We start from the raw sequence: 55,669 nt of genomic DNA, 5'->3' as shown, positions 1-55,669 counted from the left end.
CGATCGCCGCGTTGCGCAGGCCGGCGACAAACCCGACTCCGTCGAGGATGTCACCATGCAGCCGCCCTTCGGCATCCCGACGTACGACATTTACCGCGCCCACTTGGCGAGCCGCCGGTGACAAGCTGTCGCACAACGGTACGATGGCGCTCTTGTGTGGGACCGTGACCACAAACCCGTCCAGATTCTGCAGGGCCCGCAGGCCATCGACCGCGGTAGCAAGCTGAGTCTCGTCGACATGAATGGGCACCATCACCCTGTCATGCCCCCAGGACCGCATGAGTGCGTTCATGTCTTCTGGTGTTTTCACATGCACAATGGGGTCGGCGACGATGGCAAAGAGCCGTGTATTTCCGGTGATTTTTTGAGTATTCGATGGTTCGCGCATGGAGCTCAGGCCTGTGTATAGGTGGTCTTGATGGCGGTATAGAACTCACGGGCGAACGGGCCTTGCTCCCGTGCACCATAGCTGGAGCCTTTGCGCCCGCCGAAAGGAGCGTTGTAATCGACCCCCGCCGTTGGCACATTGACCATCACCATGCCGGCCGTGGAGCGTGCCTTGAAGTCGCTGGCGTGCTTGAGCGAAGTGGTGCAAATGCCGGACGACAAGCCGAACTCGGTATCGTTGGCCAGGCGCAGGGCATCATCGTAATCCCGGGCGCGAACCACACTGGCGACTGGCCCGAACACTTCCTCGCGGTTGATCCGCATATGATTTTCGGTGTCGACGATCAGTGCCGGGTTCAGGTAGTAGCCCTGAGTTGCTCGCACTACAAGTTCGCCACCGAAAACCAGACGCCCGCCCTCGCGGGTGGCAATATCGATGTAATCGCAGTCCTGCTGCAGTTGGCTTTCGCAGACGACGGGACCAATGTCCGTACCTGCTTTGGTGGCGTTGTCGATATTCAGCATCGCCAGCCGCTCGACGACAGCAGCTACGAAACGATCATGAATGGCGTCTTCGACGATGAAGCGACTTGAGGCAGTACAACGCTGGCCTGTCGAGAAAAACGCGCCTTGCACCGCCACTTCGACAGCCTGCTCGAGGCTGGCATCGTTGAGCACTACCAGTGGATTCTTACCGCCCATCTCAAGCTGAACCTTGGCACCCCGCGCCATACATTCGAGGCCGATGGAACGCCCAGTCTGGGTTGACCCGGTGAACGACAACGCCCTGACCTTGGGATGCTTGGCGAACACATTGCCAACCTGGGAGCCTGGGCCCATGACCAGGTTGAAAACACCTGCCGGGAGCTGACCTGCGCGGCTTATGATCTCCGCAAGGGCCCAGGCGCTAGCGGGTACCAGGTCTGCCGGTTTGAACACCACCGCATTGCCATATGCCAATGCCGGCGCAATTTTCCAGGCGGGGATGGCAATGGGGAAATTCCAAGGAGTGATGATGCCCACTACGCCTTCAGGCTCGCGCCGTACTTCGGCTTCGACATCCGGACGAATATTTGCGAGGCGTTCGCCCGACAGACGCAGAGCTTCGCCCGCGAAAAACTTGAACACCCTGCCGGCGCGGACCACCTCGCCGACGCCCTCTACTAGCGTCTTGCCCTCCTCCCGTGAAAGCAGCAAGCCGAGTTCTTCTTTGCGTGCGAGTATCTCGGAGCCGATCCGGTCTAAGGCATCGCCACGCTGTTCAGCGCTCATCCGGGCCCAGGTGGGTTGCGCATCATGCGCAGCCTCTACGGCCAGCTCAGCCTGGCGGGTATCGGCCCTAGCGTATTCGCCGACGATATCGGTGATATCCGATGGGTTGATATTGCGATTGATACTCGCACCCTCGACCCACTGGCCAGCAATGTAGTTCTTGTTCATAGCCTATTCCGATTGACAGAGTGTCTGGACAGTCGCGTCCGGCAGCTACGAAATGCTATCCGGGGCACTGACGACACCTTAATCGAACAGGTCGCAGGCGAGTTGTGACTCCACGGCAAAGGGGGTTTTCCCTGAGTTCACAGGACCGCAAGTTTGACAGGCAGGGTTCTCCCCCTTTTTTGTTAACGCTTCGCCTTTGCTGGAGGCTGGATCGTCCAGGGATTCAGCGCGATATGCTGCTCCATCGCCTTGATAAAGGCCCTGATACGGGGACTGACATTCTTGCGGTTTGGGTAGATCAGATAAATCGGCTGCGCGATGCGGCTTTGATAAGACTCCAGCACCGGCAGCAATCGCCCGGCTCTCAGGTCCTCACCGATATGGAAATCGGCGAGTCGAACAATGCCGCCACCATTCAACGCGAGCGAGCGCAGCAAGTCCCCTTGTGTGAATGTCGAACGGGGCTTGATGGGAACGATCGTTGTCTCGCCAGCGTGCTCGTAGCTCCAGATGTTCCAGGGGCTGTTGAACGCGAAGTGGAAGCAATCGTGTTCGAGCAGGTCGGCAGGCGTTTGCGGCCGACTACGCTTCTCCAGGTAGGAAGGAGCGGCGCAGGTAATCCATTGGGCCTCACCAATACGTCTGGCAACGCGCGATGAATCAGGCAATACACCACTGTGAATGGCAACATCCAGGCCGTGATCGAACTGATCAACATACTGCGCGCCCACCTCGATGGTCACCGAGAGATCCGGATGATCAGCCAGGAAGTCTGGCAGCCAAGGTATGATCTGATGCTTGGCGAACGTCGCCATCGTATGGATGCGCAAACTTCCGCTTAGCCGGCCAGGAAAAAGCTCGGCGAGGGAGTCGGCTTCCGCCATGGCGTCCATGACCGCACGGGCACTGGTCAGGTAGACCGCCCCCTCCTCGGTTAGCGTCAAGGCTCGGCTCCCGCGCTGAAACAGGCGTACTGAAAGGCGATCTTCCAAGCGAGTGACAAGTTTGCTGATCGCTGATGGCGACAGGTCATTGGCCCGAGCAGCGGCCGAGAAGCTCCGATGCTCATAGGCCCACAAAAAAGCAAGCATCTGCGCGTAGTTTTCTTTGTCCAAGGTGAGTGCCTCAGTTCAAGCGCTATTTACGGTTTGGCAGATCAACACTTGGACTCGCGCTGCTTTCGCGCGTGACCAGTGAAATGTCCAGTTCGACAACCCGCTCAATCTGGATACCTTCGACCTGCGCAATCATCATGTCGGCGCTGAGTTGCCCGATTTCGAAAATCGGGATCCTGATCGAGGTCAATGAGGGCGATGCAATCGCGCTGAAACTGATGTCGTCGAAGCCGGTGATGGTCATCTGCGTCGGCACGCAGACTCCCCGACGTTTAGCTTGCTCGCAGGCCCCCAGCGCCAGCAGGTCTGTGGTGCAAACCAGCGCAGTCGGTCGCGGTTGCATGGCAAACACCTGCTCGAAACCGGCGCGTCCGCCGTCAAGGCTGAATGGCTGTTCGATGATCCGGTTTTCAGGAATATCGAGCCCCATCTGCGCAAAGCGTTTACGCACCCCTTCGATTCGATACCTGGCACGCTCGTTGTACTGGCGCTGTCCGGTGAGAATTGCAACGTCCCGGTGGCCTAGCGCAAGCACATGGTCCGCGATCAACTCGCCTCCCCGCACATTGCTGAAGCCCACCGCGCAGTGTTCACGGCAATCATCCACCGACCACATCAGGACGTAGGGGCGCTGTGATCGCTGCAACAGTTCGAACACCGCAGGATCATGGTCTGTGCCCACCAGGAAAATCCCTTCCACACCTCTTTCGATAAAGTTACGCACACTGGAAAGCTCTCGCTCACGATCGTACTCGTGCGAGGCAATGATCAGTTGGTAGCCACTTGTATTGAGCCGCTGCTGCAGCGCCTGGATCGAGTCAGCGTAGATCGGGTTGTTCAATGTGGGGAAGATCGCAGCGACACTGAAGGTACGCCGTAATGCGAGGGCTCGCGCAGCGCCGTCCATCACATACTGCAGCTGCCGTACAGCCGCATCGACCTTGGCAAGCGTGCTTGGTTTGACCTGGTCCGGGTTGGACAAGGCACGAGAAGCACTGCCCAGTGAAACGCCGGCCAGACGTGCCACGTCGCGCAGTTTTGGTTTGTCGTTTTTTGTCATGGTGGTGGTAACTCCTGCTTGACAGCAGTGTATCACCAGACTTAAAAATGAACCGGTTCATTTATGAACAAAGTCGTCCTGAATCAACAATAAGACCACAGCCACGCAGCCCACGCCTTGCCAGGCGTTTTTTTTGACCCTGTAATTGAACCGGTTCAAATCCATGCGGCATGGCTGATACACCAGGAGGCAACACAATGAAAATCATGCCCTGGGCCATCAATGGCCTTGCTGCCCTTACCCTGTCAGTCTCGCTCACCGCACATGCCGATGTGCCAATAGGTGCCCTCTACCCACTCAGCGGAGCCCTCGCACTGCTGGGCGATGAGAGTTTTCGCGGGGTCGAATTGGCCGTGGAGCAGCGCAATGCCGCTGGCGGCCTCAACGGTGAGCGAATCAAGCTGATCAAGGCCGATGCAGTGGATGCCGCGCAAGCGGTCAGCGCCGCTCGCCGGCTTACCTCCAGCGACAACGTCGCTGCGGTGTTCGGCAGTTACTCCTCGGCATTGTCTTTCGCCGCCACGCAAGTGACCGAGCTGGCCGGCATTCCTTATTTCGAGCTCGGAGCCGTGGCCGACAACATCACCGATCGTGGGCTTCAAAACGTTTATCGCAGCAACCCCACCGCTCGTAATTTCGCCGAAGGCACCATCACCGCCATCACCCAACTGGTCGCTCCTCAACTGAAGGTTGATGCCAAGAGCCTGAAGATTGCGATCATTCATGAAGACGCGCTGTACGGCACGACCATCGCCAACTTCCAGAAAGAGTTGGCGGCCAAGGAAGGCTTGCAAGTGGTGGAGGTGCTGCCCTACTCCGCCAAAGCCGTCGACCTTTCGTCACTTATCCTGCGCCTCAAAGGCGCTGGCGCCGATGTTGTGTTGCAAACCTCCTACCAGAACGACACCACCCTGTTCTTCCGACAGATCCGTGAAGCCGGCTTTGCACCCAAGGCCATCATCGGTGCCGGTGGAGGCTATTCCATGCAGGACACCGTCAAGGTGGTCGGCGCGCAGAACATCGAAGGCGTACTGGACGTCGATTTCCCGCAGTTCCAGACCAACGAGGCCGGTGCACCGGGCATCGCTGCCTTCGCCGAAGCCTATCGCGCACGCTACGGCGGCGAGCCGCGCTCAGGCCACAGCCTGATCAACTATGTCGGCGCCAAGGTATTCCTCGATGCCATGGCCAGCGCCAAATCGCTCGATGCCGAAGACATCCGCGAAGCGGTAAAGACGATCGACATTCCGATCGGTCAGACCGCAGCGAACATCGGTGCGAAGTTCGCTGCCAATGGCCAGAACGAGCGCGCACAAACCACCATTATGCAGTGGCAGCAGGGCGTGCTTAAAACCGTCTATCCCCAAGCCGCCGCCGTTGCCCAGGCCACTCTGGCCAGCCAGCCCTGACCCACACGCTGTACGCAGGCCCGCGTCGTGATTGTGGCGCGTCGCCTGCGCATGAGGACCTTTCATGGATATCTTCCTGCAACTTCTGCTGAACGGTGTGTTGCTGGGTGGCACGCTCGCCATCATCAGCATCGGTCTGACGCTGATTTTTGGCATCGTCCGGGTGGTCAACTTCGCCCATGGCGAGTTCCTGATGATCGGCATGTACGCGGTGTACCTGATGAACGTGCATTTCGGCCTGCACCCCTACGCCACGGTCATTCCTGCAGTGGCGCTGCTGTTTGTGCTGGGCGCGGGCATGCAGCGCTTCATCATCCAACCCCTATTGGCCGCCGAAGGGCACATTCAGATCTTCGCCACGGTTGGGGTGTCGATCGCCCTGATGAACGCTGCGCTGATGGTATTCGGTGCCGATGTGCTCACCGTGAGCAATCCGAGCGGTGTGGGGGCCGGCAGTTTGGCCGTCGGCCCGCTGCGGGCTAACACCGGCCAGTTACTGACGTTCATGGTTTCGCTAGCACTGGTCGGCGGCCTGCACTGGTTCCTGCACAACACCTTCCTGGGGCGCGCCGTGCGCGCCACGGCACAGCACCGCAATGCCGCGTTGCTCATGGGGGTGAACGTAAACCGCATCTACATCTTCGCCTTTGGCCTGGGCTGCGCCTGTCTGGGGCTGGCGGCGGCGATGATCGCGCCGCAGTACCCGGTGTTTCCGACCTTCGGCACCTTCTTCGTCCTCACCGCGTTCGTCATCGTGGTGCTAGGTGGGCTTGGCAGCCTCTCCGGTGCCTTGGTTGGTTCGTTGCTGATCGGCGTCGTCGACAGCCTGGCTGGCTATTACATCGCCCCTGACCTCAAGGAGGTCGTGTACTTCCTGATTTTCCTGGCGATTCTCATTTTCCGCCCCACCGGTCTGTTCGGTGCCGGGCGTGGCTCAGAATAGGAGCTAACCGATGAACTTTCTTCACCCGCGCATCTACCTCAGCCTGGCAGCGCTGTCGCTGTTGCTGATCATCCCGTTCTCGGCGGGCTCGAACTTTGTCTTCCACCTGTTCATCCTGATCTGCAGCTATGCAGCATTGGCCAGCGCCTGGAACATCGTCGGTGGCTTCGCAGGCCAGCTTTCCCTGGGCCATGCGGTGTTCTATGGCACCGGCGCCTACGTCAGCACCCTCCTACTGCTGCACCTCGGCATGAGCCCGTGGCTCGGCATGCTTGTGGGTGCGGTCGTGTCCACCGTGCTGGCCGTAGTTATCAGCTGGCCCTGCTTCCGTCTGCGTGGGCCTTTCTTCGCCTTAGCGACCATTGCTGTACTGGAGGTAGTGCGCCTGCTGGTCATCAATCAGCATGACCTCACCGGCGGCGCTGCGGGTCTGGCCGTGCCTCTGAAGCTGGGGGCGGAGTGGATGCTGTTCCGCGCACGTTGGCCTTACCTGTTGATCGCATTCGGTTTCCTTGCAATCACCTTGCTGGTTTCGTGGAAAATCAAGCATTCGCGTCTGGGCTATTACCTGATCGCTGTACGCGAGCGCGAGGACGCAGCCCAGGCCGTGGGCGTCAACGCGGTCAAGGTCAAACTGATCGCCGTGGCGTTGTCTGCGGCGCTGACCAGCCTGATCGGAAGCTTCCACGCCATGTACCTGACCTTCATCGAGCCTGGCGCCATGTTCTCGCTGGAGCTGTCCATCCAGATCGCCATGTTCGCCCTGATCGGAGGCCTTGGGACCTTGTCGGGGCCTCTGATCGGCACCCTAATCGTGTTGCCGCTGGCAGAGCTTGCACGTGGCTGGCTAGGCGACGCCGGCAGCGGCGTACACGGGCTTGTCTATGGACTGGTTCTGGTGGCGTTTGTCCTGACAATTCCACAAGGCCTGGTAGGGCGCTTCGGGCAGAGGGTCAGTACGTGGGTGGACCGGCTACCTGGCGGCAAGCCCAACACCCTGCCGCCAGCCGCAGCACGCCCGGTATCCCAGCCGTCGAAGCATACGGGCCAAGCGATTCTGGTCGCGGAAAACCTGCACAAGTTTTTCGGCGGGTTGCACGCGACCAACGACGTGTCGCTGACCCTCAACGAGGGTGAGATCGTGGGTGTGATCGGCCCCAACGGAGCCGGCAAGACCACCGTGTTCAACCAACTCTCGGGATTCATCCAGCCCTCCTCGGGCCAGGTGAAGGTACGCACGGCAGACGGTCAGTGGGTAACGCCGTCCAGCCCTGCGCAGTTCGCCGTGGCCGGCATTGGCCGTACGTTCCAGATCGTGCAGCCGTTCGCTGACCTGAGCGTGTGCGAGAACATCATGCTCGGCGCATTCATGCACACCCGCGACCCCGTCGAAGCCCGGCAGATCGCCACCGAGGTTGCCGCCCTCACCGACCTTGGCCCACTGCTCGACACCCGTGCACGCAACCTCACGGTCGGCGGCATGAAACGCCTCGAAATGGCCCGTGCGTTGGCCACCCGCCCGCGCGTGCTGCTGCTGGATGAAGTCATGGCGGGCCTGAACCCCACCGATGTCGGCAAGGCCATCGAGATCATCCGCCGTGTGCGTGACACGGGGGTCAGTGTGCTGATGATCGAGCACATCATGCAGGCAACCATGACCTTGTCCGACCGCATCGTGGTGATCAGTACCGGCGCGGTACTGATGGATGGCGAACCACAAGCTGTGGTGAGCAATCCGCAAGTCATCGAAGCTTATCTGGGCAAGGAGTACGACCATGCTGCGGCTTGAAAACATCCATGCTGGCTATGGCAATACGGAGGTCCTGCGCGGCGTCTCTCTCGAGGTCAAGGCGGGTGAGGTGGTGACCTTGGTAGGCGCGAATGGAGCCGGCAAGACCACAACACTTCGCAGCCTCTGCGGCCTGATCCGCCCCTCTCTCGGCACGGTCGAATTCGAAGGCCGCCGCCTCGACGGGTGCGCCCCTGACGAGATTGTCGCTGCCGGTGTCACGCTGATTCCCGAAGGGCGCCAGTTGTTCCCGTTCATCAGCGTACGCGACAACTTGCTGATGGGTGCCTATAAAAAGGCCGCTCGGCCTGCGGTCAAGCAACGCCTGGAACAAGTGCTGGAGCTGTTCCCGCGAGTACGTGAGCGATTAGAGCAACATGCCGGTTCACTATCGGGAGGTGAGCAACAGATGGTCGCCATCGCACGCGGGCTGATGTCCGATCCCAAATTGCTGATTTTCGACGAGCCGTCTCTGGGATTGTCGCCGCTGCTGGTCTCCCAGGTGTTCGGCATCATCGACAAGATCCTCGCGCTGGGTACCACGGTACTGATCGTCGAGCAGAACATCGTCCATACCCTGCGTGTCGCTCATCGTGGCTACGTTCTGGAGAACGGCAGCATCACCCTGACAGGCACAGGGCAAGAACTGCTGGAAAACCCCCATGTCAAGCGGGCGTACCTGGGGCTATGAAGGAGCGGCAAACCATGAAGCAGAAGATGCTGTTGATTGAACATCGCCCGGGAGGCAGTGCTGCTTGCCTGCATCTGACCGAAGCTGACATCCCGACCCCGGCCGCTGACGAAGTGCTGATCCGGGTTGCGTATGCCGGCGTGAATCGCCCGGACATTTTGCAGCGCTCCGGCAGCTATCCGCCCCCTGTTGATGCTTCACCTTACCTGGGCCTGGAAGTCTCCGGTGAAGTCGTGGCTGTCGGCGCTGGCTTACAGAACGTGCAGGTTGGCACGTACGTCTGTGCACTCACGCCAGGGGGCGGTTATGCCGAGTTCTGTTGTGCACCGGCCGCGCAATGCCTGCCGGTTCCCGTTGGTTTGTCCCTGTTGCAGGCAGCTGCGCTACCGGAAAACTATTTCACCGTGTGGACCAATCTGTTTGAGCGCGGTCGGCTGGAGCCAGGCGAAACTGTGCTGATACATGGTGGATCCAGCGGCATTGGTCTGACCGCCATCCAGTTGGCCAATCACTTTGGTGCGCGCGTTATCGCCACGGCAGGTAACGCAGCCAAGTTACAGGCCTGTCGTAGCGCAGGCGCCAGCAGGGTCATCAACTACCACGAAGAAGACTTCGTCGAGGTGGTCGACGCCGAAACCGCAGGCAAGGGGGTCAACCTGATCCTCGATATGGTCGGGGGTAGCTACCTGCAACGAAATATCGATGCGCTGGCCGTGGAAGGCCGGCTTGTGCAAATCGCCTTCCTCGAAGGCAGCCAGGTGGACCTGAACGTCATGCCGATCATGCTCAAGCGCCTGACGTTTACCGGCTCGACACTTCGCGCCCGACCCAAAGCAGAGAAGGAGGCGATCGCCGACGCTTTGCAGGTCCACGTCTGGCCTCTGCTCGATTCCGGTCTCTGCCTGCCGGTTATCCACTCTACTTTCCCTCTATATCAGGCCGCACAAGCTCATGCGCTGATGGAGACCAGTCGTCACATCGGCAAGATAATGTTGGAGATAAACCCATGATTGCAGGACGTCACAGCGGTAGAAATGTTCTGGTTTCAGGCGCGGCAAGCGGTATCGGCGCGGCTATCGCACAACGCTATTGCGAAGAAGGTGCCCGCGTTGCGCTACTCGACCTCAACCCGCAAGCCGTGCAAGCACAAGGCGAAGCACTGCGCGCCCAGGGCTTCCACGTTGCCTGGCAAGCTGCAGATGTTGGCGACTTTGAACAATGCCAGCATGCCTGTGCGCTGCTGGCTGAGGAAATCGGTCGCGTGGATACGCTCATCAACAATGCGGGAATTTCCCCAAAGCATGAGGGCAAGCCTGCCCCGATCTGGCAGATGAGCCCAACGGAATGGCAGCAGGTGGTTGCGGTAAATCTGAACGGCGCGTTCAACCTGTCACGTTTGCTTTCGCCCTCGATGATCGAGCAACGCTTCGGCCGCATCATAAACATGTCCTCGGTGGCAGGCAGTGCGTACCTACCTTTGGTCGCAGCACACTACAGCGCTACCAAGGCGGCCATCATTGGCTTTACCCGACACCTGGCCGGAGAACTCGGTGCCTATGGCATCACGGCCAATGCTCTGGCACCTGGGCGCATCGAAACCCCCCTGTTGAAGACGGTTGCCTCCGCAGCCAATGAAGCAGTGATCGCCGATACGCCGTTGCTCAGGCTGGGGCAGCCGTGTGAGGTCGCCGACGCGGCGTGCTATCTGAGTGCGCCAGATAGCGCATTTATCACTGGCCAAGTGCTGGATGTGGCAGGTGGCTGGCTTATGCGTTAATTACTTTCCAACGCGTTATCAAATAACGCGGGCTGCCGGCTTCGGTGGCTCGCGGACCTTGTCGGCATCGGCTCAAAACGCCCGTAATAAAATCGAGGCCACAACTTACACCGGCAGTTCGGTAGTGAGCTTGATCTTTTCCATTGGAACCTCGGTTTTGACATTTTGCACCACGTCCAGGCTTGTCAAATGAGCGATCTGGAAGCGTCGATAAGCCTCCAGGTCTGCTGCCACTACTCTAAGCATGAGATCACAATCGCCTGCCATCACGTGGCACTCCACCACTTGCGGTAACTGGCGCACGGCGTTGACGAACTCATCGGTGGTGGCCTGGTCTTGGCGCTTGAGCCAAACCCGGACGAACAACGTCAGCCCCAGCGCCACTTTCGCCGGGTCCACCAGCGCCACGTAGCGTTCAATCACGCCAGATTCCTCCAGCAGGCGGACCCTACGCAGGCACGGCGATGGAGAAAGCCCGACCTGCTTGGCAAGCTCCTGATTTTGTAAGCGACCATCTCTCTGCAGGGCGCTCAAGATGCGGCGATCGATAGCATCTAGCTTGATTGGCATTGGATTCTCGCTATAGGAAAATTATGAAACTGGATGCTAAATGCTCATGCTGACTATGCAATTACGCAAGCAAATTCCAGCGACAAATTGAAATAATTTGCCTCCAACGGAGGTACGTATGAATGCCCTTGAACCTGCTCTGAGTGATCCCCCAGCCACAACACCCAATGACGATTTGCGCCGCGGAGCAATAGCTGCCGTACCCGTTTTGCTGGGCTTCATTCCCTTTGCCTTGGTGCTCGGCGCCCAGGCATCGCAACGCAGTCTTGCTGCAGGCGAGGTCGCGCTGATGACCGGCTTGAACTTTGGCGGCGGCTCCGAATTCGCCGCTATCGAGCTTTGGACGTCACCGCCGGCAATCCTGGTAATCGTGGCCATGACCTTGCTGGTCAACAGTCGACATCTGCTTATGGGCGCGACCTTGGCGCCCTATCTACGCAATGTGCCGCTGAGGCAGGCGCTCGGCGCGTTGTTCTTCATGTGCGACGAGAGCTGGGCCATGGGCCTGGCCGATGCGCGCCGACGTGGAGGCTTCAGCCTGCGCTACTACATGGGTGTTTCATTGTGCCTTTGGGGCACCTGGGTCTGCTTCACTACCCTGGGCGCATTGGTAGGGCCGCTGTTGGGTGATCTGCATAGCTACGGCTTCGACATGGCCTTCGCGGCGGTCTTCTTGGTACTGCTCAAGGGTATGTGGTATGTGGAAAGGGGTGCAAGCCGCCCTGCCCTGGTTCTTCAGCCTGATTACTGCGGCACTCTTCTATCTGTTGATCCCTGGTGGCTGGTACGTGTTGGCTGGCACTGTTGCAGGCCTGGTCAGCGCCTACCTATGGGCCAAACGTTGAGCGGCGGGCGCCTCATCCTTGGACTGTCTTCCGGAGACCGAGCGGTGGAATACCCGGCATTCGGCATCGACTACGAGACTCGCGCCGAGCGATACCAGGAAGGCGTACAACTGATCAACACCGTTACCCAAAACAGTTTCCCCAGCGCCTCCTCCACCCATTTCGGCAACTTGACCGGTGCCATCGACCTCATTCCGAAGCCAATGGGCAAACGCATACCGACCCTGGTCGTAGGCCGCGCGCGGCAGGACTTCAGCTGGATCGCAGAAAACACTGATGGCTGGATGTGGCACCTGAGTGACTTCCGGCGGCTGCCGCAATTGATCGCAGACTGGCGCGCCAGCTGGCCTGACGCGACGTTTCGCCCGTACAGCTACGGTGCGTTCTACGACATCGTTGAAGATCCAGATGCGCCGTTACAGCAAATTGGAAATGGTGTGCGAATGGGCCGCAATGCCCTCATCGCGCTCTGGAAGCGCCAGCAGGCGGAAGGTGTCAGCCACATCGCCTTGAACCTCAAGCCTATTCGCCGCCCTGCTGAGGATGTGCTGACCGAGCTTGCCGAACACGTGCTGCCGCACTTTCGCATCGACTGAAGGAATTACCCATGACAGCCTCACTCACTCGCCCACAACTGCTGGACGCCGTCGAGATCTTGCGCCAGCACTGGCGAGGCCATGCCCGTAGCGGGCTGGATACATTGCTCAGCGAACATGTCGCACTGTTCAGCAGCCATCGCGGCAATCACCATGGCAAGGTCGCCGTGCTCGGCGCGCTGGTTGACGATCTAGAGCCCCTTCGCCAGCTCGACCTGGAGTTCTCGAACACTGTCGTGCGCGCTGACAAAGCCCGTGCAGTGGCTAGCAGCTACTTCCATGCGGCGGCAGTTGGCGTAGGTTCATCGCTGCAATTCGGTGGTTTACTGATCCTCCAATTCGAACAGGATCAGATCTGCGAGATTCGCATCCAACTGGCCTGGCATCAAGGTGACTTCAGCGTGGCGAGCGATTGGAAGCTGCCCGTCGCTGATCGTCAATGGCAACCCGGCGATGTGCGCGCCACCGTGATGAGCGAGATTGATGCGCCCTGGAACCGCGTTCCGCACTCGACCTTGCCCAGCACCGATGAAGAAGCTGTCGTCGAGGCCTGGTATCGCTATGCATGGGCACTCGACCAAGCAGACTTCGCCCTGCTGCCGGCGTGCTTTCACCAAGACGTCGAAGCCGAGCTTACCCCCATGGGTCGCCTGCACGGTCGTCGCACTTTGGTGACGACGCTCAAGGCATTTCGTATGCCATGGCCATGGATGCAGCACTGTGGCGCACCCATTGCGATACAAATCGATGCCGATGGCCAACATGCTGAGCTGACGCTCGGCCGAATCATTCCCGGCAGGACCGCAACTGCCGACGGGCAGAAAGTCTACGGTGCCCATTACCGCATCCGCCTTACACGCGAATCCGACAGCGGCTGGGCCATTACTTACATGGAGTATCTGCCAGGCTGGTTCACCGCCTGACGGCTCCCCCTACCGAGGAGATTTTGATGAACAGTCTTTTCGATCGTTACTCACTGGCCGGCATGCCGTTGGCGAATCGGGCGGTAATGGCCCCAATGACCCGGGCTCGCGCTGCTGACAGTATCGCGGATGCCTTGACTGCTTGCTATTACGCTCAGCGAGCAGGTGCGGGTCTGATCATCAGTGAAGGCGCACAGGTTTCAGAGCAAGCCCGAGGGTATCTGTGTACGCCGGGCATCCACAGCGAAGCTCAAGTGAAGGGTTGGCAAACTGTGACGTCAGCGGTCCATGCAGCGGGTGGACGGATTTTTCTGCAACTGTGGCATGTCGGCAGACTATCGCATATATCTCTTCAGCCTCTCGCAGGGGCGCCCGTCAGTGCAGTCGACAGCCACGCCAGTCAAAGCTTGGTGTTCGCTGTGGATGCCGATGGGCAGCCGGGTAAGATTGCAGCGAGCCCGGCCAGAGGCATGACCGTCGAAGAGATCCGCGACACGATTGAGGACTTCGGCGTCGCCGCTGAAAACGCAATACGCGCAGGGTTCGACGGTGTCGAGTTGCACGCTGCTGGTGGATTCCTCTTCGATCAGTTCATCAACGCAGGACTCAATGTGCGCAATGACCTTTACGGGGGAACTCTCAACAATCGTTTGCGCTTGCTACTGCAGACTCTCGATACCGTCTCGGCACGGATCGGCGCTGAACGCGTGGGAGTGAGAATTGCGCCTGGGGATTATCAGGGCGAACTGCTGCCTCACGACGAGGACTATGCAACCTGGCTTACGCTGACCCACGAGCTCAACCAGCGCGACCTGGCCTATCTGCACATCAGCAGCACCCACACTCCGCAGGACTGGCTGGATGGAATACGGGCTGCGTACGACGGGACACTGATACTGGCGGGTGGCTTCAACCAGGAAGGCGCTGAGCATGCCTTGGCGACGGGTCAGGCCGACCTGATCGCTTTCGGTACCCCCTTCATCGCAAACCCGGATCTCGTCGAGCGCATGCAACGTGGGTGGCCGTTGGCCTGGGCAACTCGGGAGGCATTTTACGGAGGTGGGGCGCTAGGCTACACCGACTATCCGAACTATCGCCCAGATAACCTGGCGATGCCGCTGTAGCCACTTCATCCCTTCACCGGGGACCTACTTTCCCGAGCGCTACACGTATGCTCGTCAGCTCGGGAATGATCATCAAGAGGAAGTGCAATGAATCAACAAGTGACCGTAGTCGCGCGAATCAGCGTGGCCCAGGGGCAGGAATCAGTTGTCAACCAGGCGTTGCTCGAGGCTGTACAGGCAACGCAACTGGAGGATGGCTGTGAGTTTTATCATCTCTACCGGGATCACGACGAGGCCAATGAACTGGTCATGATCGAGCACTGGCGCGATGAGGCGGCGCTTGAGGCGCACCTGGCTGGCGCGGCATTCGTCAAACTGGCTGCGGTGTTGGAAGGCAAAGCGGCTCTGCAGGTCAGCAAGCTCGCGGCTGTTTCCCGGTAATTTTCCAACTGGCCGGGGAGCAACCCATTAACGGCAATTCCCCGGCGCTGTTACCCGCTCCAACCAGAGGATTTGCACGATGTACAGTGGGTGAGCCTGGCGGCTATGCAGATCTGTTCGAAGGTGACAGTGCCGGCAACCGCGGAAGGTTGCTCGACACCACAGACCGAAGGTTTAGGGGATGACCTTCTGCTCGCGCAATGAGGCGAAGAACCTCTCGAACATTTCCTCACTGTCGATGCAGTCGGAGAAGCCCGCTTTACGTGCCTTGATCGTACTCGTCACGTTGTCGAAGCCGCTGTGCAAGATGAAGTCAGCGAAATTCCAGGCTACCAACTTTTCGTCCGTGCGCGATTGACATATCGCTGTTAGAACAAGCCATGCCGCTACACTCGCAAGCGGTATGGCTCTCTAAATTACTGTTGTGGCCGGCAGCTCGAAAATGCCTGTTTTTCGAAGCTGTGCCATTGCCCCCTTGCTTCAACTGGCGCTATCACTTACTGAAGCCCCTTACTTCTTGGTGTTCGTTCATTTAAATTAGGTCTGATAAGCCACAGGTTATCCGCACCTATTACAGCGTTGAGCGAGATGAAATTGACAGAGCCGGTACAGATGCCCTCCTCCCAGCCGCTGGTGCTAACAGAGTTGGCCGACAGCACCCGCGCCTCTGCTGAGGCATTCATCGCGGCAGGCACTGCGGCCAATACCGTGCGCAGCTATCAGAGCGCCCTCACCTACTGGTCCGCGTGGTTGCGGTTACGTTATCGCCGCTCACTCGGCGACAGCGCGTTGCCACCCGAGGTCGCCGTGCAATTCATCGTCGACCATTTGGCCAGGCCCGATACTTCTGGTAACTGGACACACCTGCTGCCGCCGGACGTCGATGCCGCGTTGGTGGAAGCCAAGATCAAGGGCAAGCCGGGGCCACTGTCGTTCAGCACAGTTAGCCACCGCTTGGCAGTTTTGGCTAAATGGCATCGCCTGCGAAGCTGGGATAACCCAAGTGAGGCTCCTGCGGTGAAGACGCTTCTTCGCGAGGCACGCAAGGCTCAGGCCCGCCAAGGCGTATCCGTGCGGAAGAAAACCGCAGTGGTGTTGGAGCCGCTGCAGGCGATGCTCGCCACCTGCACCGATGGCGTGCGTGGCGTGCGCGATCGCGCCCTGCTGTTGCTGGCCTGGAGCGGCGGTGGCCGGCGCCGCTCGGAAATCGTGGATTTGCAGATCGGAGACCTCCGCCGTCTTGACGCCGAGACTTGGCTGTATGCTCTCGGCGCGACCAAGACCGACACCGGCGGTGTACGCCGGGAGAAACCGCTACAGGGACTTGCGGCGCAGGCGCTGAACGAGTGGCTAGAGGCGGCACCGGCCAACTCGGGACCACTGTTCCGCCGCCTGTACAAGGGCGGCCGGGTCGCTGCGAGCGGGCTATCGGGCGACCAGGTCGCGCGCATCGTCAAACGCCGCGCGGCACTGGCGGGACTCGATGGCGACTGGGCAGCGCACAGCTTGCGCTCGGGCTTCGTCACCGAGGCGGGCCGTCAGGGTATACCGCTCGGCGAGGTGATGGCAATGACCGAGCACCGCAGCGTTAGCACGGTCATGGGCTATTTCCAAGCAGGCTCACTACTCAACAGCCGAGCCACCTCATTGATACCCGATGACAATTGGCAAGATGAATCATGACCTCCAGTAGCGAGTGAACCGCAACTACAGTGTGGTGTGCCAAGTCAAGAAAAGCCTTACGAGACCGACTGGCCCGAACGAATCTAATGCTTATTCCTGTCGAGATTCAAGGCCAAAAGGACGTCCATCAAATGCACCGTCATGCTTGTAATGTTCTTCTTGTAGGTGCAAATGACGATCTAATAGAGGATAGTCCGTTCGAGATATTGTTCCAAGGAGGCTGTGTAAGATAACGTAGCCACGTTTATCAAGCTGGGGAAATTTAGCGGCCCGATGCAAATCTTGAGGCAAAAGATAATTATAACTTGCAGCGGCATGAATACGTGCAAAAGCTGAATATCTGGACTCACTTACAATGCCCAGCAATGCGCCGGTCAACATGGCACTCCCAAATCTACTGGTAGAGTCAGCGGTGGACGGCCCAATCAGAAAACTATGCTCCAAATTTTTGGGCTCAATGAACCGTCTACTGCGCTCGGTACTGAAATGGACTCTGGCAATCCCGCCGAGGCTTCCTTTATAAGGGGCTTGCAAAAAAATGCGGTACAGCCTACAGAACAGGTTGTGCACACCATTCTGAGTCGAACCATTGCCATCGCCAAAACTACTAGTAATTATGGACATCGTTGTTGATTGCAACCTCTGAAGCAACGGACTAGCTTTTGAAGCTCGATTAGCCATGGTGTTGCAATGCGCAACAAAAGCATCCCACGCCTTGGAGTACCGAGTACAATCATCCAGCACCTCAAGATATCGTCCATGCACTGTGCAGACGGATGCTTCCTCATAGCACCAGCTTTTCTTCCACATAGGTAACTGCCCCATGGCGACATTTTCCCGCAAGCATTCCGGACAATAAAGGCGACGATAGTTCCATGCAACAGGTCTTCCGGACTGCATTACGAAATGTGCTTGGAGCGCCTGTGGTCGAACCTCAAATCCCGCAACTTTAAGTCTTGCAATTGCCATTGGAATTTCAGTGTCAGGGTCGACATACTTTAAATCCATATCATCCCACCACCTAGAGGGACGGTCTCCCAAGTGTATCCGGCAAGAGAATCTTGAGCGACTATTGACGCTACAGCGAAACAGCCATGAACCAAGCGTTTCATCATTACCCGGCGTAGGGAGCCCATGAAAAAGCAACTTCAATACCCCCAGATATTTTTGCCTGCACGCCGCAACATATCTTCAGTAATTCGCTCCATCCCTTGTTTAATCGCGAAGCATGCAGCGCCCTTGAGAAGATAAAGAGTATTATCCATCCGGCCATGCGTTATTGAAAGCAAAGCTTTAACCATCTCCTCTGAGTAAAGCTGGGACGGTTCTTTTAGCGGTAAAGACTCTTCAACCTCGAGCAGAAACGCACGAAATGCCTCATCCTCTACCCAGTCATCAAGCGCCACTTCGTGAAACCTCCTTTTAAATTCTGCGTTAGACGCTAGCGCATTGCGAGCCTCCGCTGTACCGAAACAAAAAAGCTTGAGACCATATTCTGGACCTAAAAGTTTTTTGAGGATGGACATGTTTACTCGCTGCTCTTGCTTCGGACGCAGGAGTACATCATGAAACTCATCGATAACCACTCCCCAGATCCTTCTCAGCTTGATAATCTCTCTTATTTCATTAGGTATCTCACCAGCACTTTTAGCTCGCGCACCAGGACTTGACGGTAGATTCAACGCCAACGCCAACTCACCCCTCAAAGTTTTTTTTACGTTGATCTCAGGAGACTCCGCCATGTCCACCATCAGCAACCCGCTGCTATTTTTCACACGCCTTGGAATCTGAGCGATGATCGCGCTCTTCCCCGTACCACCCGCCCCTACCACCAACAACGCTGGCGCAGTCAACCTGCCAGGGACGTTCGCGATGTTGTTTATCATTCGAAAAATAGCTTCGCTGGAGTTGTGATCAACCCAGAACTCTTGATGCATCGCTTTAATCCTTGTATCCATATCGGCGGATAAGAGATGCCTCAACTCTGGTCTAACATGATCAAAGTTCACTGTTGATCCTCCGAACCAAATTTTTTGGGTCGCACTGTATAATCAGGGGTTGCGGTGTTTTTCGAGCGAGTTTTATCCTGGGCCGGCTTTGATAGAGTCGGGTAAGCCTCACCGTAAGCTTTTTCTGCTGCGTTGCGTCGACGTGCTGCCTGAGTTAGTCGAGCGCTATTTTTTTCGATTCCCTGCTTTTCCCTATATGCCTGGACTCCAGCGTCACTATCAATACTGCCAGCCCTTACCGGCTTCCTGTGAATTTTGCTGGCTCTATATTCCTCAAAAGTCACCACATGACGCGTCAAGTCTGACAAGCGTATGGAGCAAAACTCCCCTCCCAATTTCACCCAGACCGCATCCATGTTGAATGGGTCATACTTCACGACTGCATTATGCGTGCCAACATAAGGCGAAAGTATAGGATCCCAATAGACTTCGCCATGCAGCTTTATGCCTTCGGGATTTACTTTTCGAACTTCCTCCGGCATAAAGTACAATTTTAATTTTTCTGGCTGCGCAACTTTAGGAGGAAAAGGAATTCCTCCATTGGGCGCATAGTGATCAATCCATTTCTGCCGCGGACTCACTCTTAACTGAGAATGAACTGTGGAGTGGTACACTACAACCTCTCGTGCAAACCACCTAGTGAAATCTGAAAACGTCATGGTCGCGCTCTTCGCACTATCTATCCCGCGACGCGCAACAGCATTTGACATCGTAGTGCCTTTTAGATAGTGCACCTTTGTCGTCATGAGCGTCCCAATCAGGCGTTCAACATGCCCTCCATAATGCTTCCTTCCATATGGCCTGTATTCTGTCTCTACGCCAAAGGAAGCGCACCCCGCCTTAAATTTCGGCGAGGTGAATTCAGCGGCATTGTCCATATGCAGGACTTCCGGCTTCCCATAAAATAGATAGTCCTCCGTATTAAGCCCCAAACTTTTTGCAAAATCAGCCTTAGGCAAAATCGCATGACTCAGGGCACATGCCACAGATACTGCAGAAGGCACATGCAAACTTAAATAATAACCAAGAATCACCCTTGTATAAACATCTATTAGGACAGTTAGCCACGGCCGACCGATAACATTTATGCGGTCATCATCCAGCAATATAACATCCACAAGGGTGTGATCCATCTGCACCCACTGAAGAGGGTGCGATACTTTCTTCTTTCCGGGGCGCGCGGAGAACTTTTGCGAGGCAGCATCTGCTCCATCTTTTATTTTTGCACGCTCTTTTTCCGAAAAAAGCATCTTTACTCGCCTTGCTACTGTATCTTTGCACGGGGATTCCAACCCCTTTTCTTTACAGGTTACATCAACTTCAACCCAGACCTTAGAATAGCTAGCCGCTTTCGACCCGTAAATCTTGTCCGCAGCTTCAGAAATGATTATCTCCATTTCTTCGTCAAGCCTTGTCGTTCCGGCTTTTCTGCCGCGCCGTCTGAGCGCCATTGATAACGGACCAAGGTCTTCGTCATACTGCCGGGCGAGTCGAAATATATAGCTTTTCGACAAATTCAATATTGCACTCACCTCAGCAGCAGACAACTCGCTGTTGCGCATTTTATTTATCGCATCATAACGCTCTGCAAAAACCAGTAATTCTTCTGGCGCATAAGAATTTGCGTCACGATCAATTGGATCACCTATCTCTTTTTTTACAATCCGCTCAATGGAGCTTTTAGCCACCATCTTTACCGCATTAGTTGAATCTATGATCACCCTTACGTGCTTGTCGCTGAAAACCTGCTGGATCGTAGCAAGTTTACCCTCAGCTATCACTTGCTCTCCAACTTTAAATTTGCCAGTCATGTAGTATTCTCAATGCAGGACAAAATTTCGCCATCGCACGGACAACTTCCAAAGGTATCAGAATAAATTTATTAAGAATAAAGATGAACCTCTAGAGAGGTCATTAAGCAAGAAGATTTTCCAGCTTAAAAAGTAGACCATATGCAAGATTTGCGCAAATTTTGTCTACTTTTTAAGCCGAAGTAAGTCTAAGCACTTGATTTTGTTGATAATTATTATGTATCTTTTTTAATCAGGCTTCACAACTTCTCCAGTTTCACCATTCACAGGCGCCGTTTTCAGCATTCACCGGTTCCCTTGTAGCCGTCGCGAATCACGGACACTTCTTCCCCCGCAGCCCCGCAGCCCCCAGCCCACAAGCCCACAAGCCCACAAGCCCACAAGCCCTCCAGCGTCTCGGGGTTGCTTCCAAGCGCCAGCAAACCGCAGAAATGCGGACACTTATGCCTCTGAGCGCTTCCCGCAAACCCTTGATTCCATTGGGTCTTGTCAATAAACGCTCGTTTGAACCGTTGCTCCGGTTTTCCGCGCTATCTGGACACTCTAGCAATCTGCGGGATTTCCAAAACGCCCCCTGTGAGCCAGTAAATCCAACGCCTCCAGGGTTTTTTGCACCTAATGCGGACACCTTCCTGCTTGCACGGCGAACCCCATAATCAGGACACTTTCCGTATTTTCAGCCCTCAACGAGCCACAGTTTCCATTTGAAATACACGCCCCCCCCCGAAGACCCGCAACACCAAGCAGACAAACGCTCCAAGCCACGCGCTCCGGGCCTTACGGCAGTCCCCACAATTTCGATCGTGTAATTCAGCTCCCTGGATCCCCTTAGCGACACAGCTTTCGCACAAACGACGCTCCGAGCGATTTTCCTGCAAACGCGACGATAATGCGGACACTTTCCAAATCTGACATTTTCAGCCAGCGGAGAGGAATATTTCTCTCACGTGCGGACGCTGCTGGGAGAGTTGCTGAACCCCTCGGGAAACTTGCAGGAAACGTGTTGCAAAATAGACGAGAGGCAGGTCATTCGGAGGGAAGTTGACCGACTGGTGCTCCCTGCTACCGCTAGCACGAAACTGGGTACTCAGACCTCTACGTTGCCCGCCGTAGTTAAAGAGGTCACTCACTGTATGAAAATCGCTAAGGAGCACATCTGTACTCCTTGCTTATGCTTAGCCGCCGCATCACAACCAAAACACCATGCACGCGAATAGCTTGAGTGACCTAGATCTTGTCTAACTCAGCAGACCAAGTTTTCGCGCTTCTGAAGCAGCTGTAGTGAATGTCGCGTCCATAGGTGCACTTCGCGGCGCTGCATTTGCACTGTCCTATGCGGCGAGCCGTGCCGCAGTGGTCTCCATGACAAAGTCCGCTGCACTGGACTGGGCATCGCGAAAATACAGCATACGGGTTAATGCGGTCTTGCCGGGGTCGGTGAGAACCGAGCTTTCCCAGCAGACCAACGCATTGACTATTGGATTTACTCTCCCTCCTCCGTGTCGCACACTGAGGTAATGGCCAAGGCTCTGGCTGTGAAGTCAGAGCTCGGCTCCGCTGGCTGTAGATCATCCCGCTTATTCTGGCAATGCTTGCCTGTCTGTGCAGAGTGCGTTGCTTTATCCGCGTGACACGAGAGCTTCTAATGCTGACGGTGCAAAATCTAATTGCTATTGATCCACTGAAACTGCAGGTTGCCGCCGGCATGGCGGGTATTGGACGGACCATCACCTGGGCACATACGGTTGACCTGCCCGACCCTTGGCGCTGGGTGTCACCGGGTGATCTGGTAATGACCACCGGCGTGGGCCTACCAAAGACTTCGCAGGAGCAGGTTGAATGGCTGGAGCAGCTCGTACAGAGCACCCCTAGCGCCTTGGTCATCGCTCCCAGGCAAGATGCCCCAGACTTGACGCAAGCACTGCTGGAAGCAGCCGATAGGCTGCATTTTCCAGTGCTGCGCGCGAGCTTCCAACTGGAGTTCGTCAAGCTTTCACACCAAGTGATTGAAAGTGTTCTGCAGGCACAGCGGGAGCGGTTCAATGCCAGCGAACGGCTGTTTCAGACTTACGCAGAGGCACTGCGCAAGCAACCAGAAATGGCTGGAAGGCTCTCGATCCTCGCCACTGCATTGGGTATGAGTCTGGCCATCGAAGATGCTGTCAGCGGGCTCAAGATTGTCGAAGCCCAGGGCGTATCTTCAGAAGATGTCGATCACATCGAACGGATACCGATTGGTGGTCGCGCCCGTGCCAATCTCATTATCTCGGGTAGCGCCAGGCGCACTGCCGATGATTCCATATTGGTTCGGTCATTGGCTGGCTTGCTGGGTGTCGAACTGGAGCGTCTGATGATCCAACGCGACCAGCAACGCGAAGAAGGTGAGTCGCTGCTGCGCAGCTTGCTCGACGGTACAACCGAGTTCTCTTTGGCGTTGCCGGTGCTGGAACGTCATGGGCTCACAGGCACATTGGTCAGTTTGGCGATAATGCCAGGGCCAGCCGGCCCATGGTCAATCGACAATATTCATCACTGCCCTTCCCTGTGCGCGCTAACACCATTGCTGTTTGTCGAAAGCGGACTATTGATGGCGCTCAGTCGAAATCAGCCATCAATATTTGAGGAATTGCGCACCAACCTCGGTGTCGGCACTGTGATCGGCGTTAGCGGGCCAATCTCAGCAGCAACGGGCCTACAGGAAAGCTTCCGACAATCCCGGCTCGCGCTTATCCAAGCCCAGGAAATAGTCAAGGAAATCCTGGCTTATGGAGAGGCGGAAACCGGGTTGGTCATGGCACCCAAGTCGATGCCTGAAGCACGTGCACTTGTAGGTCGGTATCTGGGTCCATTGATTGAGCACGATCGTACCCAGGGTGCGGCACTGCTGACCACATTGATTACCTTTCTGCAAAACGACGGCAATTGGAAAGCAACCGCCTTCGACCTAGATGTTCACCGCCAAACGCTTGTCTATCGATTAAAGCTGGTTGAACAACTCACAGGGCTGAAGCCAACAACTACCAGTGGCATCGCACGTTTCTGGATTGCCATTCAGGCGGGCAAGAACACAAAGCTGATCGATTGACATCAGCGGAATGTAAAAGGCCCCGCTGCGTGGGCGGGGCCTTTTCCGTCAGCTAGCCGATAGCCTTAATGGCTGGTCGGCATCGCGAACTCTGCGCCTTTGGCGATGGCTTGCGGCCAACGCTGCATGATGCTCTTCTGCTTGGTGTAGAAGCGCACCCCTTCCTCGCCGTAAGCATGCATGTCACCGAACAGGCTCTTCTTCCAGCCGCCAAAGCCATGCCAGGCCATTGGCACCGGAATCGGTACGTTGATGCCGACCATGCCCACCTGGATACGGCGGCCGAACTCGCGGGCGATGTGGCCGTCGCGGGTGTACAGGCTCACGCCGTTGCCGAATTCGTGGGCGTTGATCAGGTCGACGGCCTCGGCGAAGTCTTTCACTCGCATGCACGCCAGCACCGGGCCGAAAATCTCTTCCTTGTAGATCCGCATGTCTGGAGTGACATTGTCGAACAGCGTGCCGCCCAGCCAGAAACCATCGCCACAGCCGTCGCCTGCGGTCTGGCCATTGAAGCCACGACCATCGACCAGCATGGTCGCGCCCTCTTTTACACCTTGCTCGATGTAACCGGTGATGCGGTCCAGCGCAGCACGGGTAACGATCGGGCCCATTTCGGCTTCGAGGTTGGTACCATTGAGCACTTTGAGCTTGCGGGTGCGCTCGATCAGCTTGGGCATGACTTTTTCAGAGGTATCGTCACCGACAAACACCGCCACGCTGATGGCCATGCAACGCTCACCGGCCGAACCATACGCCGCACCGATCAGGGCATCGACTACCTGGTCGATATCGGCATCGGGCATCACTACCAGATGGTTTTTCGCGCCGCCCAGTGCTTGGACGCGCTTGCCATGGCGAGCGCCGGTTTCATAGATGTGGTTGGCGATCGGGGTCGAACCTACGAACGACACGGCCTGTACATCCGGGTGTTCGATCAGTGCATTCACCGCATCCTTGTCACCCTGCACCACGTTGAACACGCCGTCTGGCAGGCCGGCTTGCTTGAGCAACTCGGCGATGAACAGGCTCGGGCTCGGATCCAGCGGGCTTGGCTTGAGCACGAAGGTATTGCCGGTGGCCAGAGCGACCGGGAACATCCACATTGGCACCATGACCGGGAAGTTGAACGGAGTGATGCCAGTGACTACACCCAATGGCTGGCGCAGGGTCCAGTTGTCGATGTTGGTGCTGACTTGATCGGTGAAATCGGTTTTCAGCAGCTGCGGCGCGCCGCAGGCGAATTCGACGATCTCGATGCCACGCATCACCTCGCCCTGTGCGTCGGTGAAGACCTTGCCGTGTTCGGCGGTGATCATGCGCGCTAGGTCGTCTTTGTGCTCATTCAGCAGCGCCAGGAAATTGTTCAGTACCCGCGAGCGGCGCAGCGGCGACAGATTGCTCCAGGCCGGGAAGGCAGCTTTGGCCGATGCCACGGCAGCATTCACGTCTTTCTGCGCCGACAGTTGCACCTGACCAGTGACCACGCCGGTGGCTGGGTTGTAGACCGGCAGTTGCTGGCCGCTGGTGGCCTCGGCTTGAGCGCCGGAGATCCAGTTCATGATGGTTTGGGTCATTGTCTTTCTCACATCAAAGGGTAACTACGGTGGCGAGCATTTTTTGCTCGCCGTACTCATGTTTCAGTAGATTGCGTAGACCTTGCGTACGGTCTCGAGCACATCCCAACGGCCGGTCCACCCCGGCGGCAGGATGATCAGGTCGCCGCCGTTCACTTCTACGACTTCTTCAGTGCTGCTGTCGGTGAGCAGGGCTTTACCGGAAATGATGTAGGTGAACTCGGTGTCAGGTCGCTCGTTTACTGGCCAGCCACCGGGTTGGCATTCCCACACACCGAGATTACCGACTGCTTCTGGAGCAAGGGTCTGGATGGCGATCTGTGGGTCACCCTTGTCAGCCCCTGCACGCTGGCCGGCGGGGTTAAGAGGCAGGGCCTTGATGTCGGCGTGCTTGATGATGGTGAACGAAGGCATAGGGTTTTCTCCTTATCAATGGGCGCCGGTGAGCTTTTCCAGCAGCATCGCGGTACGCGAAGGTTTGTGGGTGAAGCGTTCTTCGATATCACTCAGCGAGGCTGCTGCGAGGCCGCTGTTGATACCGAACCAACGCAAGGGTTCGCGCTCCCAGGATGGCGAGCGGTGGTTGACCAGAGGCAACGTGTTGATTTCCTCGTCGCGCTCCAGAATGAAGTTGCGCAGCAGACGCCCGGCCAGGTTGCTGGTGGCTACGCCGTCACCCACATAGTTACCGGCCCAGGCCATGCGCTTATTGCGATCGATGCTCACAGTCGGGCACCAGTCGCGCGAGACGCCTAGCGCGCCGCCCCAACGGTGAGTGATGCGTGCATCTCGCAGCGCCGGGAAGAACTCGAGCAGGGTGTCGTAGATCTTGCCGTGGATGTTGTCCACCAAATCGTCCTCGGCAGACATGCGCGAGCCCCAGTTGTAGGGAGCCCCGCGACCACCGAAGACCAACCGGCCTTCCGCCGTCACCTGACCGTAAACGCGCAGGTGGCGCATGTCGTTGAAGGCCATGCGGTGATCGAGTTTGAGCTTGGCCAGCAGATCGCCAGGCAGTGGCTCGGTGGCCAGGACCAACGAGTACAGCGGAATGACAAAACGCGAGTGTCCGGGCTGTTGGGAAGTGAATGCCTCAGTGGCACGCACAGTCATTTCAGCGCGCACCGAGCCATGGGCGGTGTGCACCACCCCCGGCGCCATCTGAGTGACTGCCGACTGCTCATAAATTTTCGCACCCAGGCCTTCAACCAGCTTCGCCAAACCACGGACCAGCTTGCCCGGGTGGATCAGCGCGCAGTGCTCCGTATAAAGGCCACCGAGCGTTTCTTGAGCACCAATGCGTGTCTGGGCTTCAGCAGCCTCAAGCACGCGCCACTGATCGGGGAGCCCAAAGCGTGCCGAAGACTCGACAGCTGCTCTGGCTCGCTCCATCTGTGGTTTGCTACGTGCCAGCGACAAGAAGCCTTGCTTGGCGTAGTCAGCGTCCACCCCTTCCAGCGCGAGTACCCGGCCAATCTCATCGACTGTTTCGTTCATTGCAGCCTGCAGATGCAGAGCCGCATTGTGCGAATACAGCTCCTCTACGCGGTGCAGCGATATCGGGAAAATTGCCGATGCCCAACCGCCGTTGCGCCCAGAGGCACCAAAACCGACTTCGTTTTTCTCCAGCAGAACTACGCGCAGAGAAGGATCACTCTTGAGCAGGTAGTAGGCCGTCCACAGCCCTGTGTAACCGGCTCCGACGATAACGACGTCGGCTTGGGCCGCACCATCCAGTCGCTCACGCGACGGGCTTGGCGCGAACCACAGCGGTTTGTTCGGCAACTGGGACAATTCGTATTTCGCTGACATGCTGTTGGCTTCCCATTGAGGGCCCGGGATCCGGGTAGTACTGATACGGCGTTGTTGACTAAGCAGTGGTGACGGGCTGGCCTTTGACGGCTCGCTGACGCTTGCGAGATAGGCTCAGTGCCAGGTACGAAGCAGCAATGGCGAAGATGGCTATCACGCACTGCAGCAGGCTCATCTGCATGGAGGGATCGAATGCCATGCTGACCAGGACGGCGATGATCGAAGCGGTGACCAGCAGCGGCAGCCATGGGTGGGCCCACATGGCGAACTTCAGGCTGCCCTCTTCTACCCACTTGCGGCGCAGCTTGAGCTGTGACAAGCAGATCATCAGGTAGACAAACAAGAACACCGTGCCCGAGGAGTTGATCAGGAACTGGAACACCGTATCCGGCCACAGTGCTGCAATGACCACGCAGCCATAGCCAACCAAGGTGGAGGCAAGCACGCCACGAACCGGCACACCTTTTTTGTTCACGCCAGCAATCCAGCGAGGCGCCTCGTCATTGGACGCCAGGACGAACAGCAAGCGCGAAGAGGTATAGAGGCCGGCGTTGAGCACTGACAGCACGGCAACCAGAATGACCGCAGTGAGCATCTCGCCAGCACCAGGAATGCCAATGTGTTCCAGCGTGGTCACGAAGGGCGATTTACCTGGGGTCAGGCTGGTCCATGGCTGGGCGACAACGATGAAGAACGTGGCCAGCACAAAGAACACCAGGATGCGCAGCATGACGGTGTTCACTGCCTTGCGGATGTTGCGAGTAGGGTCTTCCGATTCTGCCGCGGCGAGTGTCGCGACCTCGACACCTGTCATGGAGAAAATGACCACGACGACACCCGTGAACAGTGCACCTACGCCGTGGGGCAGGAAGCCACCATGCTGGGTCAAGTTGTCAAAAGAGGCAGTCGAGTTCGGCCACAGATGGAACACGTAGGCGCCCGCCACGAGCAGGAATACGACGATGGCGGCCACTTTAACCCCGGCGAACCAGTATTCGGCCTCACCGAAGGAGTGCACCGACATCATGTTCAGCAAGGTCATGCTGATCATGAGCCCCAGGGCAATGACCCAGACCGGAATATCCGGGAACCAGCCATTGATGATCTGGCCGCCAACCACGGCTTCAAAGCCGACGACAATGACCCAGAAATACCAGTACAGCCAACCGGTCATGTACCCAGCCGGTCGGCCAAACGCCATTCGGGCGTAGTCAACAAAAGAACCTTTGGTGGGATGTGCCGCTGCCATCTCACCGAGCATTCGCATCACTAGAGCGACGATGATGCCGGTGATGGCATAGGTGAGGAACGCACCCGGGCCGGTTGAGGTGATGACGGCGCTGGAACCGACGAACAGACCTGCACCAATGACGCCGCCAAGGGCAAGCATGCTGATATGGCGTGTTTTCAGTGATCGTTTTAGGCGCGGATCATGCTCTGACTGAATGGGCATGGGGTGTCTCCTTTTATTATTGTTCAACGCTTGAACAGGAGACTAAAACGCCTTTGCGGTACTGGAAATCGTTAAATGTTCAGGTTTGCGAGCATAGATTTGTACAAATGTATGATGTCGAATGCGGCTACTTAGAGGTACGGCAGGCTCAGGGGTTACTTATCCTCAAAGCTGCGCCACGTCCTTGAGCGGCTGTCGCATGCTTATTCGGTAGCAGACTATGAGGCGCTGCTGCCGTGGAACCGCTCGCCTGAATGCGCCTCATGGGGCATGACCATCCTTCAAAGCGCCCCTTATCCGAGCCCTGCAAATAGCCTCTCAGCACGCTTTCCCGGGTCATGGACTTCGCCTGCCCCTCCTCTTCACTGCACAGCCAACTCTTTGAACAGCCATTGCTTGAACTGAGTCACTGCATGCGGTTGTCGATGCCGCCGAGGATGCACGAGATAGTGGCCAACGTAGCGGACGCTGTTGCTGACATGCCGAAGCGGGCTGACCAGTTGACCGCTGGCCAGCTCCTGCTCAGCTAACAAGTCAGATTCGAGCACCACCCCCAGGCCGCCAGCCGCCGCTGAAATACTCATGGAGCTTCGATCGAACGCCAAGCCGTAGCTTTTCGGTGGCTGCATGCCGTTGGCCGCGAACCAGCCTTTCCACTGCACTGACTGCCCGTCGCTCTGGATCAGGAACAGCGAATACAAGTCCTGCGGTGAACGAAGATGCCTGGCAACCTCAGGGCTGCACAGCGGCGTCAGCTCTTCGATCCGCAGCGGGGTCTTTTCGTGTGACGAAGGCCTGGGCTCGCCGTAAACGATGTCCAGGTCGAAATCATCGTTGTCGAACCGCGCGTAGTCAGTACTGGCGGATATGCGCAGGTCGATGCCGGGATGACCGTGCAGGAAGCCCGCCAGGCGAGGCACCAACCACTGACTGGCGAACGTCGGCGCAACGTGAAGGCGCAGCGGCACTGCGGGCTCATTGGTCGCAATCGCCAACCCACGGCTCATCTCCTCGAAGCCCCGTTGAACATGATCCAGCAGCATGGAGCCCTCAGACGTCAGCGCCGTGTGACGCGTACTGCGGGTGAACAGCGATACCCCTGCTGCGACTTCCAGTTTGCGTATTGCATGGCTGACTGCGCTTGAGGAGAGATCCAGTTCTTTCGCTGCCTCCACGAAAGAGCATGTACGCCCCGCCGCTTCGAAAACCCTCAGGGCTGAGAGAGGTACCTTTTTAAAGATCTTCATTGATGAATCCAATTCATTGACTGGCGAATTTAAACCTTTTGTCGAGCCTGTATTTTTACATGATCATCTCGGGGTAACTCAATTCGGCTGGTTACTGATGAATTCGCTGCGTCAGTAGCCCCGGATCGCTGGTCACCAATGGAGAATAATATGACCGAGAGTCGCAATGAGCACTTTGCCCGGATGTCGACCCATGCCTGGCGAATCCGACGTTTCGCCCTGCGCATGGGTGAAGTACAGGGCCAAGGCTATGTCGGCCAGGCGCTGGGCTGGGCCGACGTACTGGCTGTTGCCTACTGCCACGCCATGAACATCCGCGCAGATCAACCTGAATGGGAAGGCCGTGACCGTTTCCTGCTTTCCCATGGGCACTACGCGATCGCGCTGTATGCCGCCCTGCTGGAGGCCGGGGTTCTACCGGAAGATGAGCTGGAAACCTATGGCTCCGACGACAGCCGCTTGCCAATGTCCGGCATGGCCACCTACACACCCGGCATGGAAATTTCTGGCGGCTCCCTCGGCCAGGGGTTGGCCATTGCCGTCGGCCAGGCGCTGGGCCTGCGCTTAAAGGGCAACGCTGCGTTCGTCTACAACTCAATGTCCGATGGCGAACTGGATGAGGGTGCGGTATGGGAGGCGGCCATGTCGGCCTCGCATCACAAGCTGGGCAACCTCATAAACCTGGTGGACATCAACCGCCAGCAAGCGGATGGCCCGTCCCACGACATCCTCCAGTTCGAGCCGCTTATCGACAAATGGGCGGCGTTCGGTTGGCACGTGCAACGTGTCGACGGTAATGACTTGCGGGCCGTGATCTCTGCCTTCGATATCGCACGGGCGGTACCCGGTGATAAACCTCGGGTGATTCTCTTCGACACCCTGATGGGTAAGGGCGTGCCCTTCCTGGAGCAGCGTGACAAGAACCACTTCATCCGGGTCGAGCCCGAAGAGTGGCAGCAAGCACTTGCCAACCTCGACGAGATCTACGCGACCCGGAGCCCACAATGACCAACGCTTGCGCTGCAAAACCGAAACTCACCACCTCGTCCATGATCGCCTCCATCGCCACTGAAGGGCAGCGTACTACCCCTGCCCCGTTCGGCCATGCTTTGGTGAAGGCAGGCCAGAAGAATCCACGCGTCGTGGGCATGACAGCAGATCTTGCCAAATACACTGACATGCATATCTTTGCGCAGCGCTACCCGGAGCGCTTCCTGCAGATGGGTATGGCTGAACAGCTGCTCATGGCTGCTGCGGGGGGTATGGCCAAGGAGGGCTTTGTACCCTTCGCCACCACTTATGCGGTGTTTGCCACCCGTCGCGCCTATGACTTCATCCACCAGGTGATCGCAGAAGAAAATCTGAACGTGAAGATCTGCGCGGCCCTGCCTGGCCTCACGACCGGTTATGGCCCGAGCCACCAGGCCACAGAAGACCTGGCGATGATGCGCGCAATTCCTCAGATGATGGTTATTGACCCATGTGATGCGCTGGAAACTGAACAGTGCGTTGCCGCAATAGCCGAGCACGATGGTCCTGTTTACATGCGCCTCCCCCGCGGGCGCGTACCGCTGATCCTCGACGAATACGACTACAAATTTGAGCTCGGCAAAGCCCGCTTGCTACGAGACGGTAATGATGTGCTGATCATTTCCTCGGGCCTTATGACCATGCGTGCTCTAGAAGTCGCTGATGAACTGATCAAGAGCAAGATCGGCACAGCTGTCCTGCACGTGCCGACAATCAAGCCACTCGATGTCCAGGCCATCATTGAACAATGTCGTCGCGAAGGCCGGTTGGTGGTGATTGCGGAAAACCACACGCAGATTGGCGGCCTGGGTGAAGCCATTGCCATGGCCTTGCTGCAAGCCCGTGTGCAACCGGAAGTTCGCCATGTGGCGCTGCCAGATCAGTTCCTCGATGCCGGTGCGTTGCCGACGCTGCACGACCGCTACGGCATCTCCAAAGACGTCATGGTTGCAAACATTCAGCGTTGGCTGGCCTGACGGAACACTCAAGTAGTGCGATCCCCGCTCACTTCGCGATAGACGCTGCCCGAGTGAAGTGAGTGGGCCTTCGTGCTGGAAGCTCCTCTTTTCTTCCCTGGATCGTCCCAATAACTACAAGGTGATGGCGATGCAAAAAGACAACCATTTTCTTAAGAAAAAACGCGTCTGGATCTACGCGTTTCTCTTCACCCTGACATTGATCAACTATGTCGACCGCGTCTCGCTCTCGGTGGCGTCCAAAGTTCTTAAGGAAGAATTCGATATCTCGCCGGTCGCGATGGGCTATCTGTTCTCGTCCTTCGTCTGGCTGTACTTTCTTGCGCTCATTCCCATGGGCTATCTCGTAGGCAGGTTCGGCCCGAAAAAGGTCAATGGCTACGGGATCGGCGTCTGGTCAGTGGCCACAGCCTGCACGGCATTGTCGACGGGTTTCATCTCGTTACTCAGTTGCCGGCTCATCATGGGTATGGGCGAAGCGACTACCTACCCCGCTGGCGCCCGGGTCATTCGTGAATGGATGCCCCTCAAAGAACGTGGTTTGGCCACCGCTGTATTCCATAGCGGCAGCCTGGTCGGCCCTGCCATCGGTGCCATCGGTTTTGGCTGGTTGATCAGTGCCTTCGGATGGCGCATCGCCTTCGTCGTTGCCGGTGCTTTGGGCTTCATCTGGTTGGCGGCTTGGTTGAAATGGTACAGCCACCCGTCAAAGGCGCCTTGGTTGGACGATGTCGAGCGCGCTGAAATCGCCGAGGGTGGCACGCCATCGGCTGATGGTCCGGAAAAATCGGTATCGCTGGGCCTCAAGGGCTTAGCCCGTTCGAGCAGCATGTGGGCAATCGCGCTTTCCCACGGCTGTGCCGTCTACGCGACCTACTTCTTTCTCACCTGGCTGCCGAGCTACCTGCAGGCCGAGAAAGGCCTGACGGTTATGTCGAGTGGCCTTTATACCGCCATCCCATACCTGGGCGCGGCCATCCTTGCCATTGTGATTGGCCGCCTGAGTGACAAGGCCATGCGCCCCGGCGCTGCCGAGACGGGCCAACGTCGCCTGGTAGTGGCCAGCGTGCTGCTCGCATCCTCTGTGATCTTCCTGGTACCAGCGATCGACAGCACATGGGCAATTCTTTTTGTGATCACGCTGTCATTGGCGACGTGCGCATCGGCGATCTCGTTGAACCTCTCACTGGTTAATGACCTGGTGCGCTCGGAAGACGATGTTGGCACCGCCGCAGGCTTTATCACTGCCGTCGGCAACCTCTTTGGCCTGCTGGCTCCGATCGTGACCGGCTACGTGGTGGCGGGTTCGGGGAGCTTTGCCCTGGCTTTCGTAGTGGTAGGCGCGCTGTTGGTTGTTGGCGCCGTCCTGTCGATGTTCTGTACCCGTCGCCCGATCGGGATAGCCACGCCTGGTCGACAGGCCATGGCTTGAATTACTTGTAAATGAAGGAAGCAGTAGCGTCATGAATCAACGTAGTAGCGTGTCCCCCAGCAAGCTCCAGGCGCAGCCTGACTTACGTACCGGCAGTAAATGGCGCCTGGCAATTGCTCTGCTGGCGTTGACCCTTGGAGTATTTGGCCTGGCTCTGTTCGGGGGTGGGGTCTGGCTGATCGCGCTAGGTGGCAGCTGGTATTACGGCCTGGCAGGTGCAGGTTGTGTACTGAGCGCCATCCTTATATGGCGTCAACGCCGCAGCGCCCTTTACCTGTTTGCTCTCATATGGGTATTGACGGTGATCTGGGCGCTTTGGGAAGTCGGTCTCAACTGGTGGGGCCTGGTGCCACGCCTGGTGGCCATGACCGTCATCCTGTTTTTGATCCTGATCGTATCTCCGGCGCTACGCCGCACTACCCGCACTGCTGCGTAACGAGGTTAGTAATGTTCACATCCGTCAAATACGGGGGCGCCCTCGCCCTCGCGATTTCTTGCGCGCTCCAGATGCAGTTCGCGAAGGCTCAGGAAATCCCCCAGGTCGGAAGCGACTGGCCATTCTACGGGGGCGATCATAACGCCCAGCGCTTCAGCCCCCTCAAGCAGATCACTCCAGAGAACGTCGGTCGCCTGGAGCGTGCGTTCGTGTACCACACCCGGGATCTACCGAACCCTGGGAGCCGTTATTCTCCGGAGACTACGCCAGTTAAGGTCGGCAACGATCTGCTGATGTGCTCTGCCAAAAACATCCTGATTTCGATCAATGCGGCAACTGGCAAAGAGAATTGGCGTCATGACCCGGGCGTACCGGATCAGGCCATTCCTCACGCGGCAGCCTGCCGGGGGGTGGCGGTGTATACCGCACCGCAGCTACCCGAAACGGCTCAGTGCCGCAGCCGAGTGGTTGAGGCCACCCTGGATGCCAGGCTGGTAGCAGTCGACCTCGGCACCGGTGAGCCCTGCAAGGACTTTGGCCAGAACGGCACTGTCGATCTCTGGGAAGGTTTGGGCAAAAAGGTCCCTGGCTGGTACGCGGTGACCGCGCCGCCGACCATCGTGAACGGTGTTGTCGTCACCGGCGCGCAGATCCGTGATGGTCAGGATGAGGATGCTCCATCGGGCGTAATTCGTGGCTACGATGCGATCACCGGCAAAATGGCTTGGGCGTGGGACCTGGGTAACCCGGACAATGTCCATGGCCCTGCCGAAGGCAGCACTTACACCCGGGGCACGCCGAACATGTGGACGGCGGCGGTGGGCGATGAGCAGCTCGGTTATGTCTATCTGCCGATCAGCAACTCCTCGATCGACTATTACGGCTCCAACCGCAGTGAGGCCGAAAACAAATATTCGACCTCGCTCGTGGCCGTGGACGTGAAGACCGGCAAGGACGTCTGGCACTTCCAGACCATCCGGCACGATGTGTGGGATTACGATCTGGGCAGCCAGCCGACGATGCTTGATTACCCGGGCAAAGACGGTAAGCCGGTACCCGCGGTGTTGCTGCCGACCAAGCAAGGTGACATCTACATCCTGGATCGTGCCACAGGCGAGCCGCTGATTCCGATCGGTGAGGTCAAGGCGCCTAAAGGGGGATCGGTGGAGCCGGCGTTTTTGGCTGATACCCAGCCTACCTCCGAATGGCACACCCTGCGCAAGGCACCGAAAACAGAAGCGGACATGTGGGGCTTCTCGCCGCTGGACCAACTGATGTGCCGTATTCAGTTCCGTCAGGCCAACTACGAGGGCTACCTGACCCCACCGTCAGTGGATCGTCCCTGGATTCAGTACCCCGGCTACAACGGGGGGTCGGATTGGGGGTCAGTAGCTATTGACCCGGTACGCAGACTGCTGATTGCCAACTACAACGACATTCCTAACCTGAACCAGCTGATACCGCGCGAGCAGGCCGACAAGATGGGGCTCAAACCCATCTACGCGCCGAAGCCCGATGAAACCGCCTTGAACAAAGCAGGCAGCAAGTCAGGCAAAGGCGAAGGCGGTGCTTCGACCTACCCGCAAGTCAACGCCCCATACGCGATCAGCGTTAATGCGGGTTGGCGCAACTGGGGAACCGGCGTCCCATGCTCGGCACCGCCCTATGGTGGAATCCGCGCTATCAGCCTTGACACAGGCAAGACCGTTTGGGACGAGCCGCTGGGTACCGCGCGCCGTAACGGGCCATTCGGCATCCCATCGCATTTGCCGCTGAACATCGGCTTGCCGAACAACGGCGGAACTGTGGTGACTGCGGGTGGATTGACGTTCGTCGGGGCGGCAACCGATAACCTGTTCCGTGCCATTGATACTGCGACGGGTGAGGTGCTGTGGGAGGACGTGCTGACGGTGGGCGCCCAGGCAAACCCGATTTCCTATGAAGTCGACGGTGAGCAGTATGTCCTTGTCTCTGCTTCCGGGCATGCCTTCATGGAAACCGGAACCAGCGACGAAATCATCGCATACAAGCTGCGCAAGTAATCGCCAAGGCGGGGCCTGTTCTGGCCCCGCTTTGCCAAAATCGTTAAAGGAGATTGAACATGGATTTAGGCTTGCAGGGTAAGCGGGTGCTGGTCAGCGGCGCCTCCCGAGGCATTGGCCGAGCTATCGTGCAGTTGTTTCTCGAGGAAGGCGCCCAAGTGGCGTTCTGTGCTCGGGGGCAAACAGGCGTTCAGAGCGCGCAACTCGAGTTTGGCGAGCGCGCTTCGGGGACTGCGGTGGATGTTACCCAGCCCGAGCATGTCCGGGCCTGGGTCAATGAAGCAGCGCAGCATATGGGCGGGCTGGATATCGTCGTGCCCAACGTCAGTGCTTTGGCTGGGGGTGATGACCTGGAGACCTGGCGGCGAGCGTTCGACACCGACCTGTTGGGCAGTGCAACGATGGTCAAAGCCGCCCTGCCCGCCCTTCGTCAATCACAAGCGGCAGCGGTCGTGCTCATATCGAGCGTCTCGGGGCGCGAGGTCGATATGTTCGCAGAACCCTATGGCGTTCTGAAGGCAGCCTTGCTTCACTACGGCAAGACCCTCTCGGTGCGCCATGCCCATGAGGGTATCCGCGTTAACTCCGTTTCTCCAGGCAATGTGTATTTCCCTGAAGGCGTGTGGGGAGATATAGAACGAGAACAACCCGATACCTTCGCCAAATCCCTGGCCGAAAACCCGATGGGGCGTATGGCTACTCCGGAAGAGGTCGCTAAAGCGGTGGTGTTCCTGGCCAGTCCCGCGGCAAGTTTCACAACCGGTACCAACCTTCTGGTCGATGGTGGCCTGACGCGCTCAGTGCAATTCTGAGTGCCCGCCTCGGTATTGGCTCTAGGAGCGAGAATCGACGTGATGAAACTTTATATCTACGAACACTGCCCCTTCTGTACGCGCGCCCGCATGATCGTTGGGTTCAAGCGTCTCCCGGTAAGGCTTGAAGTCATCATGGAGGGTGATGCTGATACACCTACCCGCCTGATCGGCAAGAAAGCCGTGCCGATCCTGCAGAAGGAGGATGGCAGTCACATCGGCGAGAGCCTGGACATTGTTCGGTATCTCGACGGCATAGGCCCACCCGCTCTGGTCGCACCGCAAAATCGCGCACTCGACGCATGGGTCAAGGAAGCTTGGCCGACCGCGCTCAAACTTTTTATCCCGCGGTTCGTACACGGGCAGTTTGCGGAGATCGCCACGCCAACCGCGAGGGAGGCTTACCGCCGGCGGGAAGAGCAAGCCTTCGGTGACTTGGAGGTGCTACGGGAGCAAACGCCGAAACTGGCCGCTGAAATGCAACCCCTGCTTGATGCCCTGGCCCCATTGGTAGCAGATAGAGCGACACTCGGAATCAACGACATTACCCTCTGGCCCGTGTTGCGATCGCTGTCCATCGTCCAACAGATAGCGTTTCCGCCACAGGTGCTCGGTTACATGCAGCGGCTGAGTGCGTCATGTAATGTTCCCCTGCTGTTCGGGCAAGCAGCGTGATTTTCCGATGGCCTGCGAGTCTTGAAGGCGCCAGCTAAGATGCTGACGGTGGACGTCAGCCGCCGTGTGGTGAGCTTCAATCAGCTTCACTTCCCCGTCAAAGCTACGCCCAGCCGGATTTTGACATTGCTTTTGCGCAACCAAGGGCATGTCGTGAGCAGACCGACGATTTACAGAGAAATCTGGGGGTACCAGTTCGATCCTGGTACCAAGATCATCGACGTGCAGATTTGCTATCTGAGAAAGCTACTGAAGGCCTTGCAGGCGCCGGTCGAGATCAAAACCTTTCGGGGCAAAGGCCTTTGCCTGCAGGTAACTGTGGGAAGACCGGCGTGACAGGGGTGTTTGGCGTGCCGGATGAGGTTTTCAGTGATTTGATCGCCTCATCTTCAGCTGCCCTGTGAACCGAGCCGTTGTTTATCGGGCATCACATTGCGGGGACTTTTCTTTCACTTAAATTTCACAGGGCTCGAGCGAACCTAAAGCTACCCCTATGTGTGATAGACCTTGCCCGCCTAGCAGCGGGCTTTCTTTTGCCGGCAAATTACGGAAGCACCATAGCGCAGCCGTTCGAAAGCCCCGGGTGATCTACTGAGCTTTTTCGGGCTCTCTGGTTTTCCAAAGCGAAAGCAAGACCCCGCCAACCAGAAGGCCAATTGTAACGCTCAAAGATATTTCAGCTGGCACTTTACCAACGATGTCATGAAGAAAGATTTTAGCGCCGATAAAGACAAGCACTAAAGCCAAGGCGTACTTAAGGTAAGCGAAGCGATTTATCATGGCGGCCAATGCAAAGTAAAGTGCTCGCAAGCCGAGAATAGCAAAGATATTTGACGTGTAGACGATGAACGGATCCTGTGTGATAGCAAAAATCGCAGGTACGCTATCAACAGCAAAAACCAAATCCGCACACTCGATGAGAATGAGGGCGAGGCATAACGGTGTCACCCATAGCACTTTTTTACCTGAGGGGTCAGGCAAACGCACTACAAAACGTTGACCATGCAATTCTTTGGTTATGCGTAGATGCCTGCGCAGATACTTGACGAAACGATTGTTTTCCAAATCAGGCGCATGATCGACGCGCGCGAACAGCATCTTCATTCCAGTAAAAACCAGGAACGCGCCGAAGAGGTAGAGTATCCAACTGAACTGCGCGATGAGCGCAGCTCCGAGACCTATCATGATGGCCCTCAAGACGATGACACCCATAATGCCCCAGAACAGGACTCGGTGTTGAAACTCTCTAGGGATGGCCAAGAAGCTGAATATGAGCGCAATAACGAAAACGTTATCCATGGACAGGGACTTCTCGATCAGGAAACCTGTCACGTAGTCCATGCTGGCGTCGCTTCCTTTCTGGAAGTAAACCCAGACTGCGAACAGAAGCCCCATGCTGATGTAGCCCGCAGACAGCAATAAGCTTTCTTTGACTTCTATCTCCCGGCTCCCTCGATGTAGGACTCCCAAGTCAAGAATCAAAAGGGTCAATACAACAGCAAAAAAAGAAAGCCAAAGCCACAAGTCCGTGCCAAGGACGTCTTGAAAGAGAAACGCATTAAGGGCAGACATGAGCCCCTCCTTTATAGTCGTAGTCAAAACAACTATGACTCCGACATGGCGGCTGCTAACCGTCAGAGGGGCCCGGCGTCACAAGACAAGGTTTTACCGGGCACGAAAAAACTGCAAGAAGGAAAATTTTTCTAATCATTTCTTGTGTGAAACGATAGCCGTCTTGAGTAGCTATCAGCTGGGCAGTTTTACCCACGTGTATTGAAATGCGAGTACAATTCATTACGTGAACAATTCAAGTGCCCGGATAAGTTTGCAATGGTTGGCACTATCCCTTGCTGTGTTCAGGGGGATGGGCCCGTACCGCGCTTGATGCCCTGCGTGATATCGCTGCTGGTTCCAAGAAACCCTTTACAGAGGCCATGATCAAAACTTTCCCGTGCCGCAATGCGCTAAATACCCTGCTGCCCGAGGTGGTCATGGTACTGACAGAGCAAGCTGCCCGTAGCGTGGCTGGCGGCCAAGCTGTTCAGCCAGTACTTCAGATGCGCGGTATCGCAATCGAGCAGCTCGATAATCAGAGCATCGGGCTGTCTGGTCTCCAGCGCTGCACACGCTGCGCAACCGTTAGCTGATACCGCCTGCCCTCTCCTCTGAACTTTGCTGCCTCTGCAGCATTCAGCTGCCTTAGCCACACAACACATTGCAGGCATTCATGAGAAGGGGTTTCTACCATGATCGATCAAGCGACAGGCATGAAACCAGGCGAACGCTACTGCGTGGAGAACGTCGAGCGCGCTCATCAGTTCCCTGGCTTCTTTCAAGACGGCAAGTACTACCTTGGCCCCGAGCTGCTCACGGCAGTCGGATGGCTTGAAGGGACGAAGTTCATCTATGACAGTCTGGATGCGCAAGGTGAACCGGCCTTCCCGGAGCGGGTGGCGGGCACCATTGAGGGCATGAAGCTGGTGCTGGTCGACGGCACTGCACTGCAGCTCTCGAAGATAGCACCCAGTGATACCCTCCTACCTACGGCTGGCAACATCGAGCAAGCCTCACAGCCTGACGAACCTCCGGGAAAGGGCCCGTTGCGCGGCAAAGTCGTGGTCATCACTGGCGCATCGAGTGGTATAGGCAGGGCTGCCGCGCATGCCTTCGCTTGCAAAGGCGCACGGCTGGTGCTCGCCGCACGCGATGAGCAAGCGTTGTTCGATGTTCTGGACGAATGCACCGACTGTGGAACAGACGCGGTGGCAATCATCACCGACGTCACCCGTAGCGATCAGGTGCAAGCGCTGGCCACGCAGGCGGCCGAATTTGGCCATGGCCGGATCGATATCTGGGTCAACAACGCAGGCGTTGGCGCGGTGGGCAACTTCGAGCAAACGCCCCTGGAAGCACATGAACAGGTCATTCAGACCGACCTGATCGGTTACCTGCGCGGGGCCCACGTGGCCCTTCCCTATTTCAAGGCCCAACGCAGCGGCATCCTCATCAACACACTGTCCCTGGGAAGCTGGGTTGCCCAGCCCTACGCGGCGGCCTATTCGGCAAGCAAATTCGGCCTGCGCGGCCTGACCGAAGCGCTGCGCGGAGAATTGACGGAGTTCCCAGACATCCACGTCTGCGACATTTATCCAGCGGTCATGGACACTCCAGGCTTCAGGGATGGCGGCAATTACACCGGCCATGCGCTCACGCCACCCGGGCCGATCTACGATCCGGAGCGGGTAGCCAAGGCCATGGTAGCTACCGCCATCTCCCCACGCGCCAACACCACGGTGGGCGCTGCCGCTCGCCTTGCTCATCTGGCGAGCTACGTCGTTCCGCGCCTGGCGCTGGTTTCAGGGTGGCTGACACGCAGGGCCTTGAACCGCAGCCCCAATGCAGAGGTTTCTTCCGGCAACCTGTTCGAGCCACCGAGTGGCCGGCGCAGCGTGGACGGTGGCTGGAAATCCAGCAACGACATGCCGTTGTGGGTCGTGGCGGCAGCCCTCGGGGTCATCGCCGGGCTGGCCGTCACCCGCTCGCAACGCAGGCGCCGTTAAGCACACCGTTGAGCATCGAGCAGGAACTTTGCCCGCCATCGCGGGCCCCTATTGAAGGTCTATCGGTAAAGGAGATGAATGATGAATGCGCAACTGAACGGTAAGCGTGTGGCCTTTCTGGTCACCGACGGCTTCGAGCAGGTGGAACTGACCGGCCCTCGTGACGCTTTGGAAAACAGCGGCGCGGTGGTCGACATCCTGGGGGAAAAGGAAGGTACGGTACGTGGCTGGAACCATGACAAGCCCGCCGACGAATTCGCCGTGGATGCCACTTTCGAGAGTGCCCAGCTCGATCTTTACGATGCTCTGGTGCTGCCCGGCGGCGTTCAGAACTCCGACACGATTCGCTTGATTCCCGGCGCGCAAAAGCTGGTGAAAAGCCACGACGCAGCAGGCAGACCGCTGGCTGTCATCTGCCACGGTGCCTGGCTGCTGGTATCGAGCGGGTTGGCCAAAGGCAAGCGGATGACCAGCTACAAGACCTTGCAGGATGATATTCGCAACGCCGGCGGCTCGTGGGTGGATGAACAGGTAGTGGTGGATGGCAACCTGATCAGCAGCCGCCAGCCGGACGATATTCCCGCCTTCAATGAGCAGTTGATCAAAGCGTTGGCAGGCTGAATTTTGCGGACCTGCGCAGAGCGTGAACAGCAGCGAAACGATTGGGATCGGGCCTGATGGAAGACTGGATCGGTTTGTTGGAATGGCCCGCCATGGCTGTCACGGTGTTGGCAGCGTGGTGTATAGGCTCGCGCCGTCCCGGCCGGCGTAAAGTGGGGTTCTGCTGCTTCATCGCCAGCAACCTGCTGTGGTCGGTCTGGGGCTTGCACGCTCAAGCGTGGGCTTTGATCGTGCTGCAGGTCGTGCTGTGCCTCATGAACCTGAGGGGATGGAGGAAGAACAAAATTGCGTCAAAGGGGACGCAAGGGGCCCATTCTCGACCTGCATGATCGGATTCGCTACGGATACCGCCGATTAAGTCAAGCCGGGCACATCGGCTTACTGGCTTGCTCCATGCGGTGTAGGACTTGTACTTGGCAACTTGCGATCAGTGACAGTACTTAGCGCGGTTGCCACCAGCAAAAATACACCGCTGGCCAGGAATGTGGCTTGATAGCCGAATCCGTCGTACAGCACTCCGCCCACAGTTGCACCCGCAGTGATGGCCAACTGAATCACTGCGACCATCAAGCCACCGCCGGCCTCCGCCTGATGCGGCAATGCCTTGGCCAACCAGGTGAACCATCCCACCGGAGCACAGGTGGAGACCAGCCCCCAGATACCGAGCAAAACAGCTACAGGAACGACCCAACTACCGACCATGATCACGGCGAAAGCGATGGCAGTCATGATCAACGGTACTCCCAAAAGAACGCGGTTCAGGTGTCGACCAACGAGCGTGCCAACTACCATCGTACCGACCAGCCCTGCGGCGCCGATTACCAGCAGCAGAAGCGAGAGCGTGGGCACATCCACATGCGTGACCGTTTCCAGGAAGGGCCGCAGATAGGTGAACAGTGTGAACTGCCCCATGAACAGGAATGCAACTGCCGCCATGCCGAGGGCGACCCTGGAGTCTGCCAGCAAACGCAGGGATCCGGTTGCTGACGCGGCCTTGCGCTCGCTCGGCATCGCTGGCAGCGTGAAGGCTTGCCACATCAACGCCAATGCGGCCAACGGCAGGACGCAAAAGAACGCCCCTCTCCAGCCAATCATGCCGCCCAGGTAGCTTCCGACCGGCGCCGCGATTGCCGTAGCCAACGCGGTACCGCCCTGCATTACGGCAATGGCCTTGGGAACGAGCCGTTCGGGTGCGATGCGCATCATCACCGCTGTGGACATCGACCAGTACCCACCGATCGCGATTCCTAGCACGGCGCGCCCCACCATCAATGTCAGGTAGTTCGGGGCGAATGCCACCATCCCCCCGGAAATCAGCATCAGCGCGGTCGTGGCCAACAGGACAGGCTTACGGTCGATCCCCTGGGTCATGGACGCCAGCATCAGGCTAGTGACGACGGCAAAGAACCCCGAGATGGAAATGGCCTGCCCAGCCTGGCCTTCAGTGAGTGACAAATCGGACGCTATCGGAGTGAGCAAGCTCACTGGCAGGAACTCCGAAGCCACCAGCGCGAAGGCACAGAGCGACATCGCCAGGACAGCGCTCCAGACCTGACGGCTTGTATGTTGAAGGTGTATTGCAGGGCTGCTCATAACGGATCTCGGTTTAACAATTTCAAAGACGCAGGTGCCCAGGCCCAGGGCAGAGGCTGGGCCTGGCGATGGCGTCAGTTACTTGAGGTGTTCGCCAAAGAAAGACGTCAGCTTGCCGAAGGGAATCAATGCGACGCGGTCATAGAGATCGACGTGGCCAGCGTCCGGTACGATCACCAGTTCCTTGGGTTCGCCGGCAAGGCGATACGCCTCTTCACTGAACTCACGGGAGTGTGCGCCCTCTCCCGCGATGAACAGCATTGGGCGTGGCGAGATCGTCTCGATGTCATTGAACGGGTAGAAGTTCATGAACCGGACATTACTGGTCAGCGTGGGATGCGTCGTCAGAAGCGGCGACAACCCTTTGGGGGTGAACTCCCCCCGTGGCGTGCGGTAGAAGTCGTAAAACTCGCGTTCGATGGCATTGGAGTGCTCGGTCAGCTTGTCGACCGTGCCACTGGTGTACAGGGTGTCACCGCCGGCAAACTCGACATCACGCTGAGCTGCTGCTTCAGCAATGGCCTTCTTGCGTTGCTCGACCGTTACCGCGTGCTTGAGGCCGTTGCGATTGGCGGCGCCCATGTCGTACATGCTGACCGTTGCAATGGCTTTCATTCGAGGATCAATCTTCGCCGCACTGATGGCAAAGCTGCCACTGCCGCAGATGCCCAACACGCCGATCCGGTTGCGATCAACGAAACCCTGAGCACCGAGATAGTCGACCGCCGCACTGAAGTCTTCGGCATAGATGTCCGGCGATACCAGGTTACGCGGACGCCCGTCACTTTCCCCCCAGAACGATAGATCGATTGCCAGGGTGACGAAGCCCTGCTCTGCCAGCTTCTGGGCGTAGAGATTCGCGCTTTGTTCCTTAACCGCGCCCATCGGATGGCCGACGATGATGGCGGGATAACGGGTATTGGGTTTCAGGTTTTCAGGAACGAACAGGTTGCCGACCGTATTCATCTGAAACTGGTTTTTGAAGGACACCCGTTCGAGTGATACCAGGTCACTCTTATAGAAATTGTCGGCTCCATGGGACATATCGGCGGCTCCTGCAGTGAGTGAACTGGCCATCAAGGCAAACGCTACGAACAAAGACTTCATGCACTCATTCCTGTCTGCTCGAAATGGAAATGGTGCGAGGGGCATGCTCTGCTGAGCACACTGGCCACCTCGCCTATAGCCATCTTCGTCGCACAAACCGCTTCATCAGTAGAGCAAACGGGTAGTTTTATTGCCTAAATCTCCAGTTCGTACCGGCTGGGCATGGACAGATGACGCAACGCGCCCGTAATGTTTTTCACAAGATCATCGGAAGCTTCCCATGCCTGCCACCACACAACCGCGCCCCCCTGCGAACCCGCTGGCCACGCTGTGCGAGGTAATCGGCGCACACGCGCCCACAGCTGGCGACTTCACGACACACATCGCGGACCTCAGCGTCTACCGGCGTAACGCGCCGGCCCCACCGATTACCTGTATCGTCGAGCCGAGTATCGTGCTGGTGGTGCAGGGCGCAAAGGAAATGGTCATCGGTAGCGAGGTCTTCCCCTACGACACGAGCCGCTTTCTGGTCACCTCGCTGAACATCCCCGCTAACTCGGCGGTGACGATGGCCAGTGAGCAAGCCCCTTGCCTCGGCCTGGTGTTCAAGCTCGACCTGCGCACACTGGCGGAACTGATCGCACAAGATGGTCGTCTTGCGGTGAGTGGTCAGACCTTTCACACCAGCGCTGGGGTGGGTGAATTGAGCCCGAAGTTACTGGAGAGCTTCAGCCGCCTGATCGAGCTGCTCGAGGAGCCCGATGCGATACCTGTGCTCTGGCCACTCATTCAGCGGGAAATCCACTACCGTTTGCTGCTGAGTGACCAGGCCCCCCTCCTGCGCTACATCGCCTCCGTGGGCAGCAAGGGCCACCGAATCGCCAAGGCCATCGACTGGATGAAGCTGAACTACGCCGCGCCGCTGCGAGTGGACGAGCTGGCCTCCCAAGTGCAGATGGGACTCTCGACCTTCCACCAGCATTTCCGCCAGCTGACCGCTATGAGCCCGCTGCAATACCAGAAATGGCTGAGGTTGAACGAGGCGAAACGGTTGATGCTCAACGAGCATCTGGATGCCGCCACCGCTGCCTTCAAGGTCGGCTATGAAAGCCCCTCGCAGTTCAGCCGCGAGTACGGGCGCCAGTTCGGCACACCGCCAAAGCGCGATATCGCAGAACTGCGCCTGAGCGCGGAAAGATCAGCTGCCTCCACACCCAGCGTGCCCTGAGCCCAGCGCTCAGGAAACCGTCCAATTCGCGATGCAAGGATATGCAATGACAAGGAACATCCCCAGAAGGTCTTTACTGCTCACAGTCGAAAAACCCGCGCCCTCTCGATGGGCTAGCCTGCGGTCCCTTGTTTTGGTGTACGGATTGTCAGTGTTGGGTTTGGCGCAAGCAAACACGGCCAGCGCAGCTGATCCTCGAACGGTAGGGATTGGCGAAGAGAATTTACAGCAGCGGACCCCCCATATGCAGATGGCAGTAGGCGAGCATCTTTATACGATCACACTGGATGACACCGAAACGGGTCGTGCCTTCGCCTCGTTGGCACCCCTGACGCTCGCAATGACCGACCTCAACAGCAACGAAAAGCATGCGGATCTCATGGTGTCCCTTCCCAGGAATCCCAAAGCCCCAGGGATGATCACCGCTGGGGACCTCATGCTCTATGGATCGAAGACCCTCGTGGTGTTCTACAAGACGTTCCAGACACCCTACTCCTACACGCGAATCGGGAAGATTGAAAACCCCGATGGCCTGGTTCAGGTGCTCGGGCACGGCAACGTAAGGATCGAATTCTCCCGGCACTGAAGAACCGGAGAAGGTACTGACCTCATGTAGGAACCGCCTCGCCCCGGAGTGCTTCCAGAACCACCTTGAAGGCAGCCGTTTGCTGCCGGCGTGTAGGGTAATAAAGATGATAGCCTGGGAAAAATTCTGACCATTCACCCAATACCTCTTCTAGCGCGCCGCTGTTGATGTACGCCTGCGCGTGCGCATCGGTCACCTGGGCCAACCCTACCCCAGCCAAACAGGCATCGAGTATCTGCAGCGAGCTGTTCATGACCAGGGGCCCTTGCACCCGGACGCGAAAATCCTGGCCATCGCTGCTGAACTCCCAGGGATAAAGCCCGCCGTGCGTCGGCAACCGCAGATTGATGCACCGGTGGGCCATCAATGCTTCAGGCCGCTGGGGTACGCCGTAACGCTTCAGGTAGGCAGGTGAGGCTACGGTAACCATACGCATGGGCGGCCCGATTGGCACCGCCACCATGTCAGCATCGATGATGCCGCCCAGGCGCACCCCTGCATCTAGTCGTTCGGCGACGATATCCGTCAGGCCGTAATCAGTCATCAATTCAACCGTGATGTCAGGATAAGACTCGATTACCGGTTGTAGCTTCGGCCAAAGAACGTGGCTTGCTGCGAATTCGTCAGCGGTGATGCGCACCGTCCCTGACGGGTGCTGCCCGAACGCCGTCAGCGCATCAAGATGCCCATCTATTTGATCCAACAGTGGCGCGATATCTTCCAATAGCCGCTCTCCGGCTTCCGTTCGTGTAACGCTTCGGGTGGTGCGCGTGAGCAGACGCACGCCAAGGCGCTCCTCCAGCCCTCGAATTGTCTGACTAACGGCAGAGGGTGATACGCCCAGACGCGCCGCCGCTCGGGTGAAATTACTCTCTCTGGCCACGGCCACGAAAACCGCCAGATCGCTCAGATTGCCTGCCTTCATTGTTAAGCCCAGCTTCAAACCGATTTCTTGATTTTGCCAATATTCGGATTAAAGCGCGGCCGCTACAGTTCTCTCAACCAGATTCTTTGAGAGGTTCAACCACCATGGCAGAAAACAGCCTTTCCAATACCGGCATGGAGATTCACCGTGCTGACGCGGCCAAGGCCATCCAAGGGCCTGCGCAATGGTTCACCGGCCGCGTGCGCATCGACAGAGTCTTTACGGCATCAGCCCCTGCTCGCGTTGGCGTTGCGGTGGTCAACTTTGAGCCGAATGCTCGTACCCACTGGCACACCCACCCTCTCGGCCAGGCCCTGCTGGTTACCGATGGCGTGGGTTGGACGCAATGCGAGGATGGACCAAAGACCGAGATCCGCAAGGGCGATCTGGTCTGGTGCAACTGTGGTCGACGTCACTGGCACGGCGCGACCGATACCACGGCCATGCAGCACGTTGCGATCAATGAGTTGCTCGATGGCAAGGCCGTGGATTGGCTAGAGCCAGTAACTGATGACGTCTTTCTGAGCGGCCCGATCAAAAAAGACTGAAGCTAGGCGCGACAGTACATCAATGGCAGCGAGGCCCTGGCCCGCCGCCATTGATCAAATGCTCAATGAAATGAACCACAGCGTAAAAGACCCGCTCGTAGACCGCACAATAGTTCGATAATCGCACACCATCCGCTTCCCCCCTCTCTACTTGTGCCCGATCTTGCGGCACGCTTAGCACAGTCAGCAAACATTTCCCAAGCGCTGACTGGCCCCCATGTCAAAGGGCGCGCCAGGCAGGGCCACAACCCATACTCCAGGAACAACCAGGAGCTCGCTTTGATCAATAAAACGTATGAGTCCATCGCCAGCGCGGTGGAAGGCATCACCGACGGGTCGACCATCATGGTCGGTGGTTTTGGCACTGCCGGCATGCCGTCCGAGCTGATCGATGCTCTGATCGATACCGGTACCCGCGACCTGACCATCATCAGCAACAACGCCGGCAATGGCGAGATTGGCTTGGCCGCCCTGCTCAAGGCCGGCAGCGTGCGCAAGGTGGTCTGCTCCTTCCCGCGCCAGTCCGACTCCTACGTCTTCGACGAACTGTACCGGGCCGGCAAGATCGAGCTGGAAGTGGTACCGCAAGGTAACCTGGCCGAACGTATCCGCGCAGCGGGCTCGGGCATCGGTGCATTCTTCTCGCCGACCGGCTACGGCACTCTGCTGTCAGAAGGCAAGGAAACCCGTGAGATCGATGGCCGCCAGTACGTGCTGGAAATGCCGCTGCACGCCGACTTCGCGCTGATCAAGGCGTACAAGGGTGACCGCTGGGGCAACCTGATCTACCGCAAGGCCGCGCGTAATTTCGGCCCGATCATGGCCATGGCCGCCAAGACCGCTATCGCTCAGGTCGACCAGATCGTCGAACTCGGCGAACTGGACCCGGAACACATCATCACCCCGGGCATCTTCGTGCAGCGCGTGGTCGCCGTTACCGGCGCTGCTGCTTCTTCGATTGCCAACGCTGTCTGAGGCCTGCCATGACCATTACCACAAAACTTTCCCGCACCCAGATGGCCCAGCGCGTGGCCGCGGACATCCAGGAAGGCGCATACGTGAACCTGGGCATCGGTGCGCCCACGTTGGTGGCCAATTTCCTGGGCGACAAGGAAGTGTTTCTGCACAGCGAAAACGGCTTGCTGGGCATGGGCCCGAGCCCGGCGCCGGGCGAGGAAGACGATGACCTGATCAACGCCGGCAAACAGCACGTGACCCTGCTCACCGGTGGGGCTTTCTTCCACCACGCCGACTCCTTCTCGATGATGCGTGGCGGCCACCTGGACATCGCGGTACTGGGCGCCTTCCAGGTGTCGGTCAAGGGCGACCTGGCCAACTGGCACACCGGCGCCGAAGGTTCGATCCCGGCCGTAGGCGGCGCGATGGACCTGGCCACCGGCGCGCGCCAGGTGTTCGTGATGATGGACCACCTGACCAAGTCAGGCGAAAGCAAGATCGTGCCTGAGTGCACTTACCCGCTGACCGGCATCGGTTGCGTCAGCCGCATCTACACCGACCTGGCCGTGCTGGAAGTGACATCCGACGGCCTGAAAGTGGTAGAGATCTGCGCTGACATCGACTTCGACGAGTTGCAAAAGCTCAGTGGTGTGCCGCTGATCAAGTAAGCCACGCAAATTGTCTGCATCCGCCTGGCGGCGAAGGGGCCGAAAATGCCCACTGCCGCCAAAGCGGTTTCCTACTGCGCTATTCCAGCGACCCTTTCAACCGCTTCTAACCCTTGCCGGGCGTTGGTCTCGTCACGCTTGGTGAGGCCGTCCTCAACCACTGCCACGTCCAGTCACAACTGCTCGGAAATCTCGATGAGGTTGAGATCCGGGTCGCGTACGTACACGGAACGGATAGGGCCTGTCGCACCGGTTCGCTGAATCGGGCCCTCAATAATTGGCCAATCCTGACCTTCAAGCTGCGCGATAACCTCTTCGAGGCTGACACTGGCGATGAAGCACAAATCCAATGCTCCCGGAACAGGCAGATGGGCTTTTGGCTCGAACTCATGCCCCCGCACATGAACATTGATCTTCTGATTGCCGTAGCAGAACGCCAAACGGCCTTGGCCGAAGGTCTCCAAGCGCATGCCCAGCACGCGGGTATAGAAGTCTTTACAAGCGTCGACATCGACAGTGGTCAGCACCAGGTGGTCCAGATGGTCAATCACTTCGCGATCTCCGATTCTGTTGGGGGTTTAGGGACGTGCAGGGCGTCCGCCGGCAACTTTTGAAGGCGCCGCCCTGTTTTAGTTGCCCCCGGAATGAACGTTTTACCCACTTGACCACTCCATGTACCGCATCATCATTGCCGGCCGACTCAAAAGCGCGATGAAGGATCCTGCGCGTGTTCCATGGAGAGGAAGATCATGAGTGTCACCCTGAAATGCCTCGAGTGCGATGGGCAAGATTTGGTAAAGCCGGGCAGGCTCCACAGAAAATCGATTGTCACCTGTCGGGAGTGCAATGCCATCGCTCAGTATGGTGACCTGTTGGAAGCAGCGGGTCGACGGTTGCTGGCCGAGCTTCAGCAGCAGCTGGCCGGGTTGAAGGCAGGCTGACCACCCTGCTCTCCCGTAACCCGCTCACAGGGCCTACTCGCCAGGATGTACTTCGACCCGGGTAATCTCAAGCGATCTGGCCTGCTGCAGAATCTCCGTCGGGGAGGCGTCTGCTGCAGGCATCACCAGGCTGTTCTCGCCATCCCCGTAATGCAACAGGATCAAGTGCAACGCTGCTTCATGAGGCGAAAGCCCGGGCTGCTTGAGCTCGAACCGTTGGTCACGCGGTTCGCCCTTGAACAGGTACGTCAGGTTGTAAGTGTGCATGCTGACCTCAATGATGCTGGATAGGTAATTATCCTGACCAATGGGTCAGCATATGGTTCGACTCATGTCGACCATCATCCTTCGTTTGTCAGAGCTGAAACCGCTTCATCATCCCGTTCAAGCCAATCGACAAGCTGGCCAGCTCCTGGCTAGCCGTGCTGATCTGGTCTGCGCCCTCGGAGGTCTGCACGGCAAGATCACGAATATTCAACAGGTTACGATCGACTTCTCGAGCCACTTGTGCCTGTTCTTCAGTGGCACTGGCCACCACCAGATTGCGCTCGTGGATCGTGGTCGCGCCATCGGTGATCTCATCCAGTGCCTGCCCGGCCAGCTCAGCCACCTGCAGGGTATGCCCCACCTGCTGGCTGTTGCTGTGCATCGACTCCACCACCCGCGCCGTGCCGCTGCGAATGGCGTTGATCATTTCCTCGATCTCCAGCGTCGAGCTCTGGGTACGCGCCGCCAGCGCGCGGACTTCATCAGCCACCACGGCAAAGCCGCGGCCCGCTTCACCCGCCCTCGCCGCCTCGATCGCTGCGTTGAGCGCCAGCAGGTTGGTCTGCCCGGCAATTGCACCGATCACATCGAGTACCTTGCCCACTTCCTGCGACTGCACCGACAGTGCTTCGATCTGCCGCGACGCCTCATGCACATCCTGGCTCATCTTGCCGATCGAACTGATCGCCTCACCCACCCGCTGACGACCGCGGCGCGCCGCGTCTTCGGACTGACGCGAGATTTCGGAGGTGCTGACGGTGTTGCGCGCCACCTCTTCCACCGCGACGCTCATCTGCGTGACGGCGGTGGCGGCTTGCTGGATCTCGTCGTTCTGGCGGTTGAGGTCGCGGGAGGTTTGCTGGGTAATCGCCGACATCTGCTCGCTGGCCGCGGCCAGCTGATGAGAAGAATCGCCGATCAGCCGCAGGGCATCCTTGAGGCTGGCCTGCATGGCCGCCAGGGCATGCATCAACTGGGTCGCCTCGTCGCGGCCAGTGGCATGCACGGTGTGGGAAAGGTCGCCCTCAGCAATGTTCTGTGCCACGCCTATGGCTTCACGCAGCGGACTGACGATGCTGCGGGTCAGCAACCAGGCAAGGCCGATGGTCAGCACCAGCACCAGGCCGATCACAGCGAAGGTCAGGTAAAGGGCGCGCTGGTACTCGGCGCGGGCATGGGCGGTGTGCTGTTCGGCGGTGTCGCTGCTGAACTTGACCAGGTTGTCGTACAGCTCACCTATCCGGTTGGAAATGTCCTGCATGGCGCCGCTGAGCATCGCCTGCATCTGCGGTACCTGGTTTTGCTCGGACAACCCCTTGTATTGATCGAGCAGCACACGGTACTGGTCGATCAACCGCTGCATCTCGGCAAAAGCCGGCTTGCCCGCCGCCGGCACTACCGCACCGTAGCCCTCGACACCTTTGTCGAGCAGGCCCTTGAGCACCTCCAGGCGCGCCAGGGTCGGCGTCAGCTGCGCGGGCTCGCGGGCAATGGCCATGCGCAGGGTGATGATGCGCAGGCCCAGCATGTGGCTGCGGACCTCACCCAGGTAGCGGGTGCCAACGTTGGTCACCTGCTCGGTGTACACCACGGCTTCGCGCATGCTGGAGATCTTGTTGATGGAAAACAGCCCGAGCACTACGACCAGGGCGGCGATCAGGCTGAAACTCAGGTAAGAGCGGGTAGCGATGTTGAGATGGCGCAGGCGCATGAGGACATATCCGGGTGGCAGTGGGATGTACTACCCATTACGTTCGGCATGCAGAGGACAATGTTGAGTGGTTGAAGGGAGTTAACGCCCGATAATCGAACATTATCGTTTTTGCGGTGGCAGGCATCGAGCGTCGCACAGACGACGCTCGGTCTCCATTTCCCTAAAAAACAATGATATATGGAGGCTTTCTAAACTAATTTCTTAGAAATGCGCCTTGACCAACACGCTCACCGCATTCTGATCTGTCGGGAATCCGTGGCTATCCTCGATCCCGTACTTGTCCGACCAATAATCCCACTCCAGCCCTGCATAAAGGCGCTTCGGCGTGTGGCCGAGGGCCTTGCCCACGTCGTACTTGAACTGCGGATTGAAGTGGAAACTCTTGGCCACGTAATCCGACGTGCCCTTGCTGCCAACGTCATTCACATACCACTCCAGGTATCCGTCAAACAGGATGTCCGATCGCCCTAGCGGTATGGTCATTGCCCAGGTCGGGTTGATCTGCCATTGCCCCGATGCCTTGCCGGTAATCCCGTCAGGCTTGCGGTAATAGGTATTGAGCGAGAAGCGATCGAACCCCGGGATAGTCAAGTCCACGGCAGGCCCCAACAGGTATCTGCGAGTGCGCCCCTCGCCGCGCTCGTAGGTAGCGGCAATCAGTACGTCCTTGACGATGCCAAAACGCAGGTTCTGACCGCTGACCTTACCCAGCGACAACCGCGGGGAGAACTCACCGTAGTAGCTATGCCCGTCATTGCCCGACAAGCCGTTGGACCACTTGTTGTCGACGAACATAAACACATCCCCCCAGGTCCAGCCGCTGGCGTGTTCGAAGGTGACGGTCTGCTGAATGTCGCTGCCGGTGCCGTCGACTTTGTAGTTGTGGCCGTACAGATAGCTCAGGCTGTTGTCGTACCACATCAGCGGGCCAGCCTGCGCGCCAGAACTGGCCAGGGCGCAGAGGGGCAGGAAGCAGTAGCTTAGGCAGGCAAGAGGGTTGAGTTTCATGTGCATCCCTTGGGTCGAGGTCGGTGAGGTTCACCAGCAAGGGATTCAGCGGACAGACCTCTCCTCTGGCCACGTTGCAAACCGTGGCGCCACCCTTGCCGGGTGTGCGGCGTGATGCCGCCAGAGCAATGTCCCATGCCATTTCTGGCACTGACCGCTTCTACTCGACTGTGCCCTAGCAGGGGGCGTGCCAACTGATCGAATACAGTCTAGATAGGTGATTGTGGCCAATTTAATGAATTAGTGAGCACCAGGCCGACTCATCATTGCGCACTTTAATAGCGCCGTGCGCTCCTGACTTGCACCTTCCCGGATCACTGTCCTGCCCTTGCAATGCCCGGCTGGGCTTGAACAGCCCGGCTTTGGCGGTTTGCGTACATTGGCACGCTTCTCGCTTCATCTGCCTTCGAGTAGAAGCGGTCAGTGCCAGAAATGGCATGGGGCATTGCTCTTGCGCCTTGGATTGGGCGTACATCCGAGCGGATGATTTGCGCGCGGCCTGACGGCCCTGGGCAAGTAGAGAAATGTCGGCCGTGGCTGCTGCATGCTGTGTGCACCCTCCTCTTGCTGCGTTCTCTCTCCGCTCGGTTTTCGCTGGCGTGTTCCCGAACACCTGGCGCATTTCGAATCGAGGTGGAGAACAATCATGAAAAACCGCTTTGCTTTGACTTACCCGCTTCGCTCGCTGCTTGGCGCAGCAGTGCTGAGCAGCGCCTCCTTGGCCATGGCCAATGACAAGGTCGTATTGCTCACCTCCTGGTACGCCCAGGCAGAACAGGGCGGCTTTTACCAAGCTGTGGCCGATGGCTTGTATGAGAAAGAAGGCCTGGATGTGTCCATCCGCATGGGTGGCCCGCAGGTCAATGGCATGCAGTTGCTGGTCAGCAAGCAAGCCGACTTCATCGTCAACTACGACCTGCAGATCCTCAAGAGCGTGGAGCAAGGGCTGCCGGTGGTCGCGGTGGCTGCACCCTTCCAGGGTGACCCGCAGGGCTTGATGACACACGCCGATGTCAACGGCCTGGACGGCCTGAAAAACAAGCAGGTGCTGGTGTCCACGTCCGGCCAGCAAACCTGGTGGCCCTGGCTCAAAGGCAAGTACCAGCTTCAGGACAGCCAGGCACGGCCTTACACCTTCAACCTGCAGCCATTCCTCGCCGGCGCCGACACCACCCAGCAGGCCTACGCCAGTTCGGAACTGTTCCAGGCCATCAAGGCAGGCCAGAAACCCAACTTCTTCCTGTTCGCCGATGCAGGTTACCCGCCCTACGGCTCCACCGTGGTCACCCGCCAGGACGTCATCGACCAGCATCCCGAGCGCGTCGCCGGGTTTGTCCGCGCCTCGCTCGAAGGCTGGAAACGCTACCTGGCCAACCCCGCTGCGGGCAATGCGCTGATCAAGCGCGACAACCCCAACATGAGTGATGAGCTGCTGGCGTGGGGCGTCTCGACGCTCAAGCAATACCAGCTGGTCACAGGGGGCGACGCTGCCAGCCACGGCATCGGCACGATGAACGACGCCCGCTGGCAAGCCACCCGCGACTTCATGGTCCAGGCCGGCCTGCTCGGCGCCGCCGCCCCTTGGCAAAAGGCCTATACCACCCGCTTCGTGCAAGGCCTGAACGTGCAGCCCGACACTGTCCAGGCCGCCAGCCGCTGAGCCTTATAACAACACTTAATACCGTGAGGAAACTGGATCATGCTGGTCACCAAACAACCTGTATTGCGACGCTTCTGGTACGCCCTGCTGCCCATGGCAGCCCTGGACGACGGGCCAAAACCCTTCACCTTGCTCGGTGAAGCCCTGGTCCTTTGGAAGCGCCCCGATGGCACACCGGTAGCGATGCGCGACCGTTGCTGCCACCGCACCGCCAAACTGTCCAAGGGCTTCGTCAGCGAAGACGGCAATATCGCCTGCGGCTACCACGGCTGGGAATATGACTGCAGCGGCGCCTGCGTGAAGATCCCGCAGAACCCGACGGGGGCGATACCGCCGGGCGCGGCCGTCAAGGCCTACCATTGCCAGGAAAAGTATGGCTATGCCTGGGTCGCGCTGGACGATCCGCTGCAGCCGATCCCCGATTTCCCGGAAGACGGCGCCGCCGGCTACCGGCGCATCTTCCAGTTCTACGAAGAGTGGAAAACCAGCCCGCTGCGGGTGATGGAGAACTCTTTCGACAACTCGCATTTCTCCTTCGTGCACAAGGCCAACTTCGGCCTGTTCGACCAGCCGCAACCGGCCAGCTATGAGTTTCGCGAAACCGATTACGGCTTTGAAGCCGAAACCCGCGTGCCTATCCGCAACCCTGAAGAAAGCTTCGCCATTACCGGCACCCGTGCGCCGATCACCGAGCGTCACCTGGTCAATCGCTACTACCTGCCGTTCTCCCGACGCTTTGGCTGCATGTACCCCGACAGCGGCATCCACCACATCATCTACAACTGCGCCACACCGATCGATGACGGCCGGCTGATGCTGGTGCAGTGGCTCTATCGCAACGACAGCGAGGCTGACTGCCCGACCCAGGCGCTGATCGACTGGGACGCGGCGATCACCGCCGAAGACCGTGACATCCTCGAAGCCACCGACCCGGACGCCTGCGTCGATACCCGGCGGCGTGTCGAGTTGCACATGCCCTCGGACAAGCCAGGCCTGGTGATCCGCCGGCAACTGTTGGGCCTGCTCGAAGCCCATGGCGAAAGCGAAGTGTTCGCCAGCCACTGACCGCCTGTTCCACGCCCTGGTGTGCCGGGGCATACGCAACCGCTCATGACCTTTGGGGAGAGCGCCATGTTGATGCAGACCCTGTCCGAAACCTGCGCCCAGCTGCAGGCACCACCCAACGCCGACGCCCTGGGTAGCGACACGCCACTGT

The 55,669-nt window shown here is 58.1% G+C and carries 55 protein-coding genes and 2 pseudogenes (2 of these 57 cut by a window edge); 35 read left to right on the top strand and 22 right to left on the bottom strand.

All coding sequences use genetic code 11. The features are described 5' to 3' along the window. From ACW4TB_RS21645 to ACW4TB_RS21630, 4 genes are all read right to left on the bottom strand, one after another. On the bottom strand, positions 1-388 hold the 5' end (the start) of the coding sequence (locus tag ACW4TB_RS21645) for a shikimate dehydrogenase family protein (protein WP_016486891.1). 431 nt of this gene lie to the left of the window's left edge; only the first 388 of its 819 coding nucleotides appear in the window; the start codon lies at positions 386-388; its stop codon lies off the left edge, out of view. Positions 389-393: 5 nt separating this feature from the next. Beyond that, a complete protein-coding gene (locus ACW4TB_RS21640; protein WP_455828521.1) occupies positions 394-1,827 on the bottom strand; it encodes an aldehyde dehydrogenase family protein in 1,434 nt (477 codons plus the stop codon). Positions 1,828-2,009: 182 nt separating this feature from the next. After that, entirely contained in the window at positions 2,010-2,942 is a 933-nt protein-coding gene (locus ACW4TB_RS21635) for a LysR family transcriptional regulator (protein WP_455843073.1), read from the bottom strand. 22 nt (positions 2,943-2,964) lie between these two features. After that, positions 2,965-4,002, bottom strand: coding sequence for a LacI family DNA-binding transcriptional regulator (locus ACW4TB_RS21630; protein ID WP_016486890.1), 1,038 nt, complete (start codon positions 4,000-4,002; stop codon positions 2,965-2,967). A 197-nt stretch (positions 4,003-4,199) separates the two neighbouring features. Between ACW4TB_RS21630 and ACW4TB_RS21625 the strand changes: the two genes are divergently transcribed. From ACW4TB_RS21625 to ACW4TB_RS21600, 6 genes are all read left to right on the top strand, one after another. Next, complete coding sequence (locus ACW4TB_RS21625; protein WP_438308545.1) at positions 4,200-5,411, top strand: ABC transporter substrate-binding protein; 1,212 nt, start codon at positions 4,200-4,202, stop codon at positions 5,409-5,411. A gap of 64 nt (positions 5,412-5,475) precedes the next feature. Next, the gene (locus ACW4TB_RS21620; RefSeq protein ID WP_009684903.1) at positions 5,476-6,354 is read left to right on the top strand and encodes a branched-chain amino acid ABC transporter permease; all 879 of its coding nucleotides are present in this window, start codon (positions 5,476-5,478) and stop codon (positions 6,352-6,354) included. 10 nt (positions 6,355-6,364) lie between these two features. Beyond that, positions 6,365-8,143: a branched-chain amino acid ABC transporter ATP-binding protein/permease gene (locus ACW4TB_RS21615; RefSeq protein WP_455828520.1), complete on the top strand. Its 1,779-nt coding sequence runs from the start codon at positions 6,365-6,367 to the stop codon at positions 8,141-8,143. Further along, entirely contained in the window at positions 8,130-8,834 is a 705-nt protein-coding gene (locus ACW4TB_RS21610; RefSeq protein ID WP_009684901.1) for an ABC transporter ATP-binding protein, read from the top strand. Before ACW4TB_RS21615 ends, ACW4TB_RS21610 begins: the two co-directional genes overlap by 14 nt. Further along, complete coding sequence (locus tag ACW4TB_RS21605; RefSeq protein WP_455843072.1) at positions 8,831-9,844, top strand: NAD(P)H-quinone oxidoreductase; 1,014 nt, start codon at positions 8,831-8,833, stop codon at positions 9,842-9,844. Before ACW4TB_RS21610 ends, ACW4TB_RS21605 begins: the two co-directional genes overlap by 4 nt. After that, positions 9,841-10,611: a 3-oxoacyl-ACP reductase FabG gene (locus ACW4TB_RS21600; RefSeq protein ID WP_438308542.1), complete on the top strand. Its 771-nt coding sequence runs from the start codon at positions 9,841-9,843 to the stop codon at positions 10,609-10,611. The genes ACW4TB_RS21605 and ACW4TB_RS21600 overlap by 4 nt, the downstream gene beginning before the upstream one ends. Before the next feature lie 105 nt (positions 10,612-10,716). On the opposite strand, the gene ACW4TB_RS21595 is transcribed toward ACW4TB_RS21600, so the two are convergent. Next, positions 10,717-11,181 (bottom strand): winged helix-turn-helix transcriptional regulator, encoded by a 465-nt coding sequence (locus ACW4TB_RS21595; RefSeq protein WP_438308540.1) that lies wholly within the window; start codon positions 11,179-11,181, stop codon positions 10,717-10,719. 118 nt (positions 11,182-11,299) lie between these two features. Between ACW4TB_RS21595 and ACW4TB_RS21590 the strand changes: the two genes are divergently transcribed. From ACW4TB_RS21590 to ACW4TB_RS21575, 4 genes are all read left to right on the top strand, one after another. Beyond that, complete coding sequence (locus ACW4TB_RS21590) at positions 11,300-12,622, top strand: LLM class flavin-dependent oxidoreductase (protein WP_455843071.1); 1,323 nt, start codon at positions 11,300-11,302, stop codon at positions 12,620-12,622. Positions 12,623-12,633: 11 nt separating this feature from the next. Next, positions 12,634-13,545, top strand: coding sequence for a nuclear transport factor 2 family protein (locus ACW4TB_RS21585; RefSeq protein ID WP_455828518.1), 912 nt, complete (start codon positions 12,634-12,636; stop codon positions 13,543-13,545). 26 nt (positions 13,546-13,571) lie between these two features. Continuing rightward, positions 13,572-14,669, top strand: a complete 1,098-nt coding sequence (locus ACW4TB_RS21580) for an alkene reductase (protein WP_455828517.1) — start codon at positions 13,572-13,574, stop codon at positions 14,667-14,669. An 87-nt stretch (positions 14,670-14,756) separates the two neighbouring features. Beyond that, positions 14,757-15,050 carry an antibiotic biosynthesis monooxygenase gene (locus ACW4TB_RS21575; RefSeq protein WP_438308535.1) on the top strand — a complete coding sequence of 98 codons (294 nt, stop codon included), beginning with the start codon at positions 14,757-14,759 and terminating at the stop codon, positions 15,048-15,050. A 174-nt stretch (positions 15,051-15,224) separates the two neighbouring features. Here the strand turns inward: ACW4TB_RS21575 and ACW4TB_RS21570 are convergent, their stop codons facing one another. Beyond that, positions 15,225-15,386: a hypothetical protein gene (locus tag ACW4TB_RS21570; protein ID WP_438308533.1), complete on the bottom strand. Its 162-nt coding sequence runs from the start codon at positions 15,384-15,386 to the stop codon at positions 15,225-15,227. A 252-nt stretch (positions 15,387-15,638) separates the two neighbouring features. Between ACW4TB_RS21570 and ACW4TB_RS21565 the strand changes: the two genes are divergently transcribed. Further along, the gene (locus ACW4TB_RS21565) at positions 15,639-16,733 is read left to right on the top strand and encodes a site-specific integrase (RefSeq protein ID WP_455843070.1); all 1,095 of its coding nucleotides are present in this window, start codon (positions 15,639-15,641) and stop codon (positions 16,731-16,733) included. A 90-nt stretch (positions 16,734-16,823) separates the two neighbouring features. Here ACW4TB_RS21565 and ACW4TB_RS21560 read toward each other — a convergent pair whose 3' ends face one another. From ACW4TB_RS21560 to ACW4TB_RS21550, 3 genes are all read right to left on the bottom strand, one after another. Then, positions 16,824-17,879: a TniQ family protein gene (locus ACW4TB_RS21560; protein ID WP_455828542.1), complete on the bottom strand. Its 1,056-nt coding sequence runs from the start codon at positions 17,877-17,879 to the stop codon at positions 16,824-16,826. Positions 17,880-17,881: 2 nt separating this feature from the next. Next, complete coding sequence (locus tag ACW4TB_RS21555; RefSeq protein WP_455828515.1) at positions 17,882-18,670, bottom strand: TniB family NTP-binding protein; 789 nt, start codon at positions 18,668-18,670, stop codon at positions 17,882-17,884. A 68-nt stretch (positions 18,671-18,738) separates the two neighbouring features. Further along, positions 18,739-20,553: a Mu transposase C-terminal domain-containing protein gene (locus ACW4TB_RS21550; protein WP_455828514.1), complete on the bottom strand. Its 1,815-nt coding sequence runs from the start codon at positions 20,551-20,553 to the stop codon at positions 18,739-18,741. 1,275 nt (positions 20,554-21,828) lie between these two features. On the opposite strand from ACW4TB_RS21550, the pseudogene ACW4TB_RS21545 reads away from it, so the two are divergent. Together ACW4TB_RS21545 and ACW4TB_RS21540 are read left to right on the top strand one after the other, a co-directional pair. Beyond that, a pseudogene (locus tag ACW4TB_RS21545) lies at positions 21,829-22,071 on the top strand (SDR family NAD(P)-dependent oxidoreductase); the annotation flags it as partial. A gap of 127 nt (positions 22,072-22,198) precedes the next feature. Next, positions 22,199-23,638, top strand: coding sequence for a PucR family transcriptional regulator (locus tag ACW4TB_RS21540; RefSeq protein WP_279931602.1), 1,440 nt, complete (start codon positions 22,199-22,201; stop codon positions 23,636-23,638). 65 nt (positions 23,639-23,703) lie between these two features. Here ACW4TB_RS21540 and ACW4TB_RS21535 read toward each other — a convergent pair whose 3' ends face one another. From ACW4TB_RS21535 to ACW4TB_RS21520, 4 genes are all read right to left on the bottom strand, one after another. Further along, a complete protein-coding gene (locus ACW4TB_RS21535; RefSeq protein WP_279931600.1) occupies positions 23,704-25,215 on the bottom strand; it encodes a CoA-acylating methylmalonate-semialdehyde dehydrogenase in 1,512 nt (503 codons plus the stop codon). 63 nt (positions 25,216-25,278) lie between these two features. After that, positions 25,279-25,629 carry a cupin domain-containing protein gene (locus ACW4TB_RS21530; RefSeq protein ID WP_279931598.1) on the bottom strand — a complete coding sequence of 117 codons (351 nt, stop codon included), beginning with the start codon at positions 25,627-25,629 and terminating at the stop codon, positions 25,279-25,281. Between the two features lie 15 nt (positions 25,630-25,644). Beyond that, complete coding sequence (locus ACW4TB_RS21525; protein ID WP_012314471.1) at positions 25,645-27,027, bottom strand: NAD(P)/FAD-dependent oxidoreductase; 1,383 nt, start codon at positions 27,025-27,027, stop codon at positions 25,645-25,647. Between the two features lie 58 nt (positions 27,028-27,085). After that, positions 27,086-28,480, bottom strand: coding sequence for an amino acid permease (locus ACW4TB_RS21520; RefSeq protein WP_012314470.1), 1,395 nt, complete (start codon positions 28,478-28,480; stop codon positions 27,086-27,088). A gap of 171 nt (positions 28,481-28,651) precedes the next feature. On the opposite strand from ACW4TB_RS21520, the pseudogene ACW4TB_RS21515 reads away from it, so the two are divergent. Then, a pseudogene (locus tag ACW4TB_RS21515) lies at positions 28,652-28,735 on the top strand (transposase domain-containing protein); the annotation flags it as partial. Positions 28,736-28,842: 107 nt separating this feature from the next. Here the strand turns inward: ACW4TB_RS21515 and ACW4TB_RS21510 are convergent. Next, positions 28,843-29,655 carry a LysR substrate-binding domain-containing protein gene (locus ACW4TB_RS21510; RefSeq protein ID WP_269821435.1) on the bottom strand — a complete coding sequence of 271 codons (813 nt, stop codon included), beginning with the start codon at positions 29,653-29,655 and terminating at the stop codon, positions 28,843-28,845. On the opposite strand from ACW4TB_RS21510, the gene ACW4TB_RS21505 reads away from it, so the two are divergent. The 9 genes from ACW4TB_RS21505 (at position 29,564) to ACW4TB_RS21465 (ending at position 37,466) form a co-directional block, all read left to right on the top strand. Further along, on the top strand, positions 29,564-29,845 hold the full coding sequence (locus ACW4TB_RS21505; RefSeq protein ID WP_279931753.1) for a hypothetical protein: 282 nt from the start codon (positions 29,564-29,566) through the stop codon (positions 29,843-29,845). The two genes, ACW4TB_RS21510 and ACW4TB_RS21505, sit on opposite strands and share 92 nt — an antisense overlap. A gap of 32 nt (positions 29,846-29,877) precedes the next feature. Further along, complete coding sequence (locus ACW4TB_RS21500; protein WP_279931595.1) at positions 29,878-30,735, top strand: transketolase; 858 nt, start codon at positions 29,878-29,880, stop codon at positions 30,733-30,735. Continuing rightward, complete coding sequence (locus ACW4TB_RS21495) at positions 30,732-31,733, top strand: transketolase family protein (RefSeq protein WP_237858989.1); 1,002 nt, start codon at positions 30,732-30,734, stop codon at positions 31,731-31,733. The genes ACW4TB_RS21500 and ACW4TB_RS21495 overlap by 4 nt, the downstream gene beginning before the upstream one ends. A gap of 130 nt (positions 31,734-31,863) precedes the next feature. After that, positions 31,864-33,165: an MFS transporter gene (locus ACW4TB_RS21490; RefSeq protein ID WP_455828513.1), complete on the top strand. Its 1,302-nt coding sequence runs from the start codon at positions 31,864-31,866 to the stop codon at positions 33,163-33,165. Positions 33,166-33,196: 31 nt separating this feature from the next. After that, positions 33,197-33,601, top strand: coding sequence for a glucose dehydrogenase (locus ACW4TB_RS21485; protein WP_279931588.1), 405 nt, complete (start codon positions 33,197-33,199; stop codon positions 33,599-33,601). Between the two features lie 11 nt (positions 33,602-33,612). Further along, positions 33,613-35,643 carry a pyrroloquinoline quinone-dependent dehydrogenase gene (locus tag ACW4TB_RS21480; RefSeq protein ID WP_012314464.1) on the top strand — a complete coding sequence of 677 codons (2,031 nt, stop codon included), beginning with the start codon at positions 33,613-33,615 and terminating at the stop codon, positions 35,641-35,643. A 59-nt stretch (positions 35,644-35,702) separates the two neighbouring features. Next, a complete protein-coding gene (locus ACW4TB_RS21475; protein ID WP_279931584.1) occupies positions 35,703-36,455 on the top strand; it encodes an SDR family NAD(P)-dependent oxidoreductase in 753 nt (250 codons plus the stop codon). A 42-nt stretch (positions 36,456-36,497) separates the two neighbouring features. Then, positions 36,498-37,130 carry a glutaredoxin 2 gene (grxB, locus tag ACW4TB_RS21470; protein ID WP_042111474.1) on the top strand — a complete coding sequence of 211 codons (633 nt, stop codon included), beginning with the start codon at positions 36,498-36,500 and terminating at the stop codon, positions 37,128-37,130. 39 nt (positions 37,131-37,169) lie between these two features. After that, positions 37,170-37,466 carry a winged helix-turn-helix domain-containing protein gene (locus ACW4TB_RS21465; RefSeq protein WP_012314461.1) on the top strand — a complete coding sequence of 99 codons (297 nt, stop codon included), beginning with the start codon at positions 37,170-37,172 and terminating at the stop codon, positions 37,464-37,466. Positions 37,467-37,718: 252 nt separating this feature from the next. Here the strand turns inward: ACW4TB_RS21465 and ACW4TB_RS21460 are convergent, their stop codons facing one another. Further along, complete coding sequence (locus tag ACW4TB_RS21460) at positions 37,719-38,702, bottom strand: TerC family protein (RefSeq protein WP_012314460.1); 984 nt, start codon at positions 38,700-38,702, stop codon at positions 37,719-37,721. 674 nt (positions 38,703-39,376) lie between these two features. On the opposite strand from ACW4TB_RS21460, the gene ACW4TB_RS21455 reads away from it, so the two are divergent. The 3 genes from ACW4TB_RS21455 (at position 39,377) to ACW4TB_RS21445 (ending at position 41,640) form a co-directional block, all read left to right on the top strand. Next, a complete protein-coding gene (locus tag ACW4TB_RS21455; RefSeq protein WP_279931580.1) occupies positions 39,377-40,690 on the top strand; it encodes an SDR family oxidoreductase in 1,314 nt (437 codons plus the stop codon). Between the two features lie 81 nt (positions 40,691-40,771). After that, on the top strand, positions 40,772-41,311 hold the full coding sequence (locus ACW4TB_RS21450) for a type 1 glutamine amidotransferase domain-containing protein (RefSeq protein ID WP_042111471.1): 540 nt from the start codon (positions 40,772-40,774) through the stop codon (positions 41,309-41,311). A gap of 56 nt (positions 41,312-41,367) precedes the next feature. After that, complete coding sequence (locus tag ACW4TB_RS21445) at positions 41,368-41,640, top strand: hypothetical protein (protein WP_012314456.1); 273 nt, start codon at positions 41,368-41,370, stop codon at positions 41,638-41,640. A 49-nt stretch (positions 41,641-41,689) separates the two neighbouring features. Here ACW4TB_RS21445 and ACW4TB_RS21440 read toward each other — a convergent pair whose 3' ends face one another. Both ACW4TB_RS21440 and ACW4TB_RS21435 read right to left on the bottom strand, forming a co-directional pair. Continuing rightward, complete coding sequence (locus ACW4TB_RS21440; RefSeq protein ID WP_455828512.1) at positions 41,690-42,904, bottom strand: MFS transporter; 1,215 nt, start codon at positions 42,902-42,904, stop codon at positions 41,690-41,692. A 78-nt stretch (positions 42,905-42,982) separates the two neighbouring features. Then, positions 42,983-44,011, bottom strand: coding sequence for an alpha/beta hydrolase (locus tag ACW4TB_RS21435; RefSeq protein ID WP_279931573.1), 1,029 nt, complete (start codon positions 44,009-44,011; stop codon positions 42,983-42,985). Between the two features lie 220 nt (positions 44,012-44,231). Here ACW4TB_RS21435 and ACW4TB_RS21430 point away from each other — a divergent pair, with 220 nt between their 5' ends. Together ACW4TB_RS21430 and ACW4TB_RS21425 are read left to right on the top strand one after the other, a co-directional pair. Next, a complete protein-coding gene (locus ACW4TB_RS21430; RefSeq protein WP_012314453.1) occupies positions 44,232-45,179 on the top strand; it encodes an AraC family transcriptional regulator in 948 nt (315 codons plus the stop codon). Positions 45,180-45,423: 244 nt separating this feature from the next. After that, entirely contained in the window at positions 45,424-45,765 is a 342-nt protein-coding gene (locus ACW4TB_RS21425) for a cyclophilin-like fold protein (RefSeq protein ID WP_279931570.1), read from the top strand. Positions 45,766-45,787: 22 nt separating this feature from the next. Here ACW4TB_RS21425 and ACW4TB_RS21420 read toward each other — a convergent pair whose 3' ends face one another. Next, complete coding sequence (locus ACW4TB_RS21420) at positions 45,788-46,690, bottom strand: LysR family transcriptional regulator (RefSeq protein ID WP_254467880.1); 903 nt, start codon at positions 46,688-46,690, stop codon at positions 45,788-45,790. 104 nt (positions 46,691-46,794) lie between these two features. Between ACW4TB_RS21420 and ACW4TB_RS21415 the strand changes: the two genes are divergently transcribed. The 3 genes from ACW4TB_RS21415 to ACW4TB_RS21405 all read left to right on the top strand — a co-directional run bounded on the left by ACW4TB_RS21415 (position 46,795) and on the right by ACW4TB_RS21405 (position 48,863). After that, a complete protein-coding gene (locus ACW4TB_RS21415; RefSeq protein ID WP_254467838.1) occupies positions 46,795-47,238 on the top strand; it encodes a (R)-mandelonitrile lyase in 444 nt (147 codons plus the stop codon). 279 nt (positions 47,239-47,517) lie between these two features. After that, positions 47,518-48,213, top strand: coding sequence for a 3-oxoacid CoA-transferase subunit A (locus ACW4TB_RS21410; RefSeq protein ID WP_039601534.1), 696 nt, complete (start codon positions 47,518-47,520; stop codon positions 48,211-48,213). Between the two features lie 8 nt (positions 48,214-48,221). Next, the gene (locus ACW4TB_RS21405; protein WP_012314450.1) at positions 48,222-48,863 is read left to right on the top strand and encodes a 3-oxoacid CoA-transferase subunit B; all 642 of its coding nucleotides are present in this window, start codon (positions 48,222-48,224) and stop codon (positions 48,861-48,863) included. A gap of 173 nt (positions 48,864-49,036) precedes the next feature. On the opposite strand, the gene ACW4TB_RS21400 is transcribed toward ACW4TB_RS21405, so the two are convergent. Next, a complete protein-coding gene (locus tag ACW4TB_RS21400) occupies positions 49,037-49,414 on the bottom strand; it encodes a VOC family protein (RefSeq protein WP_279931564.1) in 378 nt (125 codons plus the stop codon). Between the two features lie 198 nt (positions 49,415-49,612). Between ACW4TB_RS21400 and ACW4TB_RS21395 the strand changes: the two genes are divergently transcribed. Beyond that, positions 49,613-49,804 carry a hypothetical protein gene (locus ACW4TB_RS21395; RefSeq protein WP_039601543.1) on the top strand — a complete coding sequence of 64 codons (192 nt, stop codon included), beginning with the start codon at positions 49,613-49,615 and terminating at the stop codon, positions 49,802-49,804. A 33-nt stretch (positions 49,805-49,837) separates the two neighbouring features. Here the strand turns inward: ACW4TB_RS21395 and ACW4TB_RS21390 are convergent, their stop codons facing one another. The 3 genes from ACW4TB_RS21390 to ACW4TB_RS21380 all read right to left on the bottom strand — a co-directional run bounded on the left by ACW4TB_RS21390 (position 49,838) and on the right by ACW4TB_RS21380 (position 52,793). Then, the gene (locus ACW4TB_RS21390) at positions 49,838-50,071 is read right to left on the bottom strand and encodes a hypothetical protein (protein WP_279931560.1); all 234 of its coding nucleotides are present in this window, start codon (positions 50,069-50,071) and stop codon (positions 49,838-49,840) included. Between the two features lie 88 nt (positions 50,072-50,159). Further along, the gene (locus ACW4TB_RS21385) at positions 50,160-51,782 is read right to left on the bottom strand and encodes a methyl-accepting chemotaxis protein (RefSeq protein ID WP_254467836.1); all 1,623 of its coding nucleotides are present in this window, start codon (positions 51,780-51,782) and stop codon (positions 50,160-50,162) included. A gap of 204 nt (positions 51,783-51,986) precedes the next feature. Continuing rightward, positions 51,987-52,793 carry an outer membrane protein OmpK gene (locus ACW4TB_RS21380; RefSeq protein WP_279931558.1) on the bottom strand — a complete coding sequence of 269 codons (807 nt, stop codon included), beginning with the start codon at positions 52,791-52,793 and terminating at the stop codon, positions 51,987-51,989. Between the two features lie 646 nt (positions 52,794-53,439). Between ACW4TB_RS21380 and ACW4TB_RS21375 the strand changes: the two genes are divergently transcribed. The 3 genes from ACW4TB_RS21375 to ACW4TB_RS21365 form a co-directional block, all read left to right on the top strand. Continuing rightward, the gene (locus tag ACW4TB_RS21375) at positions 53,440-54,453 is read left to right on the top strand and encodes an ABC transporter substrate-binding protein (protein WP_279931556.1); all 1,014 of its coding nucleotides are present in this window, start codon (positions 53,440-53,442) and stop codon (positions 54,451-54,453) included. 39 nt (positions 54,454-54,492) lie between these two features. Further along, complete coding sequence (locus tag ACW4TB_RS21370; protein WP_279931554.1) at positions 54,493-55,518, top strand: aromatic ring-hydroxylating dioxygenase subunit alpha; 1,026 nt, start codon at positions 54,493-54,495, stop codon at positions 55,516-55,518. Positions 55,519-55,584: 66 nt separating this feature from the next. Next, a protein-coding gene (locus ACW4TB_RS21365) for an ABC transporter ATP-binding protein (protein ID WP_279931552.1) crosses the window boundary here: on the top strand, positions 55,585-55,669 show its 5' portion. Its footprint extends 770 nt past the window's final position; 85 of the gene's 855 nt are visible here — the first part of the coding sequence; its start codon is at positions 55,585-55,587; the stop codon falls past the right edge of the window.

The sequence above is a fragment of the Lelliottia jeotgali genome (assembly GCF_977070485.1).
The sequence above is the reverse complement of the archived record's forward strand: the minus strand, read 5'-3'. Positions and strand labels throughout refer to the sequence as shown.

What these genes read in the sequence shown, in the direction of transcription:
- ACW4TB_RS21640 (WP_455828521.1), bottom strand. Translation starts at nt 1,827, where the DNA reads ATGAACAAGAACTACATTGCTGGCCAGTGGGTCGAGGGTGCGAGTATC.
- ACW4TB_RS21630 (WP_016486890.1), bottom strand. Translation starts at nt 4,002, where the DNA reads ATGACAAAAAACGACAAACCAAAACTGCGCGACGTGGCACGTCTGGCC.
- ACW4TB_RS21625 (WP_438308545.1), top strand. Translation starts at nt 4,200, where the DNA reads ATGAAAATCATGCCCTGGGCCATCAATGGCCTTGCTGCCCTTACCCTG.
- ACW4TB_RS21620 (WP_009684903.1), top strand. Translation starts at nt 5,476, where the DNA reads ATGGATATCTTCCTGCAACTTCTGCTGAACGGTGTGTTGCTGGGTGGC.
- ACW4TB_RS21615 (WP_455828520.1), top strand. Translation starts at nt 6,365, where the DNA reads ATGAACTTTCTTCACCCGCGCATCTACCTCAGCCTGGCAGCGCTGTCG.
- ACW4TB_RS21610 (WP_009684901.1), top strand. Translation starts at nt 8,130, where the DNA reads ATGCTGCGGCTTGAAAACATCCATGCTGGCTATGGCAATACGGAGGTC.
- ACW4TB_RS21605 (WP_455843072.1), top strand. Translation starts at nt 8,831, where the DNA reads ATGAAGGAGCGGCAAACCATGAAGCAGAAGATGCTGTTGATTGAACAT.
- ACW4TB_RS21600 (WP_438308542.1), top strand. Translation starts at nt 9,841, where the DNA reads ATGATTGCAGGACGTCACAGCGGTAGAAATGTTCTGGTTTCAGGCGCG.
- ACW4TB_RS21595 (WP_438308540.1), bottom strand. Translation starts at nt 11,181, where the DNA reads ATGCCAATCAAGCTAGATGCTATCGATCGCCGCATCTTGAGCGCCCTG.
- ACW4TB_RS21590 (WP_455843071.1), top strand. Translation starts at nt 11,300, where the DNA reads ATGAATGCCCTTGAACCTGCTCTGAGTGATCCCCCAGCCACAACACCC.
- ACW4TB_RS21585 (WP_455828518.1), top strand. Translation starts at nt 12,634, where the DNA reads ATGACAGCCTCACTCACTCGCCCACAACTGCTGGACGCCGTCGAGATC.
- ACW4TB_RS21580 (WP_455828517.1), top strand. Translation starts at nt 13,572, where the DNA reads ATGAACAGTCTTTTCGATCGTTACTCACTGGCCGGCATGCCGTTGGCG.
- ACW4TB_RS21575 (WP_438308535.1), top strand. Translation starts at nt 14,757, where the DNA reads ATGAATCAACAAGTGACCGTAGTCGCGCGAATCAGCGTGGCCCAGGGG.
- ACW4TB_RS21565 (WP_455843070.1), top strand. Translation starts at nt 15,639, where the DNA reads ATGAAATTGACAGAGCCGGTACAGATGCCCTCCTCCCAGCCGCTGGTG.
- ACW4TB_RS21555 (WP_455828515.1), bottom strand. Translation starts at nt 18,670, where the DNA reads ATGCATCAAGAGTTCTGGGTTGATCACAACTCCAGCGAAGCTATTTTT.
- ACW4TB_RS21550 (WP_455828514.1), bottom strand. Translation starts at nt 20,553, where the DNA reads ATGACTGGCAAATTTAAAGTTGGAGAGCAAGTGATAGCTGAGGGTAAA.
- ACW4TB_RS21540 (WP_279931602.1), top strand. Translation starts at nt 22,199, where the DNA reads ATGCTGACGGTGCAAAATCTAATTGCTATTGATCCACTGAAACTGCAG.
- ACW4TB_RS21535 (WP_279931600.1), bottom strand. Translation starts at nt 25,215, where the DNA reads ATGACCCAAACCATCATGAACTGGATCTCCGGCGCTCAAGCCGAGGCC.
- ACW4TB_RS21530 (WP_279931598.1), bottom strand. Translation starts at nt 25,629, where the DNA reads ATGCCTTCGTTCACCATCATCAAGCACGCCGACATCAAGGCCCTGCCT.
- ACW4TB_RS21525 (WP_012314471.1), bottom strand. Translation starts at nt 27,027, where the DNA reads ATGTCAGCGAAATACGAATTGTCCCAGTTGCCGAACAAACCGCTGTGG.
- ACW4TB_RS21520 (WP_012314470.1), bottom strand. Translation starts at nt 28,480, where the DNA reads ATGCCCATTCAGTCAGAGCATGATCCGCGCCTAAAACGATCACTGAAA.
- ACW4TB_RS21500 (WP_279931595.1), top strand. Translation starts at nt 29,878, where the DNA reads ATGACCGAGAGTCGCAATGAGCACTTTGCCCGGATGTCGACCCATGCC.
- ACW4TB_RS21495 (WP_237858989.1), top strand. Translation starts at nt 30,732, where the DNA reads ATGACCAACGCTTGCGCTGCAAAACCGAAACTCACCACCTCGTCCATG.
- ACW4TB_RS21490 (WP_455828513.1), top strand. Translation starts at nt 31,864, where the DNA reads ATGCAAAAAGACAACCATTTTCTTAAGAAAAAACGCGTCTGGATCTAC.
- ACW4TB_RS21485 (WP_279931588.1), top strand. Translation starts at nt 33,197, where the DNA reads ATGAATCAACGTAGTAGCGTGTCCCCCAGCAAGCTCCAGGCGCAGCCT.
- ACW4TB_RS21480 (WP_012314464.1), top strand. Translation starts at nt 33,613, where the DNA reads ATGTTCACATCCGTCAAATACGGGGGCGCCCTCGCCCTCGCGATTTCT.
- ACW4TB_RS21475 (WP_279931584.1), top strand. Translation starts at nt 35,703, where the DNA reads ATGGATTTAGGCTTGCAGGGTAAGCGGGTGCTGGTCAGCGGCGCCTCC.
- grxB (WP_042111474.1), top strand. Translation starts at nt 36,498, where the DNA reads ATGAAACTTTATATCTACGAACACTGCCCCTTCTGTACGCGCGCCCGC.
- ACW4TB_RS21465 (WP_012314461.1), top strand. Translation starts at nt 37,170, where the DNA reads ATGCTGACGGTGGACGTCAGCCGCCGTGTGGTGAGCTTCAATCAGCTT.
- ACW4TB_RS21460 (WP_012314460.1), bottom strand. Translation starts at nt 38,702, where the DNA reads ATGTCTGCCCTTAATGCGTTTCTCTTTCAAGACGTCCTTGGCACGGAC.
- ACW4TB_RS21455 (WP_279931580.1), top strand. Translation starts at nt 39,377, where the DNA reads ATGATCGATCAAGCGACAGGCATGAAACCAGGCGAACGCTACTGCGTG.
- ACW4TB_RS21450 (WP_042111471.1), top strand. Translation starts at nt 40,772, where the DNA reads ATGAATGCGCAACTGAACGGTAAGCGTGTGGCCTTTCTGGTCACCGAC.
- ACW4TB_RS21445 (WP_012314456.1), top strand. Translation starts at nt 41,368, where the DNA reads ATGGAAGACTGGATCGGTTTGTTGGAATGGCCCGCCATGGCTGTCACG.
- ACW4TB_RS21440 (WP_455828512.1), bottom strand. Translation starts at nt 42,904, where the DNA reads ATGAGCAGCCCTGCAATACACCTTCAACATACAAGCCGTCAGGTCTGG.
- ACW4TB_RS21435 (WP_279931573.1), bottom strand. Translation starts at nt 44,011, where the DNA reads ATGAAGTCTTTGTTCGTAGCGTTTGCCTTGATGGCCAGTTCACTCACT.
- ACW4TB_RS21430 (WP_012314453.1), top strand. Translation starts at nt 44,232, where the DNA reads ATGCCTGCCACCACACAACCGCGCCCCCCTGCGAACCCGCTGGCCACG.
- ACW4TB_RS21425 (WP_279931570.1), top strand. Translation starts at nt 45,424, where the DNA reads ATGCAGATGGCAGTAGGCGAGCATCTTTATACGATCACACTGGATGAC.
- ACW4TB_RS21420 (WP_254467880.1), bottom strand. Translation starts at nt 46,690, where the DNA reads ATGAAGGCAGGCAATCTGAGCGATCTGGCGGTTTTCGTGGCCGTGGCC.
- ACW4TB_RS21415 (WP_254467838.1), top strand. Translation starts at nt 46,795, where the DNA reads ATGGCAGAAAACAGCCTTTCCAATACCGGCATGGAGATTCACCGTGCT.
- ACW4TB_RS21405 (WP_012314450.1), top strand. Translation starts at nt 48,222, where the DNA reads ATGACCATTACCACAAAACTTTCCCGCACCCAGATGGCCCAGCGCGTG.
- ACW4TB_RS21395 (WP_039601543.1), top strand. Translation starts at nt 49,613, where the DNA reads ATGAGTGTCACCCTGAAATGCCTCGAGTGCGATGGGCAAGATTTGGTA.
- ACW4TB_RS21390 (WP_279931560.1), bottom strand. Translation starts at nt 50,071, where the DNA reads ATGCACACTTACAACCTGACGTACCTGTTCAAGGGCGAACCGCGTGAC.
- ACW4TB_RS21385 (WP_254467836.1), bottom strand. Translation starts at nt 51,782, where the DNA reads ATGCGCCTGCGCCATCTCAACATCGCTACCCGCTCTTACCTGAGTTTC.
- ACW4TB_RS21380 (WP_279931558.1), bottom strand. Translation starts at nt 52,793, where the DNA reads ATGAAACTCAACCCTCTTGCCTGCCTAAGCTACTGCTTCCTGCCCCTC.
- ACW4TB_RS21375 (WP_279931556.1), top strand. Translation starts at nt 53,440, where the DNA reads ATGAAAAACCGCTTTGCTTTGACTTACCCGCTTCGCTCGCTGCTTGGC.
- ACW4TB_RS21370 (WP_279931554.1), top strand. Translation starts at nt 54,493, where the DNA reads ATGCTGGTCACCAAACAACCTGTATTGCGACGCTTCTGGTACGCCCTG.